The organism is Caulobacter ginsengisoli (genome assembly GCF_030814835.1).
GTDB lineage: Bacteria > Pseudomonadota > Alphaproteobacteria > Caulobacterales > Caulobacteraceae > Caulobacter > Caulobacter ginsengisoli.
The window spans coordinates 105,590-158,530 of record NZ_JAUSVS010000009.1; the positions used below are offsets into that span (position 1 = coordinate 105,590).

The 52,941-nt window shown below is 69.6% G+C and carries 63 protein-coding genes (2 of these 63 only partly in view); 22 read left to right on the forward strand and 41 right to left on the reverse strand.

Annotation, left to right across the window (positions count from 1 at the left end; all coding sequences use genetic code 11):
- Together QO010_RS19200 and QO010_RS19205 are read left to right on the forward strand one after the other, a co-directional pair.
- Positions 1-855: the 3' portion of a branched-chain amino acid aminotransferase gene (locus QO010_RS19200; protein WP_307351867.1), read on the forward strand. It extends 33 nt beyond the left edge of the window; 855 of the gene's 888 nt are visible here — the last part of the coding sequence; the start codon falls outside the window, past its left edge; the stop codon is at positions 853-855.
- 60 nt (positions 856-915) lie between these two features.
- Positions 916-1,764, forward strand: a complete 849-nt coding sequence (locus tag QO010_RS19205) for a CPBP family glutamic-type intramembrane protease (RefSeq protein ID WP_307351869.1) — start codon at positions 916-918, stop codon at positions 1,762-1,764.
- Here the strand turns inward: QO010_RS19205 and QO010_RS19210 are convergent.
- The 6 genes from QO010_RS19210 to QO010_RS19235 form a co-directional block, all read right to left on the reverse strand.
- The gene (locus tag QO010_RS19210) at positions 1,721-2,686 is read right to left on the reverse strand and encodes a tetratricopeptide repeat protein (RefSeq protein WP_307351870.1); all 966 of its coding nucleotides are present in this window, start codon (positions 2,684-2,686) and stop codon (positions 1,721-1,723) included. The two genes, QO010_RS19205 and QO010_RS19210, sit on opposite strands and share 44 nt — an antisense overlap.
- Positions 2,687-2,820: 134 nt before the next feature.
- A complete protein-coding gene (locus tag QO010_RS19215) occupies positions 2,821-3,243 on the reverse strand; it encodes a DUF4870 family protein (RefSeq protein WP_307351872.1) in 423 nt (140 codons plus the stop codon).
- Between the two features lie 412 nt (positions 3,244-3,655).
- Positions 3,656-4,210 carry a hypothetical protein gene (locus QO010_RS19220; RefSeq protein ID WP_307351874.1) on the reverse strand — a complete coding sequence of 185 codons (555 nt, stop codon included), beginning with the start codon at positions 4,208-4,210 and terminating at the stop codon, positions 3,656-3,658.
- A 3-nt stretch (positions 4,211-4,213) separates the two neighbouring features.
- The gene (locus QO010_RS19225; RefSeq protein WP_307351876.1) at positions 4,214-4,726 is read right to left on the reverse strand and encodes a 6-pyruvoyl trahydropterin synthase family protein; all 513 of its coding nucleotides are present in this window, start codon (positions 4,724-4,726) and stop codon (positions 4,214-4,216) included.
- Positions 4,726-5,478 carry an SDR family NAD(P)-dependent oxidoreductase gene (locus tag QO010_RS19230; RefSeq protein ID WP_307351878.1) on the reverse strand — a complete coding sequence of 251 codons (753 nt, stop codon included), beginning with the start codon at positions 5,476-5,478 and terminating at the stop codon, positions 4,726-4,728. The genes QO010_RS19225 and QO010_RS19230 overlap by 1 nt, the downstream gene beginning before the upstream one ends.
- Positions 5,475-5,891 carry a dihydroneopterin aldolase gene (locus tag QO010_RS19235; RefSeq protein ID WP_307351880.1) on the reverse strand — a complete coding sequence of 139 codons (417 nt, stop codon included), beginning with the start codon at positions 5,889-5,891 and terminating at the stop codon, positions 5,475-5,477. Before QO010_RS19235 ends, QO010_RS19230 begins: the two co-directional genes overlap by 4 nt.
- Before the next feature lie 244 nt (positions 5,892-6,135).
- Between QO010_RS19235 and QO010_RS19240 the strand changes: the two genes are divergently transcribed.
- The 3 genes from QO010_RS19240 to QO010_RS19250 are packed head-to-tail and all read left to right on the forward strand — an operon-like array spanning position 6,136 to position 8,221.
- On the forward strand, positions 6,136-6,606 hold the full coding sequence (locus QO010_RS19240; protein WP_307351882.1) for an NUDIX domain-containing protein: 471 nt from the start codon (positions 6,136-6,138) through the stop codon (positions 6,604-6,606).
- 23 nt (positions 6,607-6,629) lie between these two features.
- Positions 6,630-7,550, forward strand: a complete 921-nt coding sequence (locus QO010_RS19245; protein WP_307351884.1) for an SMP-30/gluconolactonase/LRE family protein — start codon at positions 6,630-6,632, stop codon at positions 7,548-7,550.
- On the forward strand, positions 7,547-8,221 hold the full coding sequence (locus QO010_RS19250; RefSeq protein ID WP_307351886.1) for a CPBP family intramembrane glutamic endopeptidase: 675 nt from the start codon (positions 7,547-7,549) through the stop codon (positions 8,219-8,221). The genes QO010_RS19245 and QO010_RS19250 overlap by 4 nt, the downstream gene beginning before the upstream one ends.
- On the opposite strand, the gene QO010_RS19255 is transcribed toward QO010_RS19250, so the two are convergent.
- Entirely contained in the window at positions 8,222-8,872 is a 651-nt protein-coding gene (locus QO010_RS19255; protein ID WP_307351888.1) for an O-methyltransferase, read from the reverse strand. It abuts the gene before it with no gap.
- Positions 8,873-8,906: 34 nt separating this feature from the next.
- Here QO010_RS19255 and QO010_RS19260 point away from each other — a divergent pair, with 34 nt between their 5' ends.
- Positions 8,907-9,623 carry a dienelactone hydrolase family protein gene (locus QO010_RS19260; protein WP_307351890.1) on the forward strand — a complete coding sequence of 239 codons (717 nt, stop codon included), beginning with the start codon at positions 8,907-8,909 and terminating at the stop codon, positions 9,621-9,623.
- On the opposite strand, the gene QO010_RS19265 is transcribed toward QO010_RS19260, so the two are convergent.
- Complete coding sequence (locus tag QO010_RS19265; RefSeq protein ID WP_307351891.1) at positions 9,620-11,155, reverse strand: hypothetical protein; 1,536 nt, start codon at positions 11,153-11,155, stop codon at positions 9,620-9,622. The genes QO010_RS19260 and QO010_RS19265 overlap by 4 nt on opposite strands.
- Before the next feature lie 70 nt (positions 11,156-11,225).
- A complete protein-coding gene (locus tag QO010_RS19270; protein WP_307351892.1) occupies positions 11,226-11,672 on the reverse strand; it encodes a hypothetical protein in 447 nt (148 codons plus the stop codon).
- Positions 11,673-12,078: 406 nt separating this feature from the next.
- On the opposite strand from QO010_RS19270, the gene QO010_RS19275 reads away from it, so the two are divergent.
- Positions 12,079-13,221, forward strand: a complete 1,143-nt coding sequence (locus QO010_RS19275) for a cell wall hydrolase (protein ID WP_307351893.1) — start codon at positions 12,079-12,081, stop codon at positions 13,219-13,221.
- On the opposite strand, the gene QO010_RS19280 is transcribed toward QO010_RS19275, so the two are convergent.
- Positions 13,196-13,999 (reverse strand): SDR family oxidoreductase, encoded by an 804-nt coding sequence (locus QO010_RS19280; protein ID WP_307351894.1) that lies wholly within the window; start codon positions 13,997-13,999, stop codon positions 13,196-13,198. The genes QO010_RS19275 and QO010_RS19280 overlap by 26 nt on opposite strands.
- Positions 14,000-14,034: 35 nt before the next feature.
- On the opposite strand from QO010_RS19280, the gene QO010_RS19285 reads away from it, so the two are divergent.
- Positions 14,035-14,607, forward strand: coding sequence for a DUF1003 domain-containing protein (locus QO010_RS19285; protein WP_307351895.1), 573 nt, complete (start codon positions 14,035-14,037; stop codon positions 14,605-14,607).
- Here the strand turns inward: QO010_RS19285 and QO010_RS19290 are convergent.
- A complete protein-coding gene (locus tag QO010_RS19290; RefSeq protein WP_307351896.1) occupies positions 14,604-15,074 on the reverse strand; it encodes a MaoC family dehydratase in 471 nt (156 codons plus the stop codon). The genes QO010_RS19285 and QO010_RS19290 overlap by 4 nt on opposite strands.
- An 8-nt stretch (positions 15,075-15,082) precedes the next feature.
- Positions 15,083-16,015, reverse strand: coding sequence for a GlxA family transcriptional regulator (locus tag QO010_RS19295; RefSeq protein ID WP_307351897.1), 933 nt, complete (start codon positions 16,013-16,015; stop codon positions 15,083-15,085).
- 80 nt (positions 16,016-16,095) lie between these two features.
- Here QO010_RS19295 and QO010_RS19300 point away from each other — a divergent pair, with 80 nt between their 5' ends.
- Entirely contained in the window at positions 16,096-16,767 is a 672-nt protein-coding gene (locus tag QO010_RS19300) for a DJ-1/PfpI family protein (RefSeq protein ID WP_307351898.1), read from the forward strand.
- Here QO010_RS19300 and QO010_RS19305 read toward each other — a convergent pair.
- The 3 genes from QO010_RS19305 to ygiD are packed head-to-tail and all read right to left on the reverse strand — an operon-like array spanning position 16,764 to position 18,292.
- Positions 16,764-16,946 carry a hypothetical protein gene (locus QO010_RS19305; protein WP_307351899.1) on the reverse strand — a complete coding sequence of 61 codons (183 nt, stop codon included), beginning with the start codon at positions 16,944-16,946 and terminating at the stop codon, positions 16,764-16,766. The two genes, QO010_RS19300 and QO010_RS19305, sit on opposite strands and share 4 nt — an antisense overlap.
- 54 nt (positions 16,947-17,000) lie before the next feature.
- Positions 17,001-17,498, reverse strand: a complete 498-nt coding sequence (locus QO010_RS19310) for a hypothetical protein (RefSeq protein WP_307351900.1) — start codon at positions 17,496-17,498, stop codon at positions 17,001-17,003.
- 20 nt (positions 17,499-17,518) lie between these two features.
- Complete coding sequence (ygiD, locus tag QO010_RS19315) at positions 17,519-18,292, reverse strand: 4,5-DOPA-extradiol-dioxygenase (protein WP_307351901.1); 774 nt, start codon at positions 18,290-18,292, stop codon at positions 17,519-17,521.
- Positions 18,293-18,397: 105 nt separating this feature from the next.
- Between ygiD and QO010_RS19320 the strand changes: the two genes are divergently transcribed.
- Positions 18,398-19,525, forward strand: a complete 1,128-nt coding sequence (locus tag QO010_RS19320; protein WP_307351903.1) for an acyltransferase family protein — start codon at positions 18,398-18,400, stop codon at positions 19,523-19,525.
- On the opposite strand, the gene nadC is transcribed toward QO010_RS19320, so the two are convergent.
- Together nadC and QO010_RS19330 are read right to left on the reverse strand one after the other, a co-directional pair.
- Positions 19,522-20,364 (reverse strand): carboxylating nicotinate-nucleotide diphosphorylase, encoded by an 843-nt coding sequence (nadC, locus tag QO010_RS19325; RefSeq protein ID WP_307351904.1) that lies wholly within the window; start codon positions 20,362-20,364, stop codon positions 19,522-19,524. The genes QO010_RS19320 and nadC overlap by 4 nt on opposite strands.
- Positions 20,361-20,954, reverse strand: coding sequence for a TetR/AcrR family transcriptional regulator (locus QO010_RS19330; protein WP_307351906.1), 594 nt, complete (start codon positions 20,952-20,954; stop codon positions 20,361-20,363). The genes nadC and QO010_RS19330 overlap by 4 nt, the downstream gene beginning before the upstream one ends.
- 61 nt (positions 20,955-21,015) lie before the next feature.
- On the opposite strand from QO010_RS19330, the gene QO010_RS19335 reads away from it, so the two are divergent.
- Positions 21,016-21,609, forward strand: a complete 594-nt coding sequence (locus tag QO010_RS19335; RefSeq protein ID WP_307351908.1) for a hypothetical protein — start codon at positions 21,016-21,018, stop codon at positions 21,607-21,609.
- Here the strand turns inward: QO010_RS19335 and QO010_RS19340 are convergent.
- From QO010_RS19340 to nadA, 4 genes are read right to left on the reverse strand one after another with little or no spacing between them, the layout of a single operon-like run.
- Positions 21,597-23,114 carry an L-aspartate oxidase gene (locus QO010_RS19340; RefSeq protein ID WP_307351910.1) on the reverse strand — a complete coding sequence of 506 codons (1,518 nt, stop codon included), beginning with the start codon at positions 23,112-23,114 and terminating at the stop codon, positions 21,597-21,599. The genes QO010_RS19335 and QO010_RS19340 overlap by 13 nt on opposite strands.
- On the reverse strand, positions 23,111-23,311 hold the full coding sequence (locus QO010_RS19345) for a hypothetical protein (RefSeq protein WP_307351912.1): 201 nt from the start codon (positions 23,309-23,311) through the stop codon (positions 23,111-23,113). The genes QO010_RS19340 and QO010_RS19345 overlap by 4 nt, the downstream gene beginning before the upstream one ends.
- Before the next feature lie 16 nt (positions 23,312-23,327).
- Entirely contained in the window at positions 23,328-23,837 is a 510-nt protein-coding gene (locus tag QO010_RS19350; RefSeq protein ID WP_307351913.1) for an O-acetyl-ADP-ribose deacetylase, read from the reverse strand.
- Complete coding sequence (gene nadA / locus QO010_RS19355) at positions 23,837-24,919, reverse strand: quinolinate synthase NadA (protein ID WP_307351915.1); 1,083 nt, start codon at positions 24,917-24,919, stop codon at positions 23,837-23,839. The genes QO010_RS19350 and nadA overlap by 1 nt, the downstream gene beginning before the upstream one ends.
- A gap of 220 nt (positions 24,920-25,139) precedes the next feature.
- Between nadA and QO010_RS19360 the strand changes: the two genes are divergently transcribed.
- Together QO010_RS19360 and QO010_RS19365 are read left to right on the forward strand one after the other, a co-directional pair.
- The gene (locus tag QO010_RS19360; protein WP_307351917.1) at positions 25,140-25,352 is read left to right on the forward strand and encodes a hypothetical protein; all 213 of its coding nucleotides are present in this window, start codon (positions 25,140-25,142) and stop codon (positions 25,350-25,352) included.
- Between the two features lie 66 nt (positions 25,353-25,418).
- Entirely contained in the window at positions 25,419-25,676 is a 258-nt protein-coding gene (locus QO010_RS19365; RefSeq protein WP_307351919.1) for a DUF3297 family protein, read from the forward strand.
- A gap of 186 nt (positions 25,677-25,862) precedes the next feature.
- Here QO010_RS19365 and QO010_RS19370 read toward each other — a convergent pair whose 3' ends face one another.
- Complete coding sequence (locus QO010_RS19370; RefSeq protein ID WP_307351921.1) at positions 25,863-26,159, reverse strand: DUF1330 domain-containing protein; 297 nt, start codon at positions 26,157-26,159, stop codon at positions 25,863-25,865.
- Positions 26,160-26,255: 96 nt separating this feature from the next.
- Between QO010_RS19370 and QO010_RS19375 the strand changes: the two genes are divergently transcribed.
- The 3 genes from QO010_RS19375 to QO010_RS19385 all read left to right on the forward strand — a co-directional run bounded on the left by QO010_RS19375 (position 26,256) and on the right by QO010_RS19385 (position 29,096).
- Positions 26,256-27,965 carry a serine hydrolase domain-containing protein gene (locus QO010_RS19375; protein WP_307351923.1) on the forward strand — a complete coding sequence of 570 codons (1,710 nt, stop codon included), beginning with the start codon at positions 26,256-26,258 and terminating at the stop codon, positions 27,963-27,965.
- 102 nt (positions 27,966-28,067) lie between these two features.
- Positions 28,068-28,523, forward strand: a complete 456-nt coding sequence (locus QO010_RS19380; RefSeq protein ID WP_307351924.1) for a nuclear transport factor 2 family protein — start codon at positions 28,068-28,070, stop codon at positions 28,521-28,523.
- 87 nt (positions 28,524-28,610) lie between these two features.
- Positions 28,611-29,096 (forward strand): CinA family protein, encoded by a 486-nt coding sequence (locus QO010_RS19385; protein WP_307352070.1) that lies wholly within the window; start codon positions 28,611-28,613, stop codon positions 29,094-29,096.
- A 204-nt stretch (positions 29,097-29,300) separates the two neighbouring features.
- On the opposite strand, the gene QO010_RS19390 is transcribed toward QO010_RS19385, so the two are convergent.
- The gene (locus QO010_RS19390) at positions 29,301-31,703 is read right to left on the reverse strand and encodes a hybrid sensor histidine kinase/response regulator (protein WP_307351926.1); all 2,403 of its coding nucleotides are present in this window, start codon (positions 31,701-31,703) and stop codon (positions 29,301-29,303) included.
- A gap of 140 nt (positions 31,704-31,843) precedes the next feature.
- Here QO010_RS19390 and QO010_RS19395 point away from each other — a divergent pair, with 140 nt between their 5' ends.
- Positions 31,844-33,148, forward strand: a complete 1,305-nt coding sequence (locus QO010_RS19395) for a cell wall hydrolase (RefSeq protein WP_307351929.1) — start codon at positions 31,844-31,846, stop codon at positions 33,146-33,148.
- Between the two features lie 2 nt (positions 33,149-33,150).
- On the opposite strand, the gene QO010_RS19400 is transcribed toward QO010_RS19395, so the two are convergent.
- A complete protein-coding gene (locus QO010_RS19400) occupies positions 33,151-33,633 on the reverse strand; it encodes a GNAT family N-acetyltransferase (RefSeq protein ID WP_307351931.1) in 483 nt (160 codons plus the stop codon).
- The gene (trxB, locus tag QO010_RS19405) at positions 33,630-34,640 is read right to left on the reverse strand and encodes a thioredoxin-disulfide reductase (RefSeq protein ID WP_307352072.1); all 1,011 of its coding nucleotides are present in this window, start codon (positions 34,638-34,640) and stop codon (positions 33,630-33,632) included. Before trxB ends, QO010_RS19400 begins: the two co-directional genes overlap by 4 nt.
- A 32-nt stretch (positions 34,641-34,672) precedes the next feature.
- Here trxB and pseG point away from each other — a divergent pair, with 32 nt between their 5' ends.
- A complete protein-coding gene (gene pseG, locus QO010_RS19410; RefSeq protein ID WP_307351932.1) occupies positions 34,673-35,659 on the forward strand; it encodes a UDP-2,4-diacetamido-2,4,6-trideoxy-beta-L-altropyranose hydrolase in 987 nt (328 codons plus the stop codon).
- A 163-nt stretch (positions 35,660-35,822) separates the two neighbouring features.
- Here pseG and pseH read toward each other — a convergent pair whose 3' ends face one another.
- The 5 genes from pseH to greA all read right to left on the reverse strand — a co-directional run bounded on the left by pseH (position 35,823) and on the right by greA (position 39,191).
- Entirely contained in the window at positions 35,823-36,380 is a 558-nt protein-coding gene (gene pseH / locus QO010_RS19415; RefSeq protein ID WP_307351934.1) for a UDP-4-amino-4,6-dideoxy-N-acetyl-beta-L-altrosamine N-acetyltransferase, read from the reverse strand.
- A 2-nt stretch (positions 36,381-36,382) separates the two neighbouring features.
- On the reverse strand, positions 36,383-37,102 hold the full coding sequence (locus tag QO010_RS19420) for a cytidylyltransferase domain-containing protein (protein WP_307351936.1): 720 nt from the start codon (positions 37,100-37,102) through the stop codon (positions 36,383-36,385).
- A complete protein-coding gene (locus QO010_RS19425) occupies positions 37,099-37,617 on the reverse strand; it encodes a hypothetical protein (protein ID WP_307351939.1) in 519 nt (172 codons plus the stop codon). The genes QO010_RS19420 and QO010_RS19425 overlap by 4 nt, the downstream gene beginning before the upstream one ends.
- A gap of 14 nt (positions 37,618-37,631) precedes the next feature.
- Positions 37,632-38,639, reverse strand: coding sequence for a mitochondrial fission ELM1 family protein (locus tag QO010_RS19430; protein WP_307351941.1), 1,008 nt, complete (start codon positions 38,637-38,639; stop codon positions 37,632-37,634).
- A 78-nt stretch (positions 38,640-38,717) separates the two neighbouring features.
- Positions 38,718-39,191 carry a transcription elongation factor GreA gene (gene greA, locus QO010_RS19435; protein ID WP_307351943.1) on the reverse strand — a complete coding sequence of 158 codons (474 nt, stop codon included), beginning with the start codon at positions 39,189-39,191 and terminating at the stop codon, positions 38,718-38,720.
- Between the two features lie 181 nt (positions 39,192-39,372).
- On the opposite strand from greA, the gene QO010_RS19440 reads away from it, so the two are divergent.
- Together QO010_RS19440 and QO010_RS19445 are read left to right on the forward strand one after the other, a co-directional pair.
- Entirely contained in the window at positions 39,373-40,209 is an 837-nt protein-coding gene (locus QO010_RS19440) for an EamA family transporter (protein WP_307351945.1), read from the forward strand.
- A gap of 15 nt (positions 40,210-40,224) precedes the next feature.
- Positions 40,225-40,743 (forward strand): GNAT family N-acetyltransferase, encoded by a 519-nt coding sequence (locus QO010_RS19445; protein ID WP_307351946.1) that lies wholly within the window; start codon positions 40,225-40,227, stop codon positions 40,741-40,743.
- A 3-nt stretch (positions 40,744-40,746) separates the two neighbouring features.
- On the opposite strand, the gene QO010_RS19450 is transcribed toward QO010_RS19445, so the two are convergent.
- From QO010_RS19450 to QO010_RS19470, 5 genes are all read right to left on the reverse strand, one after another.
- Positions 40,747-41,505: a helix-turn-helix domain-containing protein gene (locus QO010_RS19450; RefSeq protein ID WP_307351948.1), complete on the reverse strand. Its 759-nt coding sequence runs from the start codon at positions 41,503-41,505 to the stop codon at positions 40,747-40,749.
- A gap of 106 nt (positions 41,506-41,611) precedes the next feature.
- Positions 41,612-42,406 (reverse strand): glucose 1-dehydrogenase, encoded by a 795-nt coding sequence (locus tag QO010_RS19455; protein ID WP_307351950.1) that lies wholly within the window; start codon positions 42,404-42,406, stop codon positions 41,612-41,614.
- Between the two features lie 75 nt (positions 42,407-42,481).
- Complete coding sequence (locus QO010_RS19460) at positions 42,482-42,964, reverse strand: hypothetical protein (protein WP_307351951.1); 483 nt, start codon at positions 42,962-42,964, stop codon at positions 42,482-42,484.
- A gap of 38 nt (positions 42,965-43,002) precedes the next feature.
- Positions 43,003-46,293 carry a carbamoyl-phosphate synthase large subunit gene (gene carB / locus QO010_RS19465; protein WP_307351954.1) on the reverse strand — a complete coding sequence of 1,097 codons (3,291 nt, stop codon included), beginning with the start codon at positions 46,291-46,293 and terminating at the stop codon, positions 43,003-43,005.
- A gap of 4 nt (positions 46,294-46,297) precedes the next feature.
- Positions 46,298-46,633 (reverse strand): ribonuclease E inhibitor RraB, encoded by a 336-nt coding sequence (locus tag QO010_RS19470; protein ID WP_307351956.1) that lies wholly within the window; start codon positions 46,631-46,633, stop codon positions 46,298-46,300.
- 173 nt (positions 46,634-46,806) lie between these two features.
- Here QO010_RS19470 and QO010_RS19475 point away from each other — a divergent pair, with 173 nt between their 5' ends.
- Together QO010_RS19475 and QO010_RS19480 are read left to right on the forward strand one after the other, a co-directional pair.
- Entirely contained in the window at positions 46,807-47,226 is a 420-nt protein-coding gene (locus QO010_RS19475; protein ID WP_307351958.1) for a cupin domain-containing protein, read from the forward strand.
- 48 nt (positions 47,227-47,274) lie between these two features.
- Positions 47,275-47,625 (forward strand): hypothetical protein, encoded by a 351-nt coding sequence (locus tag QO010_RS19480; protein WP_307351960.1) that lies wholly within the window; start codon positions 47,275-47,277, stop codon positions 47,623-47,625.
- Here QO010_RS19480 and QO010_RS19485 read toward each other — a convergent pair whose 3' ends face one another.
- The 6 genes from QO010_RS19485 to carA all read right to left on the reverse strand — a co-directional run.
- Positions 47,626-48,564 (reverse strand): acyl-CoA thioester hydrolase/BAAT C-terminal domain-containing protein, encoded by a 939-nt coding sequence (locus QO010_RS19485; RefSeq protein ID WP_307351963.1) that lies wholly within the window; start codon positions 48,562-48,564, stop codon positions 47,626-47,628. It abuts the gene before it with no gap.
- A gap of 84 nt (positions 48,565-48,648) precedes the next feature.
- On the reverse strand, positions 48,649-49,815 hold the full coding sequence (locus tag QO010_RS19490; protein ID WP_307351964.1) for an acetyltransferase domain-containing protein: 1,167 nt from the start codon (positions 49,813-49,815) through the stop codon (positions 48,649-48,651).
- Positions 49,812-50,834 (reverse strand): TonB family protein, encoded by a 1,023-nt coding sequence (locus QO010_RS19495; RefSeq protein WP_307351966.1) that lies wholly within the window; start codon positions 50,832-50,834, stop codon positions 49,812-49,814. Before QO010_RS19495 ends, QO010_RS19490 begins: the two co-directional genes overlap by 4 nt.
- Positions 50,835-50,895: 61 nt before the next feature.
- Entirely contained in the window at positions 50,896-52,218 is a 1,323-nt protein-coding gene (locus tag QO010_RS19500; protein WP_307351968.1) for a DUF418 domain-containing protein, read from the reverse strand.
- Between the two features lie 51 nt (positions 52,219-52,269).
- Positions 52,270-52,635, reverse strand: coding sequence for a nuclear transport factor 2 family protein (locus tag QO010_RS19505; protein WP_307351970.1), 366 nt, complete (start codon positions 52,633-52,635; stop codon positions 52,270-52,272).
- Positions 52,632-52,941: the 3' end of a glutamine-hydrolyzing carbamoyl-phosphate synthase small subunit gene (carA, locus tag QO010_RS19510; RefSeq protein WP_307351972.1), read on the reverse strand. It continues 857 nt past the right edge of the window; 310 of the gene's 1,167 nt are visible here — the last part of the coding sequence; its start codon lies beyond the right edge, outside the window; the stop codon is at positions 52,632-52,634. The genes QO010_RS19505 and carA overlap by 4 nt, the downstream gene beginning before the upstream one ends.

Consider the following 52,941-nt stretch of genomic DNA (forward strand, 5'->3'; position numbering starts at 1 on the left):
TGGATCTGGCTTGACGGGCAATTCGTGCCCTGGCGCGAAGCGAAGGTGCACGTACTGACCCATGCGCTCCACTATGCCTCGGCGGTGTTCGAGGGCGAGCGGATGTATAACGGGACCATCTTCGAGCTGACGGCCCATACCGAGCGGCTGTTCAAATCGGCGGAAATCCTCGACTTCAAGATCCCCTTCACGGTGGCCGAGATCGACGAGGCCTGCAAGGCGACCTGCGCCAAGAACGGCTTCACAGACTGTTACCTTCGTCCCATCGCCTGGCGGGGGACCGAGCAGATCGGCGTCTCGGCCCAGCAGACCAAGATCCACGTGGCCATCGCCGTGTGGTCCTGGCCCGACTACTTCCCCGCGGAGCAGAAGCGTAAGGGCATCCGCTTGACCCACGCCCTCTACAAGCGCCCCTCGCCCGAGACGGCGCCGACGGCGTCCAAGGCGGTGGGCCTCTACATGATCTGCACGATCAGCAAGCACGCGGCCGAGCGCGACGGCTATGCCGACGCCCTGATGCTGGATTGGCGCGGCTATATCGCCGAGTCGACCGGCGCCAACATCTTCCTGATCCGCGACGGGGTGATCCACACCCCCACCCCCGACTGCTTCCTGGACGGCATCACCCGCCGCACGGTGATCCGCCTGGCCCGGGAAAAGGGCTTCGAGGTGGTGGAGCGGCACATCCCGGGTGAAGAGCTGGGGACCTTCTCGGAGGTCTTCCTGGTCGGCACCGCCGCCGAGGTCACCCCGGTGTCGGAAATCGGCGAGCACCGCTATCAGCCGGGCAATATCTCGCTGGCGCTGATGGATGACTATGCCAAGCTGGTGCGCGGCGAACTGGTGAACGCCTAGGCTGAAAAGGGCGGACGCGGCTCACCGCCGCGCCTGCCTGTGGCCGGGCCGGAGGGGGCGATGACCGAGGAAAGCAGGGTGCGGCCTCGCCGGGAGGTCTGGCTGTTCTTCATCCTGACCTTCGTCATCTCCTGGGGCGCGGGCGGTGTCGCCCTGCTGCTGAAGTCCCAGCTCGAGCCGATCCTGGGCCCGCTCGGACCCCATCATCCCCTGTTCTACGTGGCTGGATGGGCCCCGACGCTCGCGGCGGTGATCCTGACAATAGCGCTGCAGGGCTGGGCAGGCCTGAAGGTCCTGTTCGGGCGGCTGTTGGTCCCGTTTCAGCTCCGCTGGCTGGTCGTCGCGGCCCTGTTCATTCCGGCGATCGCCCTGGCGCTCACCGCCCTGCCGCTGCTGGGCTTTGGCCCCTGGCCGGTAACGCCGCGAATGATCTTCGTGGCGCTGCCCATGGTGCTGTTCGGCACGGCCCAGATCGTCGCCAATACCGGCCCCCTGGGCGAGGAGCTGGGCTGGCGCGGCTATGCGCTGCCGCGCTTGCTCGAGCGGACCAGCGCCTTCATCGCGGCGCTGGTCATCGGCCTGTTCTGGGTTCTCTGGCATGTGCCGGCCTTCTTCATCTCCGGCGTGATGGGCGCCTCGATCAGCGGTTTCGGCTGGTGGGCGCTCGACACCCTGGCGCTCTCGGTGCTGATGACCTGGCTGTTCCTGCGCGCCAACGGCAATGTGCTGGTCGCCGGCATGGTCCCGCATTTCGTGATCAACGGCATGGGCGCGGTGGCCGCCCTGCTGGCCCGCCCGCCAGAGGCGGCCGCGATGGCGATGGTCGCCCTGACGGTGGTTGTTCTGGATCGACGGCGGATGCTGGTCAGGCCAGCCGGGATTCCAGCTCGGCCAGACGCTCGCGGGTGACGGCGAGGTCGGCGCCATAGGCGGCCGGGTCGGCGGCGGCCAGGGCGCCGGCGATATCGAAGCTTTCCTTGTAGAGGGTCAGGGCCCGGACCCGGTGGCCGCGGTCCTCGCGGGCGTCGGCCAGCCGTTCGAGCGCCAGGGAGAGGGCGCGCCGGTCGCCGGGGGCGGACGAGGCGGCGACCACCTGGCGGCGCAGGGCGACGACCTCCTCATAGGCCTCCAGGGCGGCGTCCAGCCGGCCCTCGTCCGAAGCGATATCGCCCACCCCGGTCAGGGCGCTGGCCAGGGCGCCGGCCGAGCGGGGATCGGTGGGGGCGGCGACCAGCAGGGCGCGGCCGTGGCCGGCGGCCTCGTCATAGGCTTCCTGCGCCTCGTCCAGCCGGCCCTGGGCCCGGACCAGGTCCCCCAGGTCGATGGCGGCCAGCAGCCGCTCGTGATCGTCAGCCGCTAATGCGGGAAGCCGCCGCGCGAGGGCGGCGGCTTGCAGCCAATCTTCCCGGCGGGCCAGGTCGTGCAGCTCGGCGCGCAGGGCGACGAAGCTGCCCGACACAGCGGGCTCGGGTCTTGGCGGCGGCACGGCGGGGGCTACCGGCTCGGCGGCTTCGGGCGCCAGCACGGCCTCCGCCCCATGCGGATCAGCCGCCGGCGCGGGGTCGGCCGCTCCGAAGTCGACTACATACTGGCTGGACCTAGCTTTTTTTTTACGGCCGCCGCCGCCGGGGCCCTTGGGCATCAGGCCGGCGATGAACACCACCACGCCCAGCAGGATGGCGGCCCCGCCCACGACCATGCGCTCGGGCTCGAAGGCGCCCAGCGGCAGCGGCGGCAGATAGGCGCCCACCAGGCCGGTCGGCTGAAGAATGGCCCAGCCCAGGGCCGCCAACCCCAGGCCCAGCAACAGGCCGACTATCCGCGCGATCATGTCCGTGTCCCCTCCGACCGTCCGTGGAGAACACGGTCCGGGCGCGATGGGGCGGGGTCAAAACTGCTCGCCCCTCAGGAGAGGGTCGAGGGGCGAGGCGTTCGATTCTTGGGCGGAAAGCGGGTCGGGCGCCTTCAGAACAGCCAGGATTGCGGCCGGGGATAGGCCTCGTCCTTGAGCAGATAGTAGCCGCCCAGCACGCAGCGGACGGCGCTCCAGGCGATCACCGAGCCGCAGATGGTGACGCCGACGGCGATCATCGGGAAGCCGATCAGCACCAGCATCAGGGGCAGGCCGAAGATGATCAGCGCCAGGCCGATCAGGAACCAGCCGATGCTCAGCCAGAAGGTCCGGATGATGAAGGTGTAGTGGGTCTGCATCTTGGGGCTGGCGTCGGCCCGGTTGAAATAGGCGATCAGCAGGCCGAACAGCACCGTCACCCCATGGGTCAGGCCAATCAGGTAGAGGATATAGGCCACGGCCGGCAGCACGCGCTCTTCATGCGTGGCGGCGCTGGGCGTGGCGGGAGCGGCCACGGGGTCGCTGGTCTCGGTCATCGGATCGTCTCCAGATCGGAAGCCCATTTTCGCGCGGGCGGCGAGGCGCGGCAAGTGAAGCTCGCGTCATGAACGATTATCAACCCGGCAGGCTTCTGGGCGTTTCCCGGCGGGCTTGGATCAGAGCGCTTCAACTCCGCCTCCGTAGGGGGCGGACGGCCCGCCCGAGGCGCGCATCGAGCGCGCCCGTGGCCGGCCCGGTGGGGGTGTTCGACCCAGGGTGGTGGTCAGGGCCGTGCTTCACCGGCCGCGTCCAGAAGTCTGGCAATACGTCCGAGATCAATCTCAGCCGATCAATGCCCCTGCCCGAAGACCCCCACCTGACCGCGCTCTGGCGCGGTCGTCCGCCCCCTACGGGGGCGGAGTTTGGAGGCGCGCCCACTTTCGTGGCTCATCCTGGCCGGGAAACCCCCTAGCCCAGAAGACCGGGGGGGATATGTCGTGGATCGAAGGCGCCGCCGTCGCGGCCAAGCCATGGCGTGACGGCGAAGATCAGGATCAGGCCGAACGAGAGGCGGGCGGCCAGGGCTATGCCCAGGCCCGCCATGCCGGCGGCCAGCGAGGCCAGCAGCAGCGCCCCGATCCCCAGGCCCAGCAGGCCGGCGGTCAGGGTCAGCAACTCGCGCTGGGCGAAGGCGGTGGTGGTGAAGCGGGCGCCAGGCGCGGCGTCGGCGGCGACGGCGGCGATGGCGCGGATCAGCGGCGCGAAGCTGGCCGCGCCATTCGAGCCGCGCAGGCCATGCGAGGGGATGGTCGCCCGGGCGGCGGCAAAGGTCAGCCAGGCCACCCGCCCCCGGCCGCCGGGGGCCACCGACAGGCGCAGCCGCCTCAACGTGCTGAGCGGCAGGGGCCGCTCGATCCGGCCGCGCCGCTCGATCAGCATGTCGCCGTCCAGGGTCCAGCTGGTCTCCGGCTGCAGCGGGGCGAGGCGCGCCCAGTGGGTGAACAAGGGCTCCGGCGGCGCCATCGGCTAGAGGTCGTTCAGGCTGTCGTCGGCCCGCCGGGCCCAGGCGCCGGGGGACCAGTCGATGCTCGCGAGGTCGGCGGCTGTCAGGCTGCAGGCGTTGGTCGGGGTTTCCTGCACCCGCACGGCCTCGGCGGCGAAGAGGCCGTCCGCTTCCAGGAAAGCTGTGAGTTTGCGCAGGAAGCCGATGGCCAGGGCCTCGGTGGTCGGATCGCCGTCGAAGGTCATGATCCGGGGCAGGCGGTCGGGTTCATGCTCACGGAAATAGCCCAGCAGCGGATCGGCCAGGCTGAGCTGGAAGGCGTGGTCGACGGCATTGTCGATCCAGCCGTGCCAGCGGCCCTTGGCGTGCTCGAAGGCGGCGGTCATGTTCGAGCCGCCGAAATCCATCGGCTGGAGCGGCCGCAGGGTGACGCTGACCAGCTCGTCATGGCCATGCGGGGTCAGGCACTTGCCGCTGGGATCGCTCAGCAGGCGGTGGGCCATGGAATAACGGCGGGAAAACTCTAGTCGCACCATCACAAGGTCTCGTCGAAGGCCACGTCGCGGGGCCGGCCAACCAGGCTCTCGGCGCCGTCGACGGTCAGGATCTGGCCGGCAAAGGAAGGGGTCTCGACGATAAAGCGCAGGGCGCGCGCCAGGTCGTCGGGGCTGGACGTGACGCCCATGGGCGTGGCGGCGCCGGCCTTGGGCAGGGCTTCGGCGGGCAGGTCGTCGCTGGGCAGGGTGGCGCCGGGCGCGATGCCGCAAACCCGCACCCGGGGCGCCAGGGCCATGGTCAGGGTCTGGGTCAGGCCGGCCAGGGCCACCTTGCCGGCCGTGTAGGAGAAGTAGTCCGGATTGGGGAAATGGACCTTCTGGTCCAGCAGATTGACCACCAGGCCTTCATTGCCGTCCGCCGCGAAGGCCTGGATCAGGAAGATCGGGGCGGTCAGGTTGCTGTCGACGGCGGCGCGCCAGGAGGCCTCGGTCGCGGTCTGCACGGTGTCGTAGCTGAAGGTCGAGGCGTTGTTGACCAGCAGGTCCAGCCGCCCGAACCGCGCCCGCACCGCCGCGACCAGGGCGGCCGGAGCGCCGGGCTTCGTCAGCTCGGCCTGGAAGACGTCGCAGTCGGGGCCTAGCTCGGCGGCCAGGGCGCGGGCCTCGGCCTCGCCGCCGCGATAGTGGATGGCCACCGCATAGCCCATGGCCGCGCACTCCCGCGCCAGCCGCGCGCCGATGCGCCGGGCCGCGCCGGTGATCAGGGCTACCTTTTTGGCTGAGGAAGTCACTCGGCTCTCGGCCGATGGCGGAACCATTCGACCCCGGCGGCGGCGGCCTCGGGGAAGATGTCCGGCTTGACGATGCGCACGCGGCAGGCCTCGACCAGCGGGTCCTCGAAGCTGAACTCGACCAGCTCGGCGACCAGGGTTTCGAGGAGGTCGATGTGGTCGCGCCGCGGCCAGGTCAGCAGGTGCTTGCGCACCCGGTCATAATCGACGAAGGCGCGAGGCTGGGCCGGATCGAACCGGGCGGTGGTCCACAGCTCGACGGTGACCAGCAGGCGGTTGGGCTGATCGGGGTCGCGCTCCCAGTCGTGCAGGCCGCAGCGCACGAAGATTTCGGCGTCCTCGATGAGGATGCGCTGGTGGTCGGACCAGCCGCGCCAATCGGTTGAGAGAGCAGGGGGCGTAAATTGGGTCATGCGGGCTCACGAAACGGGCCGGTCGTCCCGGCGTCCCAAGGTGAAAGCCGCCCGCTGTCCCGGGTCGCCTTCGAAGGCAGATCAGTCGACGCTGTGGAACTCGAAAAAGTTCAGGGCGCAGATCACGCCCAGGAAGATGACAATAACGCCGATGGCGACCATGGGGGCGACTCCGAAGATTTCGCCCCGGCTTTAGCGAGATGAGGGGCGACCGGCAAGGGTGCGGCGCGGTAGATTGCCGTTCATGCTCTGGCGCCGCCGTGTCGAACCCATTCTTCGCCCGCTGATCTTCGCCTGGTTCAAGCTGAGCCGGGGCCTGACGCTGGGCGTGCGCGGTATCGTGCGGGACGCTGAGGGACGGGTTCTGCTGATCGAGCACACCTACACCCACGGCTGGTTCCTGCCGGGCGGCGGGGTGGAGCGGGGCGAGAGCGCCGAGGAATCCCTGGCCCGCGAGCTGGTCGAAGAGGCGGGCGTGCGGCTGACCGGCCGGGCCCGGCTGGTCTCGATCCATTCGAACGATACCTATCACAGGGGCGACCATGTGCTGGTCTATCTGGTCGAGGGCTGGGAGCCCTGCCCGCCGACCCAGAAGGGCGAGATCCACCAGATCGGCTGGTTCGCCCTGGACGCCCTGCCCGAGACCCTCAAGCCCGGCCACCGCCGGCGGCTGGCCGAGGTGTTTGGCGAGGCCGACGCGGATGTGCTCTGGTAGGCGAAACATTCCGGGGAAACGCCATGCCGCTGACGCCCATCGCCACCGCGAGCTTCCAGAAGATCGCCGTCGGCATCGACCGGCCCGAGGACGTGGTGGTGGGCAAGGACGGGCGGATCTTCGCCTCCGACCACCAGTGCGCGGTCGCCGAGATCCACCCGGACGGCAGCTTCACGCGGATGGGACCGCAGGGCGGGGCGCCCAACGGTATCAATATGGATCCGCAGGGCCGGGTGCTGATCGCCAACTTCGGCATCTATGACAGGCAGGAGGGGCCGCTGCAGCGGTTCGATCCGGCTACGGGAAAGCACGAAAACCTGCTGACAGAGGTGGGCGGAAAACGCCTGACCTCGGCCAACTATCCGGTCATGGACCGCGACGGCAACATCTGGTGCGCCAACTCTACCCATGCCGAGACCTGGCCCCAGGCGCTGGATGGCCGCACCGACGGCTTCATCTTCGTGCTGCGGCCGGATGGCTCGAGCAGCATCGAGGCCGAGGGGCTGAAGTTTCCCAACGGCATGGCGCTGTCGGCCGACGAGGCTTGGCTCTACTGCGCCCAGACCAGCGGGGCGGACGTCATGCGCTTTCCCATCCGGCCCGGCGGCCCGCTGGGTCCGGGCAAGCGCTACGGCCCGGTGCTGGGCCGGCTTTCGGACAAGGACGGCCACCCGGACCTCGGCTACACCGATGGCGTCGGCATGGACGCCGAGGGCAACCTCTGGGTCTGTCTGCCGGCCGACAACAAGGTGGTGGCCATCACCCCGGCCGGCGCGGTGGAGACGGTGATCCACGATCCGTCGGGCGAGACCGTGAACCATCCGACCAATGTCACCTGGGGCGGGGCGGACCTGAAGGACCTCTATATCGGCTCGATCCGGGCCGGCTATGTCGTCAAGGGGCGCAGTCCGGTGGCGGGGCTGGCGCTGATCCACCAGCGATGAGCCCCTTCCAGCTCTGGGCGCTGGTCGGGATCGCCCTCTGGCTGCTGGCGGTGGTGGTGCGGTTCCGCCGCTCGACGCCGGTGCTGGTCGGCGGGCTGGCCCTGGCCGGCCTCTATGCCCTGGGCGGCCTGTGGCTTGGCTGGACCAGCCTGGATGGGCTTGGCCTGACGGCGCCGTCCATCTGGATCGCGGGCCTCACCCTGGCCTGGCTGCTGCTGATGCTGGCGCTGAGCCCGCTCGCCGACCGCCTCGCCAGCGCCCTGATCGCCGCGCCGCCCACGCTGGGGGCCTTCAAGGCGATCCAGCAGTCGCGGGCCAAGCTGGCGATCGGCATCGCGGTCGCCTGGCTGCTGGGCGGCTTCCTGGAGGAGTTGGTGTTCCGCGGCCTGGTGCTGCGAGCGGTGGAGGCGGGCGCCGCCCCCTGGCTGGTCGGGCCGGCGGCCAACGGCTTGGCCATCGTCGTCGCGGCCCTGGGCGCGGGGGTTATCCACCTCTACCAGGGCCCAAGAGCGGCCTTGATCATCGTCCAGCTGTCGATGCTGTTTGGGCTGCTGTTCGTGCTCAGCGGCTACAATCTGTGGAGCGTCATCGTCTGCCACGGCCTCTACGACACGGTGGCCTTCATCCGCTTCGCCATGGGCAAGTCGAAATACTCCAAGCCCGCTGACTAACTATTTCACCCGCGCCAGCATCAGCCCGTCCCAGCCCTTGGAGCCGACCGTCTGGATGGCGGTCGCCTCGACGCGCGGCTCGGCGGCCAAGCGTTCCATCAGCCGCCGCACGCCCTGCACGGCGCTGTCACCGTCCGGATCGATCACCGCGCCGTGCCGCACGACATTGTCGACCACGATCAGCCCGCCCGGCCGGGTCAGCCGCAGGGCATGGTCGAAATAGCCGGCGTTGTTCTGCTTGTCGGCGTCGATGAAGCTGAAATCCAGCGGCCCCTCGACGGCGTCCAGCAGGTCGAGCGCCGGCCCGACCCGCACCTCGGCGCGCTCGGCAAGGCCGGCATGGGCGAGGTTGGCCCTGGCCACCTCGGCGTGCCTGGCGTCGATCTCCAGGCTGACCAGCCGGCCGTCGGCGGGCAGGGCCCGGGCCAGCCAGATGGTCGAATAGCCGCCCAGCGTTCCGACCTCCAGGATCCGCCGCGCCCCGACCGACAGGGCCAGCAGATAGAGCAGCCTGCCCTGGTTGGGGGCCACGGCGATGCGGGGCAGGCCGGCCGCGTCGCTGGCGGCCAGGGCGGCGGTCAGGGCTTCGTCCTGCGGGACAAGGGCCTCACACAGGTAGTCGTCGACGGCGGTCCATTGTGTCTGGGGCATGGCCCATTCTAGGCTTGGGTCCAGGGAGAGCCAGATGAAAACAACAGATATCGCCTATGAAGCCGACGGGGCCTCGATGATCGGGACCCTGGCCACGCCGGACAATCTGACCGGCAAGGTTCCCGGCATTCTGGTCTGCCATGAGGGACCCGGTCTCAACGATCACGCTCGCGATATCGCCAAACGGCTGGCCGAGGCGGGCTATGTCGCCTTCGCCATGGACTATCACGGCGGCGGCCAGGCCCTGACCGACATGGGCGAGGCCATGAAGCGGATCATGGCCTGGATGGCCGATCCGACCGGCATCCGGGCCCGGGCGACGGCGGCGCTGGGCGTGCTGAAGGCCCAGCCTGGCGTGGACACGGGCCGGCTGGCGGCCATCGGCTACTGCTTCGGCGGCACGACCTCGCTGGAGCTGGCCCGGCAGGGCGAGGATCTCAAGGCGGTGGTCGGCTTCCATTCGGGCCTGGGCACGGCCCGGCCGCAGGACGCGGGCAACATCAAGGGGAAGGTCCTGGTGCAGATCGGCGCCGATGATCCGATCATCCCGCCCCAGCAGCGGCTGGACTTCGAAAAGGAGATGACCGCCGGCGGCGTCGACTGGCGGCTGCTGCTTTATGGCGGCGCGGGCCACAGCTTCACCAATCCGCTGGTCGACCAGCTGGGCCGGGCCGGGTTCGCCTATAACAAGAGCGCCGACCAGCGCGCCTGGCGGGCGATGATCGACCTGTTCGACGAGGCTTTCGCCTAGGTATCGCGCGGCCAGAGGTCGTAGGTCTCGATCCGGCCGACCTCGGCGATGGCGGCCTGGACGTCGGGCCGGGCCAGGATGGTCTCGAGCCGCTCGCCCATCACCTTGGCGAAGGGCGGGGTAAAGCCGCGGTCGTGGAAGTCCTGCAGGTCGGCGAGCGTGTCGGTGCGTTCCTGCGGATCGGCCAGGCGGCGGATCAGCACCTGGGCGGCGCCGTCGAGGTCGCCGGAACAGACCAGCAGATCCTGCAGGGCGTCGGCGTTGACCGGCCACAGCTTGCGCATCTCGGCGATATTGGCCTGCACCTTGGCGGTATTGCCCAGCTGGGCCTGGGCGCAGCCTTCGACATAGAGCCGCACCATCTGGCCATAGCCGCTCATGCCGCCCACCTTGGCGATGGCCGCCAGGGCCTCCTTGGGCCGGCCCAGGCTGACATACTGGTCGCCGAGATTGAGCACCTGGCTGGTGTTGTCGTCGCCGTTCTCCTGGACCTGGGCCCCCCTGGCCTGGATGGCCAGGGCCTCGTCGACCCGGCCGGCGTCCATCAGGAGGCGGGCCTGGATGTCGTAGAGCCAGTTGCTCTGGTCCTCGAAGTCGGCATAGGCCTTGTCGCCCTTGGCCTTGACCCTGGCGATCGCCGCCTCGATCAGGGCCTGGGCGGCGTCGAACTGACCCAGCCGCCGCATTTCGCCAACCTGGCCCAGCAGCGGTTCCAGCTTGTCGGGCGAGGCCTTGGCGGCCTGGGTCAACTTCGCGAGCTGGGCCAGGGCCGCCCGGCGCGGGTCGAAAGCCGGGTCGCCGCGCCGGACCACAGGATCGAAGCGGCGGTCGGCGCGCATCTCGATGATCTGCTCGGGCGAGGAGACCCTTGCCACCACTGTCCGGGCGCCGGCGACGTCGCCGCGGTCCAGCAGGATGCCGGCGTATTCGGTCCACAGGAAATCGGGTTCGGAAAGCGCCGAGTCGGACTGCCAGCCCAGCCGGAACAGGATGCCGTCGAACTGGGCCAGGGCCTCGCTCGGCTTATCCATTCGCGAAACCAGTTCGTGAATGCCCAGCACCATGTCATGCGGCAGGGCCCGCGCTTCGTCGGGCGAAAGATCAGCCAGCCTGGCCAGGCTGGCCAGCGCCTCGGCGCCGTCGTCCAGGACCGCGGCGGCGTACATGCGGATGAACCAAGTATGGCCCTCGGCCTGCGGCATGGTCGAGGCGATCTTGATCTGGGCCAGGGCCTCGTCGGCATGGTTGGTGACCAGGGCGGCGGTCGCGAACATCAGCAGGATGGCGTGGCGGCGCTCTCCCGTCTGGGCGGCCAGCTCGTCGGTGTTCAGCAGTGGCCTGAGGGCCTGGTACACGCCGGGCCAGTCCTTGGCGCGAACAGCCTGGTCGGCCCGGTCGATGGCCTCCTCGAAATTGCTGGGCGCCTTGCGCGGCACGGCCGGGTTCATCGGCGGCCGCGAACTGGCCGCGACGGTCGCGGATGCGCTGCTGACCGCTACGGCGGCCAGCATCAGAAGCATGATTGGACGCACGAAACTCCCCCCACTTGATCAGCAGGAAGAGATCACGCCCCGATCATGGCGACAAGGTCGGGCCCGCAGGCTAGCGGCTGGCCGACTGATAGATGTCGGCGACGTCCAGGCAGGCGCTGCGGGCGTAGTTCCATTTGGAATTGTCGTTCATGCCCTGTTCGGCCAGCGCCTGCAGGCCCGAATTGCGGCCCGCCAGGATGGCCGGCTGCACGACCTGCAGCGCGTCGGGCCGCTTGAGGCCGCGATCCTTCATCACCCGCTTGATGGCGTCCTCGGCGAAGCCCAGAGCCCTGGCCTTGGCCATCTCGGCCCCGGCGGCGTCGCCCTTCTCGGCGAGATAGTTGCTGGTGGCGCCGAACAGGCCGGCGCATTGCGCCTGGGTCGACCAGTAGCTCTGGCCGGCCAGCCGCTCGGTCAGCCCGGTGCCACCCGGGAAGATCAGATCGCCGGCCATGGCGGGAACCGCCGCCGAGAGGGCCAGCCCGGCCGCCAGGGCCGTCATCAGGGTCCGCTTCATCTTCCCCTCCATCGCCCGGTCGCGCGGGCCTTGAGTGGAAATGTGACTCCAAGCGGAGGGCCTGACAACGGTCTCGTGCGAGAGGCGAGGGCGGGATCGCCCAGGAGGCGATCGACGGTTGCGGCGCAGCAAGCCCACAGGTTGGCCGAACGACGGATTCCCGGCGAGAGAAGAGTCAGGAGTCTCAATCGGCTAGCCGGCCGGCCGTGGTTAATTCATGCTGCATTGCAGCAATTGCTTGCGAATCGATACCGTTGGCGCCATAAACCCCGGCATAAGTGGGATTTCGGCCATTTCGTGAACCGGTCGGACCCCCGTTTCGAAGAGCTCCAGGCGTGCGTATTTGGGGGGCATTTCGAGGCGCATGTCGGGGGGCGATCCGCCCTCGCCGCACAGGACACGATCCTTGTTCGAGCCTTCGCAAACGCGCGTCAGCGCGCGTGAACCGCTATTCTCAAAACTGTCCCCTTCCCGGAAGGGTGGATGGAAGGCGCTGATCGGCGCGGCCCTCACCGGCACGGCCGTCGGCCTGATCGTCGGCGGCGCCTATCTGGCCGGGGGCATGGCCCAGGCCGCCTCGCAGCACGCCCGCATCGCCCGGCTGGCCGACGCCGCCCAGGACGGGTTCTCGGAATCCAGCCTCAAGACCGCCGCCGGCCGCATGGACGCCGGCATCCTGTTCGTTGCCCAGCGCCACGACCCCTACACCAGCGCCGGTTCGGCGCAACGTGACCGCCAGGCCGCCCTGCTGGCCGCCCGCCTCGAGCGCCGCGCCGAAAAGAAGCCGGACGCCGGCGGCGTGCTGCTGCGCGCCAGCTTCGGCGGGCCGTTCAACCCGGCCGCCGCGCCCTTCCGCCTGAGCGGGGCTCTGGAAGCCTCGCGCGATCTCGATTGCCTGACCGCCGCCGTCTATTACGAGGCTCGCGGCGAGACCCCGTCCGGCCAGGCGGCCGTGGCCCAGGTGGTGCTCAACCGAGTCCGCCATCCGGCCTTCCCCAAGACGGTCTGCGGCGTGGTGTTCCAGGGCGCCTACAGCGGTGGCGCCTGCCAGTTCAGCTTCGCCTGCGACGGCTCGATGCGGAAGCGGCGCGAGCCGGCCGCCTGGGCCCGGGCCGAGCGGGTCGCCGCCCGCGCCCTCAACGGCTACGTGATGACCGAGGTCGGCAACGCCACCAACTTCCACACCATCAATGTTTCGCCGGGCTGGGGCCCGCGCATGTTGCGGGTGGCCCAGGTGGGGCTGCATATCTTCTATCGCTTCGGCGGCCCTTCGGGATCGCCGGGCGCCTTCACCGGCCGTCCGACCCTGTCGATCGCCAGCGCCGCCGACGCGCCGGTCTATGGCGCCCAGCCGACCCTGCTGGTCAGCGCCCAGACCTCGGGCCCGCCCGAGGTGCTGATGGCCAGCGCCGTCCTCAGCGCCCCGCCGCCGTCGGGCGTCGGCGGCCCGCTGGGCCGCACCGCCGAACCGGCCTCCGCCCCCAAGCTCGACGCCGAACCGGCGCCGCCGGTCGACGCGCCGATCAAATCCGCTCCCCCATCGCCTTGAGCTGCTTGCGGACCTGCCCTGGCAGGAACCGCGCGGCGAAGCGCAGCTGCTTGCCGGCCTTGCCGACGATGTAGTGCAGGTCCTTGCCATGGGCCGCCCGCCAGATGACCTCGGCCGCTTCCTCGACGGTGTAGACCGGCTGGCCCGCCTCGCGGATGGTGTCGCTCATCTTGATGTTCGAGCCTGAGGCGCCGGCCTGCAGGATCGGAGTCTCGACGAACCAGGGCATCACGCAGCTGACCTTGACCCCGAACCGCTCGAACTCGATGTCGAGCGCTTCGGAGAGGCCCTTCACCGCCGATTTGGTGGCGCAGTAGACCGCCAGCTTGGGCGCGCCATAGAGGCCCGCGCAGGACGCCACATTGACCAGCCGCGAGCCCGGCGTCGCCTTCAGCAGCTCCAGTCCGGCCCGGGCGCCGTTGACCACGCCCTTGATGTTGATGTCGATCTGGCGCTCGACCTCGTCGTCGGCCTGCTCTTCCAGAAAGCCGTAGCTGGCGATGCCGGCATTGTTGAGCAGCACGTCCAGCCGCCCGCCCGAGGCCTTGGCGAAGGCGGCCAGCGCCTTGGTCCAGCCGGCCCGGTCGCGCACGTCCAGCGCATGGGTCGAGCCGTTGTCCTTGCCGATGGCGGCCAGGGCCTCCTTCAGCCCGGCGGCGTTGATGTCGGCCAGACCGACGAACCAGCCCTCCGCCGCGAACCGCCTGGCCGCCGCCAGGCCGATGCCGCTGGCGGCGCCGGTGATGAAAATGGCCTTGCGGCTGGAATCGCTGGACATGAGATGATGGCCTCCCTGGAAGCAAGGATAGGGCGATGAGCGACGAAGGCCAGCATTCCAAGGACGCCTTGTCCCAGCAACTGCTGGGCGTGGGCTACGACCAACTGGACGATATCAAGAAGAGCGTCATCGACGTCATGTCCGACGGCGCGCCGACGGGCCTGCATCCCCAGTTGAAGACCGACGACCGCACCTACTGGGACCGGCTGGCCGACCATGTCGCGGCGATCGGCGGCTCCTGGGGCTTCATCTTCGGGTTCGGGGCGGTGCTGGCGCTATGGATCGGCTCCAACCTGTTCCTGACCCTCTGGCACAGGGCGTTCGACCCCTATCCCTTCATCTTCCTCAACCTGCTGCTCTCGACCCTGGCGGCCATCCAGGCCCCGGTGATCATGATGAGCCAGAACCGCCAGGCCACCAAGGACCGCCAGGCGGCCGAGCACGACTACCTGGTCAATCTGCGGGCCGAGCTGGAGATCATGCGGCTGCACGAGAAGCTGGACCGGCTGCGGGATACCGAGATCCTCAACATGGTCACCTGCCAGAACGAGACCCTGGAACTGATGCGCCAGCAGGTGGCCGGGCTGTCGGCGAAGATCGAGGACTAGAGTTTCAGCAGATAGACGTGCTCGCCCTCCAGCACGGCCTCGCCGCGCTGGTTGATGACGCTGGCGGCCATGGTAACGACGCCCGTGGTGCGCTGGCGCTTCAGCTCGGTGATCTCCAGGGCGGGATACAGGGTGTCGCCCGGGTAGGCGCTCTTCAGGATGCGGGCGCGGACCTCGATCATGCCCAGCAGGGCGTCGCCGATCTCATGCGGAAAGAGGCCGGCGCCGGCGGCGGTGAAGCACAGCACCTGCAGGCCATGGGCCAGGGGGCCGGGATGGCCCAGGGCCTGGCAGTATTCGGCGTCATAGTGGATCGGGTGGTTGTCCAGGCTCACAGCCTGGAAGGCCGCGAAATTGCCGTCGCCCAGGGTGCGGGAGGGCAGGGGATAGCGGTCGCCGACCTTGAGGTCGTCGAAGCCTTTGGCGGGGACGAGGCGGTGGGTCTCGTAGACCGGCGGCAGGGGCATGAGAAACCTTAAGAAGCGCGGCGGAAGGCCTGGGGCGGCTGGCCGAAGGTGCGGACGAAGGCCCGGCGCATGCGCTCGGCGTCGCCGAAGCCGGACTCCAGGGCGACATCCTCGACCTGCAGCGGCTGGCCGTCCAGCAGGGCCCGGGCCGCCTCGATGCGCAGCCGCTCGATGGCCTTGGCCGGGGTGACGCCGGTGCGGGCGGCGAAGGCCCGGGCGAAGTTGCGCGGGCTCATGGCCACGCGCTCGGCCAGCTGCTCGACGCTGAGCGGCTCCTTGAGGTTCTGGCGGGCCCAGGCCAGCAGGTCGTCGAACCGGCCGGTCTCCAGCTCCAGCAGGGCCGAGAACTGCGACTGGCCGCCCGGCCGGCGGTGATAGACCACCAGCTGCTGGGCCGTCTTGCGGGCGATGTCTTCGCCCAGGTCCGCGGCGACCATGGCCAGGCTCAGGTCGATGCCGGCGGTGATGCCGGCGCTGGTCCACACCTCGCCGTCGCGCACGAAGATACGGTCGGGCTCCAGCTTCACGGCCGGATAGCGGCGGGCGAAATCGGCGGTGCGATTCCAGTGGGTGGTGGCCCGCCGGCCGTCCAGCAACCCGGCGGCGGCCAGGATGTAGGCGCCCGAACAGACGCTGGCCGTCCGGCGGCTGTCCGCGGACGCCTGGCGCACGAAGTCGAGAGTCGCCTCGCAGATGGCCGGGCCGCGGGTGCCCTCACCACCCACCGCCACGAGGGTGTCCAGCCGACCGGCCTCGGCGAAGGGCTTGGCGCTCATCTTCACGCCCGAGGAACTGGCGACCTCGCCGCCGTCGCGCGCCAGCACCTGGATGTCGTAGGCCCCAGGCTGGTAGCGGCCGGCGATCTCGAACACCGCGATCGGTCCCGCCGCATCGAGCAGCTGGAAGTCCGGGAAGATCAGGAAGCCGATCCTGCGGGTCATGGCGCTAATTGAGGGATCAATGTCATTTCTGCCAGACGCTATCTGGGGGATGATCCAGCGTCAACAGACGGAGCCTCCCCATGACCCAGATCGTCTTCGCCCTCTATCCGGGCGTCACCCAACTCGACTTCACCGGCCCGCACCAGTTCTTCTGCCGCCTGCCGGGGGCGAAAGTGCGGGTTGCCTGCGAAAGCGGCGAGCCCATCGTCACCGACGGCCTGACCTTCGCCGGCCTGGAGCGGCTGGCCGACATCGAGCATTGCGACGTGCTCTGCGTGCCGGGCGGGTTCGGCACGACCGAGGCCATGCAGAACGCCGCCTTCATGGCCCAGATCAAGCGGCTGGCGGCCGGGGCGAAATACGTCACCTCGGTCTGCACCGGCTCGCTGATCCTGGCGGCGGCGGGGCTGCTGACCGGCAGGCGGGCAGCCTGCCACTGGGCCTGGCGCGACCAGCTCAGCCTGTTCGGAGCCATTCCCGATCCGGCCCGGGTCGTGCGCGACGGCAACATCTTCACCGGCGGCGGCGTGACGGCGGGCATCGACTTCGCCCTGACCCTGGCCGCCGAACTGGCGAGCGAGGAGATCGCCCAGGGCATCCAGCTGGGCCTGGAATACGCCCCCGCCCCGCCCTTCCAATCCGGGCGGCCGGAGACGGCCCCGCCAGAGGTGCTGGCGCGGATCAACGCCATCTTCGCCCAGGCCATGCCCGAGCGGCGGGCGGCGGCCGAGAAGGTGGCGGCGAGGGTTTAGCGGTCCTGGACCTTATGCTGCACGTCGGAGACGTTCTGGCGCAGATTGCCGTGGCGGCCCTGCTCGCGCAGGTTCTGCCCGGCATTGCCATCCTGGGCGTGCTGATGGTCGTGCGCGATGGTTGGACGCTGGCCTCGGAAGCTGCGCTGTTCCGGGGGAATGGGCGGGGCTTTCGACATGGGGGCCTCCTTTACTGAGGAGGAAAACGGCCGCCCGCTGGACGCGGTTCCGCCTCAGCGGACCCAGCGCAGCATGTGGGGGAAGGGCGGCGGGCCGTCCGCTGTCGCCCGCTTCGCCTCCAGGGTCATGCCGTAGAGCTGCAGCAATGGTGTGCCGTAGTACAGGCCGGCGTCGAAGCATTCGGCCATGTTCGGCCCCTCGCCCTTGAACGAGGTCGGATGGAAGACGACCTCGGTCGGCAGGCCCAGGTGACGGGCGGCGGCGAATGACCAGGCGGTGGCGGACAACTCGTCCGCCCCGCTGGCTTCCATCTCGGGCGTATCGCGCAGTTCCGGCCGGCAGACGGCCAGGTGTCCGGCTTCGTGCAGAAGATCTCCCGGCGCATAGTCCGTAGCCGGATCATAGAGAATGACGCCATGGCGGATGGTCATGCCGGGCAGGCCGGTGGGGCCGGTTAGGGCCTCGGCCCGCACCTCAAAGCCAACCTCGCGGATGAAGGTGCAGATGCGCTCGGTCAGCGCCTGTCTGTCCTGGTCCGCCCCTTTCGTCATCGCCGTCAGTGGTATCGCGGTCAGGCGCCGAAGGCCACCGAGGTCATCGAGATGGCGGCGAAGACGTCGTCGTTGAAGAAGTCCGGCCGCTCGCCCGGCTCGGCCGCGCCCAGCACATAGAGCAGGGGCAGATAGTGCTCGGCGCTGTTGATCGAGGCCTCGGCCTCCGGGCCCAGCTGCGCATAGTCGATCAGCGGCTGGTGGTCGCCCGCCTCGATCAGCCGCTTGGCGGTGTCGTTGAAGCGCACCGCCCAGTCCGGCGTCTCGCCCCGGCGGAAATCGACGGCCCGCAGGTTGTGGACGATGTCGCCGCTGCCGACGATCAGCACCCCTTCGTCGCGCAGCGGGGCCAGGCGGCGGCCGGCCTCGTAGTGCCACTGATTGGAGGCGGCGCGGTCCAGGCTGAGCTGGACGATCGGGATGTTGGCGGCCGGATACATCGGGGCCAGCACGCTCCAGGCGCCGTGGTCCAGGCCCCGGCCGGGGTCCTGGCGGACCGGATCGGGCGACAGCAGCTGCGCCACACGCCGGGCCAGGGCGGGATCGCCCGGCACCGGGTACTGCACCTCGAACAGGGCCTGCGGAAAGCCGCCGAAGTCATGGATGGTCGGCGGCGCGGGCGAGGCGGTGACCGCCGCCCCTTGCGTCTCCCAGTGGGCCGAGACGCAGAGGATGGCCCGGGGCCGCGTCAGCCGCTCGCCGGCCTGCGCCCAGGCCCGGCGCCAGGAATTGTCCTCGATGGCGTTCATCGGCGAGCCGTGGCCCAGGAACAGGACCGGAAGGCGCTCGGACATGGCATAAATCCTTATCGCAACACTGACGGATACAGATAGGCGGCGGCCCCCCGATTGCAACCCAGCGCCCGAAAGGCCCGATTTCCACCGGGCGCGAGCGAAACCATGGCCCAGCCGCATCAATTTGGCACGACCCGCCCGATGGACCGTCCCAACCCCGGACGGGGCGGCGGTCTTGACGCCCTGCGCTTCCTGGCCTCGCTGCTGATCGTCCTCTACCACTATGGGACCCAGGCCCCGGTCCCGCTGGACCAGCTGCATCCGGTGTTCAGCCGCGGCTTCCTGGCTACCGACTTCTTCCTGATCCTGTCGGGCTACGTGCTGGGCCAGGCCTATGGCGCCCAGGTGCTGTCCGGGCGGGTCGGGACCGTCCGCTTCGTGGTCAAGCGGGTGACCCGGCTGTGGCCGGGCCAGGCCATCATGCTGCTGGCCCTGGCGGTGGTGGTCGGGCTCTCGGCCCTGGCCGGGTTCGCGCCGGCCCATCCCGAGCATTTCACTCTACGGGCCTTCTGGATGCAGCTGTTTCTGGTCCAGTCCCTGGGCGTTCCGGGCGGCGCAGGGTGGAACACGCCCAGCTGGTCGCTGTCGGCCCTGCTCGTCTGCTATGCGATCTTCCCGCTCGCCTGGCGCTGGGTCAGTCGCGTCAGGGACACCGTCCTGCCGACGGCGCTCGCCCTGATCTCGGTGCTCAGCGGCGACCTGATCTGCCAGATGGTCCTGGGCCACGCGATCAGCGACCTGCCGCTGCATCTGGGCATGTTGCGGGCCATGCCGCTGTTCCTGCTGGGCGTCTGCATCGCCCGCACGGTGCAGCAGGGCGCTCCCTCGCTGCGCATCGCCAAGGACACCGCCTGGGCGTCGGCCGCGATCCTGGTCGTGCTGCAGCTGATCGGCCGGCTGGACATGGCCAGCATCGTCGCCATCGCCGCCCTGGTGCTGGCCTGGGGCCGGCTGCCGGTCCGCAAGCCCTCGGCGACTATCGAGGCCGCCGCCAAGCTCAGCTTCGCCCTCTTCATCACCCACACCCTGTCGGGGCTGGTCTGGTTCGGGCTGGCAACGGTGGTGGAGCGATCCCTCCCGGCCTCGCCGGCCATCGGCTGGACGCTGTGGGCGCTGGCCTTCCCCTTCGCCATGGTCGTGGCGGGGCTGTTCCACCGCTATGTCGACAGTCCGCTGCAGGCCTTGATCGCGCCCTTGCTGGCGACCCGCCGTATACGGACGGTCTCCGCCTAGGCGACCGCGTCCAGCCCGACATCCAGGATCGGCGCCGAGTGGGTGAGGGCGCCGACGCTGATCACATCGACCCCGGTCTCGGCGATATCGACCACGGTGCTCAGGTCGACCCCACCCGAGGCCTCCAGCACCGCCCGACCCCGGGCGGCGGCGACGGCGATGCGCAGGTCGGCCAGGCTGAAATTGTCCAGCATGACCACATCGGGTCCCTCGGCCAGGGCCTCTTCCAGCTGTTCCAGCCGGTCGATCTCGACCTCGACCTTGACCAGATGACCGACGGCGGCGCGGGCGGCGCGCACCGCCGGCCCGACGCCCCCGCAGGCGGCGACATGGTTGTCCTTGATCAGCACCGCGTCATCCAGGCCGAAGCGATGGTTGCGCGCGCCGCCGAACCGCACGGCCATCTTCTCCAGGGCGCGCAGGCCGGGCGTGGTCTTGCGGGTGTCGGTGATCGCCGCCCCGGTATGGGCGACGGCGCGGACATAGGCGCGGGTCAGGGTGGCGATGCCGCTGAGCCGCTGGACGAAGTTGAGGGCCGTGCGCTCGGCGGTGAGAATCGCCCGGGCGTCGCCCTCGATGCGGGCCAGCAGGGCCCCAGTGGGCACGTCCTGGCCGTCGAAGGCCAGGGCCTCGTAGCTGCAGCCGCCGACCGCCTGGAAGGCCAGCCGCGCGCAGTCGAGGCCGGCGATCCGGCCCTCGCGGCGGGCGGCGATGACCGTGGTCATCCGGGTTCCGGCCGGGATGCAGGCCAGCGAGGTGATGTCGCCGGCCCGGCCGAGGTCCTCGGCGAGGGCCGCGCGGACCTGGGGCTCGATCATCAGGTCGGGCAGGGCGGTCATGCAGGTCTCCCGGCCAGGAGGCCGCTGGTCAGGGTGCGCATGGCGGCGCGGACCTCGCGGCTGGCGGCCTGGGGATCGGCGGCGACGGCGATCCTCAGCGTGGCCTGCACGAAGCTGCCAAACAGCATGTGGGCCAGGGCCGCCACCTGCGCCTGGGGCAGGAGCCCGGCGTCGACCAGATGGCCCAGCGCATGGGCGATCAGAGCGATGCCGACCGGCTCCTGCAGGGCCATCCAGGCCTCGACCCCCAGCACGGCCGGTCCGTCGATCAACAGCATCTGGCGGACCTCTGGGGTCTCATAGATGTCGAGCCACTTGTCGCCGCCCGTGACGATCTCATCCAGGGCATGGGTCCCGCCGGACATGGTCGCCGCGTCCACCTGCCAGCGCACGTCGGCCAGCACCGCCTCGCAGGCGGCGCGAAAGAGGTCGGTCTTGTCCTTGAACTGATAATAGACCGCCCCCTTGGTCAGGCCGGCGGCGGCGGCCACCTCATCGACCGACACGGCCGCGAAGCCGTGTTCGGAAAACAGCCTGCGGGCCTGGGCGATCAGGCGATCGCGGTTGGTGAGGGCGGGTTGGGTTGACATCATACCTTCAGTATGTTGGATCATACCCAAGGTATGACAAGCTGAAACGGGGAGCGCCGCCGTGAAGATCACCAATGCCCGCCTGGTCGGACTCGCGGCGATGGCGGCCGTGCTCATCGCGCTTACGGGCATGGCGCTGGCCGGTGGCTGGACCCGTGAGGGCGCCTTGATGGCGACCCGCCTGACCGCGCGCTGGTCGTTTCCCTGGTTCATGGCAGCCTGGATGGCCTCCTCGCTGGCGGCAGTGTGGCCGGGCGGCTGGCGGGCAGGCCTGCTGCGGCGGCGACGGGGCGTGGGTCTGGCCTTTGCCGCCAACCACGGCGTCCATCTGGTCTTTATCCTGATCTCGGCCTTCGTGTTCAATGTCGAGACGGCGCGAATTCAGATTCTGGGCGGCGGGTTCGGCTATCTGCTGATCGCCCTGATGGCGGCGACCTCGAACAACGCCTCGGTGCGGCTGCTGGGCCCCAAGCTCTGGCGAGTCCTGCACAGTGTCGGCGGTTGGGTGGTGCTGGGCATCTTCACCAACAGCTATGTGGGACGGCTGGACGGGAAGCCCTGGCTGGCCATCCCGGCGCTGGGCCTGATCGCCCTGGCCCTGGCGCTGCGCCTGGCCGCGTGGCTGGGCAGACGCCAACGGCTTCAGGCCGCCTGAACGCGCGGCGGGACGGCCGGCAGCGTGACGACGGTGTGGCGCGGCCAGTCGAGGGTCTGGGGATAGTCGGCGCGGAAATGCCCGCCCCGGCTCTCGCGCCGGGCCAGGGCCGCCTCGGCGACCAGGCCGGCGACGGTGAGGATGGGCCCCTCGCCATGGGCGGCCTTGAGATCGGCGACCAGGTTCAGCAGCCGCTTCAGGCCCTCGGCGTCACGCAGCACGCCGGCGTCGCGGCTCATGGCCTGGCGCAGGATCTGCAGCGCCGCGTCCGGCAGGTCCGGGGCAGGCGCGACCGGCAGCGGCGCGGTGCGGGGCGTCTGAACTTCGCGCATGTCGCGGCCGGCCCGGGCGCCGAACACCGCCGCCTCCAGCAGGCTGTTGGAGGCCAGGCGGTTGGCGCCGTGCACGCCGGTCGAGGCGCATTCGCCCGCCGCCCAGAGCCCCGCCAGGCTGGTGCGGCCGGTCAGGTCCGTGGCGACGCCGCCCATGTGGTAGTGGCAGGCCGGCACGACCGGGATTGGCATGACGCGCGGATCGATGCCGGCCGCCATGCAGGCGGCGAACACGGCCGGGAACTCATGCGGGAATTCCTCGCCGACGGCCTCGCGGGCGTCGAGGAAGGCGCCGCGGCCGGCGGCGCGCTCGGCATGGATAGCCCGGGCGACCATGTCGCGGGGGCCCAACTCGGCGGCCTCGGCATAGTGGGCCATGAAGGCCGTGCCGTCGGTGTTGACCAGTTTGGCGCCCTCGCCGCGCAGGGCCTCGGTGGCCAGGGGGGCGGGGTCGGCGCCGATGTCGATGGCGGTGGGGTGGAACTGCACGAACTCCGGATCGACGATCCGGGCCCCGGCCAGGGCGGCCAGGCCCAGGCCCACGCCCTGGGCGGCGGCCGGGGTGGTGGTCACCGCATAGAGGCCGCCAATGCCGCCGGTGGCCAGCAGGGTGGCGGGGGCGAGGATTTCGGTGAGGCGCCCGGCGCTCTCGGCCAGCACGCCGCGCACCGCGCCCTGGCTGTCCTGGATCAGGCCGCGCAGGCGCGCATCCTCGCGGACCTGGATGTGCGGGGCGGCGCGGACGGCGGCGATGACCGCCTGCATGATCTTGGCGCCGGCCTGGTCGCCGCCGACCCGGGCGATCCGGGGACGGCCGTGGGCGGCCTCCAGGCCCTGGGAAAAGCCGCCGTCGGGGTCGCGGTTGAAGGGCGCGCCCAGGGCGGCCAGGGCGCGGACGGCGTCCGGCCCCTCCCCGGTGAGCAGCCTGGCGGCGGCCGGATCGACCAGGCCGGCGCCGGCGGTGATGGTGTCGGCGGCGTGCAGGGCGGGGCTGTCATCTTCGCTCAGCGCGGCGGCCATGCCGCCCTGGGCCCAGGCCGAGGCGCAGGCTTGGCCCAGCGGCGCGGGGCTCAGCACCAGCACAGGGCGCGGGGCGGCGGCCAGGGCGGCGGTCAGGCCGGCCAGCCCGGCCCCGACGATCAGCACCCCGTCGTGATGGATCTGCTCTCTCATCGCAGTTCCGCCGCGGCGGCCTCCGGGTCGGCGACGAACATGGCGTCGAAGGCCTCCTGCAGGTGGCAGCCATGGCGGATAAGCCACTCGACCACTTCGCGGGCGTCCATCGGCATCAGGCAGGCCTTGGCCTTGCCCACTTCCGGCGGGGTGGCGCGGACCATGTAGCGGCCCGCCAGCTTGGTGATGTGGATCATGGGCAGGATCCTTCTTTCAGACGTGGGCGAGAGCCTCGCGATGGCGTTGGGCGGTGGGCTCGTCGAAACAGCAGAGGGTGACGGCCTTCAGGCCGGGGGCGGACTTCAGGAACCCGGCCACCGTGCGGATGGCGACCTGGGCGGCCTGGTCGACGGGATAGCGGTAGACGCCGGTCGAGATGGCCGGGAAGGCGATGGTCTCGACGCCATTCTCCACAGCGACCTCGAGCGAGCGGCGATAGCAGCTGGCCAGCAGCTCGGCCTCGCCCTCGCCGCCGCCCTGCCAGATCGGGCCGACGGTATGGATGACGTAGCGGGCCGGCAGGTTGAACCCGGGCGTGATCTTAGCCTCGCCCGTGGCGCAGCCGCCCAGCGGGCGACAGGCGGCCAGCAGCTCTGGTCCCGCCGCGCGATGGATGGCCCCGTCGACGCCGCCGCCGCCCAGCAGGCTGGTGTTGGCGGCGTTGACGATGGCGTCGACGTCGAGGCGGGTGATGTCGCCGACGACGATCTCCACGCGGTCCATCAGATCAGCTCCACATCGACATGATGGCGCGCCTTGACCAGGTCATAGCGGGCCGGCTCGGCGGGCGGCGGCAGGTCGATCATCCGCTGCACGGCCAGACGGGCGCGGGCGGCCAGGGCCGGCTCGACGATGACCTCGTGACGGCCGGTCAGCAGGGCGTCGCGGATGTTTTCCAGGGTGATCCGCTTCATGTGCGGGCAGAGGTTGCAGGGCCCGACGAACTGGGTGCCCGGATGGTCGATGGCGACGTTGGAGGCCATCGAGCACTCGGTGATCAGCACCACCCGGCGGGGCTTGCGGGTGGCCACATAGTCGCTCATCGCGGCCGTGGAGCCGGCGAAGTCGGCGGCGCGCAGCACCTCCTCGGGACACTCGGGGTGTGCCAGGATCTCGGCGTCCGGCCAGGCGTCGCGCATCTCGGCGATGTCGCCGGCGGTGAAGCGCTCATGCACCTCGCAGCGGCCCTGCCAGGCGATGATCTTCACATCGGTCTGGGCGGCGACATTGCGGGCCAGGAACTCGTCGGGGATCAGGATGACCCGGTCGACGCCCCACTGGCGGGCGGCCCATTCGACCACCTGCACGGCGTTGGCGCTGGTGCAGCAGATGTCGGTCTCGGCCTTCACCTCGGCGGTGGTGTTGACATAGGTGACCACCGGCAGGCCCGGATAGCGCTGCTTGATCAGCCGCACGTCCGCGCCCGTGATGGAGGAGGCCAGTGAGCAGCCGGCCCGCAGGTCGGGGATCAGCACGGTCTTGTCGGGACAGAGCACCTTGGAGGTCTCGGCCATGAAGTGGACGCCGGCCTGGACGATGATCCTGGCGTCGGTGCGGGCCGCCTCTCTGGCCAGGCCCAGGCTGTCGCCGACGAAGTCGCCCACGCCGTGGAAGATTTCCGGGGTCATGTAGTTGTGGGCCAGGATGACGGCCTGTTTCTCGGCCTTGAGCGCATTGATCTCGGCGATCAGCGGGGCGTGCAGCCGCCATTCCAGCGGCGTGACCTTGTCGCTCAGCCTGGCCCATATCGCGGCCGTGGCGGCTTCGACCTCGGGGGTGAAGGCGGCGGTGGAACCATCGGCCATCTCGTCCTCCTCAGGCTCCTTATGCTCACCTTGAGCATTTCTGGGGCCTCAAAAAGGCCGGGCGGCGGACCGCTCCGGCGGCTCTTATGCTAAATATGAGCATAAGGGCTGAGTGCTATGTAGACCCCAGATTGGGGCAGGGCAAGGGGCGTGTGACGTTTTCTTTGCGGCGCCGGGCCTATACCCGTCGAATGGGAATACCTCTCCGGAGCGCGGAACAATGGAAACGGTCTATGACCTGTGGTTTGAGCGCGAATATCCCGATCGCGAGGATACCGAACTTCACATCGGCATCTACGCTACCGAGGCTGATGCGAAGCGGGCCATCGCAAGCCTGGTCGGCCAGCCAGGGTTCCGTGACTATCCAGAGGGTTTCCAGATCCATCCGACCAAGCTGGGCCGCACCGGTTGGCTGGAGGGGTTCGTTTCATAGTGAACCTGCAGGCCGCTTTTTGCTGCGGCGGTTGTGCTGGGCGGCCTCTCTGGCTATCACCCGGCCATGACCGACCAACTTCCCGCCGACCTGCCTGACCGCCTCTGCGCCAGCCCCGGCAGCCCCTATTACGACGCCGACCTGCTGGAACGCGGCGTCGGCGTGCGCTTCAACGGCGCCGACAAGACCAATGTCGAGGAATATTGCGTCAGCGAGGGCTGGGTGCGGCTCAGCGTCGGCAAGGCCGTCGACCGCAAGGGCAACCCGATGACCGTCAAGCTGCAGGGGACGGTCGAGCCCTATTGGCGCGAGGCCGAGGCTTAAGACCTAGATCTTTCCTCCCCGCGCAGCGGGGGAGGTGGCCGCCGAAGGCGGACGGAGGGGGCGAGGGCCGTGCGCCTGATCCTTCTGAGTCCGCTCCGTACCAGCCTTCCACCGCCGTGAGCGCGGTCGCCCCCTCCACCACGCCTTCGGCGCGGTCCCCCTCCCCCGCTTCGCGGGGAGGAAAAGTCAGACGCCTTCGACGATGATCACCCGGTAGTCGGCGCCCTTCAGCCGGTGGACCAGGGCCTCCTGATAGGCCGGGCTGTCGTACCAGGCGCGGGCCGCATCGACGGAATCGAACTTCAGCACCACCGTGCCCTCGGCGGGCGGGCCTTCGAGCACCTGCTGGGCGCCGTAGAAGGCCAGGGGGACGATGTTGTGCGGACCGCGCGCCTTGGGGGCCAGTTGGCGGTACTGCTCGAATTCGTCGGGGTCGGTCATCCGCTCGCGGATCATCACGACATAGGCTGGCTTGGCGGACATGGCTGACTCCTTGGCCGGCCAGTGGGCCGCGATTCTCGACGGGGCGACAGACCGATGGCTTTCGCCTAGCGTCTGGCCTGCTGAGGGAGTCGCGGGATGGGTTTGATCAACAGGCGGGCCTGGCTGGGTCTGGCGGCGGGCGCGGCGGCGGCGCCGGCCATGGCGGCCACGGCCGCCGGGACGCGGCCCTGGGCGGTGACCATCCCCAGCCCTGGCCAGGGCGACTATGCCGGGGCCATCGAGCGCATCCGGGCCTGCGCCGAGCAGGAGATGACGGTCTGGGGCCTGCCGGGCATGACCCTGGCGATCACCGACGAACGCGGCTTCGAGGCGATCATCTCGCTGGGCTGGGCAGACCGCGGAGCCCGGAAGGCGGTGCAGCCGGGCCACTATTTCCAGATCGGCTCGATCTCCAAGTCCTTCGCGGGCCTGGCCCTGTTCCGCCTGGCCGACCAGGGCAAACTTGATCTGTCGGCGCCGGCCGCCAGGGTGCTGCCCGGCGCGGCCTGGCCGGACGATCCGGGGGTCACCGTGGCGCGGCTGCTCAGCCACACCAGCGGCCTGCCCGGCAACGCCCCGATCTTCCCGCCCGCCCCGGACCAGACGCTGTGGACGGGCTTTGCGCCGGGTTCCGGCTTTTCCTACAGCAACACCGCCTATGCGTTGCTGGGCAAGGTCCTGACCCAGCTGACCGGTCTGTCGACGCCGCAGGCGCTACAGGACCTGGTCATGCGGCCGCTGGGCCTGACCGGGATGCTCAGCGTGATCCGCAGCGCCGACCGCCACCTTTTCCCGCTCAGCTACTGGCCGGCTCTCAGCGACCGGGCGCCCCTGGTCGGCGGGCCGCTGGATCGCGCGCCCTGGGTGGAGTCCGACTTCGCCGCCGGCTCGATCTCGGCCACCGCCGCCATGATGGCCCGCTACGCCCGCTTCCTGATGGCGGCCGGGCGCGGCCAGGGCGGGCCGCTGATGTCGGACGCCGCCATGGCGCGGTTCGTCAAACCCCAGACCCCGGCCGAGGAATTCGGCAAGGGCGCCCGCTACGCCCACGGCCTGGCGGTGACGGTGCTGGACGATCACGACTGCCTCTTCCACACCGGCGGCATGGTCTCGTTCAACTCGGCCCTGACCGTCGACCCGGTCAGCGGGGTAGGGGCCTTCGCCAGCGTCAACGCCGGGCTGATTCCCTATCGCCCCCGGGCGACCACCAACTATGCCTGCCAGGTCCTGCGAGCGGTGGTCGAGGGCCGGCCGCTGCCCGACCTGCCGACGATCAGCCGCGAGGCGCCGGTCGAGAACGCGGCCGACTATCTGGGCGTCTACGGCCAGGGTTCGCGGTTCGAGGTGAAGCCCGCGGGCCAGGGTCTGGCGCTGGACGGGCCGCAAGGCCATGCCCGGATGGAGCTCGCCGGACCGGACGTCTTTTCCACCGACGACGGCAGTTTCGCCCCACTGGGCCTGCGGTTCGTCCGCGAGGGCGAGAAGGTCATCGGCTGCTGGTGCGGCGGAACCTTCTATGGCCGCGGCGGCGCCGCCGGGCCGCCGGCCGATCCCCGGCTGCGGGCGCTGGCCGGAACCTATTTCAGCAACAGCCCCTGGGAAGGCATCGTCCGGGTCTTCGCCCAGGGCGAGGAACTGGTCATGGGCGGGGCGATCCTGAAGCCGGCCCCCGACGGAACCTGGCGGTTCGAGGACCCGGAACTGGCCTGCGAGCGAGTGCGGTTCGAGGCGCCGCTGAGCGGGCGGCCCAGCCGGCTGTCGCTGTCGGGCAGCTGGTTCGAGCGTCTCGAGGACGGTGTGCAATAATGACCGGTGAGCGGTCGCCCGGGCGCGCCGCCGATTTCTTGGGCTGAACTGGTCCGACCGCCGCGCTGGCTCGTATTGCCCGGGCATCCGGCGGAGGTATCCATGCGGCATTCCATTCTATTGCTCGTCGTCGTCGCAGCGCTCGGCGCTTCGGCGCCGGCCCCCATCCAGCCCCCGCCGGAGAAGGCGTTGCTGCAGGCCGAAGACGGCTGGATGGCCGCCATGCAGCGCCGCGACCGATCGGCCCTCGAGCGGTATCTGGCCCCGGAATTCAGCCTGGGCGGAATCGGCGAACCAGAGCGTGATCCGCTGCCGCGCGCGGTCTGGCTCGGCAATGCGATCGAGCATCTGAAGGTCGATACGGTTCGTTTCGACCAGAGCCGCGTCACGGTCTGGGGCGACACCGCCCAGGTGCATGCGATCTTCACCTGGAGCGGAGCCTACGAGGGCGAAGCCTTCACCGACAAGGTCACCCTGATCGACACCTGGGTTCGCCGCGATGGCCGCTGGCAGGTGGTCTCGCGCCTGGTCGAAGCCTATCGCCCGCCGGAGCCCTAGCCGCGAGACTGGGCATAGGTGAAACCCTCGTCCAGGCGCGCTAGGGTCGGACGGCCGGTTCGAACGGCTGGAGGACGGGTTGGCATGATGACCGAAGACCTGGCGGCCCTGGCGGCCGAGGTGGGCGAAAAGCTCAAGGCGCGGGGCGAGACCGTGGCCGTGGCCGAGTCCTCGTCCGGCGGGCTGATCTCGGCGGCCCTGCTCTCGGTTCCCGGGGCGTCGGCCTATTACATGGGCGGGACGGTGGTCTACACCGCCCGGGCCCGGATGCGGCTGATGGACCTGCCGCGCGAGGCGGTGGCCGGCATGCGCTCGGCCAGCGAGCCCTACGCCCTGTTGCTGGCCCGGACGGCGCGGGAGAATCTGGGGGTGACCTGGGGTCTGTCGGAGACCGGCGCCTCGGGCCCGACCGGCAACCCCTACGGCGACGCCGCCGGACATACCTGCCTGGCCGTGGCCGGCCCCATCGAGGTCTCGATTACCCTGGAGACCGGCGTGAGCGACAGGCTGGCCAACATGCAGGCCTTCGCGGCGGCCTCGCTCAGACTGTTCTCGAAGATACTGGACGAGTAGCCCCCATCGACCTTCGGCGCTGCGCGCCTCAGGTCACTTCCCCCGCAAGCGGGGGAAGATAGCCACAGGGCGGCCACGCGGCTTAAGCCGCGCGACCGCCCCGCAGACGCGGCCCACGAACGCGGAACGTCATGCTTCCCGCCGGCGGGACGGAAAGGGCTGCCTCAGCCTCTCCGGACCCGCCGTCGCGATCAAATTCCAAATTCAGGCCTTGGTATGCGCGCCATCTATGGATGTGCCGACCCGGCCGGCGGCCTCGACGGCGGCGGCCAGGGCCTGGGCCAGGCCTTCCAGGCTGTAGGGTTTGCGCAGCAGCGGCCAGGGGGCGGCCTCGGCGGCGGTCAGGGCCTCGCCGGTGTAGCCGGAGCTCAGCACGATGGGCAGGTTCGGCCGCTTCTTCACCGCCTCGATGGCCAGGTCCACGCCGGTGCGGCCGCCGGGCATGATGACGTCGGTGAGCAACAGGTCGGGCAACGGCTTGCGGCGAAGTTGGATCAGCGCCTGAGCGACGGTGTCGGCCCGGACGACCCGATGACCCAGTTCCTGAAGCAGGTTCTCGACCAGGTCGGCGACGTCGGCATCGTCCTCGACCAGCAACACCCGCATCGGGCGCACGGTCGTGGCCGACCGGGAGGCCTCTGGCGCGGCCGGCTCGCCCCGGCCGAGCGGCAGGGTCATGCGGATGGTCGCCCCTTGGCCAGGAACGGACTCGATCTCGACCTCGCCACCGCTTTGGCGGGCGAAGCCGTAGACCTGGCTAAGGCCTAGCCCCGTGCCCTTGCCCACCGCCTTGGTGGTGAAGAACGGTTCGAAGGCGCGGGCGGCGGTCTCGGCGTTCATGCCCGGACCGGTGTCGGTGACCGAGACCCGCAGATAGCCGCCGGCGGGCAGGCCGGACTGCGGTTCGTCCAGGGTCAGCAGGCGGGTCTCGACCGTGATGACGCCCGAGCCGTCCATGGCGTCCCGGGCGTTGACCAGCAGGTTGAGCAGGGCCGCCTCGAACTGGCCGGCGTCCAGGCGGACCGGAAAGCCCGAGGCGCCCAGGTCCAGCTTCAGCTCCACCGCCTCGCCGACCGCCCGGCGATAGAGGGGCTCGCTCTCGGCGATCAGGGCGTCGATCAGCAGGGTCTCGGGCTTCAGCGGCTGGCGGCGCGAGAAGGCCAGCAGCTGCTGGGTCAGCCGCTCGCCGCGCTTGGCGGCGGACAGGGCCGCGTCGCTGAGCTTGGCGATGCGGACCGGGTCGGTGGGATAGCGCTGGATGATGTCCAGGGCCCCGACGATGACGGTCAGGAGATTGTTGAAATCGTGGGCCACCCCGCCGGTCAGCTGGCCGACCGCCTCCAGCTTCTGCGACTGCAGGAGGGCCGCCTGGGCGATGTCGCGCTCCGCCAATGCGGCGTCGACCCGCTCGGAGAGCAGCTCGTTCAGCCGCTGCAGGTCGGCCTCGACCTGCTTGGCCGAGGTGACGTCGAAGCCGATCCCGGCGAAGCCGATGAACTCGCCGGTCGGTCCGTGCCGGGGCTGGGAGAAGGACCGCAGCCAGCGCCATTCGCCGTCGGCCCGGCGATAGCGGGCCTCCAGCACGAAGGGCGCTCGCGAGGCCTCCCCGGCCACCTGCTCGCGCAGGACGCGGTCGATGTCCTCGGGATGCAGCCGGGTGCGCCAGTCGAGATTGACCGCGGCCTCATAGCTCTCGCCGACGAAATCGACATAGGCGGCGTTGGCGAAGTCGCGCCGGCCGTCGAGGCGCGAAACCCAGAGCAGGGCCGGGGCGCTGTCGGCCAGGGCGCGGAAACGGGCCTCGCTCTCGCGCAGGGCCTCCTCGGCCAGACGGCGGTCGGTGATGTTGAGGGCGTAGCCGACGATGCGGATCGCCCGGCCAGCAGCATCGCGCAGCACTTCGCTGCGGGCGTGGATCCAGCGGATCTCGCCGGTCTCGGTCAGGACCCGATAGTCGATATCGTAATAGCGGCCGTCGGCGGCGGCCTGGCGATTGACCTCCTGCAGCCGTTCGCGGTCGTCGGGGTGCACTCGCTCGAGCAGGGCGGCGTAGCTGGGCGGATCGCCGGAGTCGGTGAAGCCCAGATTGTGGAACACCGAGCCGGACCAGTAGGCGGTCCCGTTGGCCAGGTCCCAGTCCCACAGACCCAGCCCCCCGGCCTCCTCGGCCAGCTTGAGGCGGGCCTCGGCGTGACGCTGCTCGACGGTGGCGGTGCGCAGGCGGATGAGGGCGGCGCGCAGGGCGGTGGTGACCACCAGGGTGGCGGCGCTGGCTACCGCATACAGCAAGCCGCCGCCCAGATGGGCTGGCGCCAGGGCGCCGTACCAGGGCGCGAAGATGCCGATCATCAGACCGATCAACCAGGCCGCCCAGCCCCAGCGCGGCCCGGCGTAGAGGGTGGCCAGCACATAGGCAGGCAGGAAGATGGAGAACGAGCCAAACTGCGGCGGCCAGCCTGTGGCCAGAATCCGCAGACCGGCGGCAGCGGCCAGGGCGGCGGCGGTGACGGCCAGGGCCTGCCAGAAGGGCGGCGGGCGAACGGGGATCAGACGCCAGACGAAGGCGTCCAGGCCGCTGTCGGGCGAGAGGTCGTCGGGCGCTGTCATGCGCGATGGTTTTCCTTGTTCGGCCCGAACCCCGACAGATCAAAGCCAATACCGCGATCATGTCAGAGGCGGGGTTACGGGCGCAACAACGCCGAGCCGGGCGGCAAAACGCGGTTCTGGCTTGACCGGACAAGCCGCCTTTGACCACAAACGCCCGGCTTGGCCTCTCGATCGGCCGCAACTGGGACGCCTCCCTCTTGAAGACGACCGAACGCCAGTCCAGACGCCCGGGTATTTGGCTGGCAGCCCTGGCGCTGAGCGGCATGCTGGGCGGCTGTCTGACCGACTACCGGTTGGCGGCCGGGGCGGGACAGGCCCACGGCGTGGCCTCGGTGGCGCGGGGCTTTTCCGAAGCCTCGTTCAAGCGTCTGACGGCGGGCATGGACCCGGCCATGCGCAAGCTGGCCGCCCGCCACGATGGCCGCCGCAAGACCGACTACTGGGGCCGGCCGATCGGCTGGGGCAGCTACGATCTCTCGCGCCTGCCGACCCTGGGCGTGGGGGTGCTGACCGCCGAGGAAGCCATGCGGCTGAACGCCCTGCGGACCGGCGACGCCGAACCGCCGCCACCGGCCCGGCCCTTCGTCTTCAAGGGCAGCGCCGAGGACCGCGCCCTGGCCGAGGACTGCCTGACCAAGGCCATCTATTACGAAGCCGCCGTCGAGCCGGGCGAGGGCCAGCAGGCGGTGGCCCAGGTCATCCTCAACCGGCTGCGCCATCCGGGCTATCCCAAATCGATCTGCGGGGTGGTGTTCGAGGGCTCGCTGCGGCCGACCGGCTGCCAGTTCAGCTTCACCTGCGACGGCTCCCTGGCCCGTGTGCCCGACCCCCGGCTGTGGGCCAACGCCCAGGCGGTGGCCAAACGGGCGCTGAGCGGCTTTGTCATGAAGGCGGTGGGGACGGCGACCCATTATCACGCCGACTATGTCGCCCCCTACTGGGCCCCGACCCTCTACAAGATCGTCCAGATCGGCCGGCACATCTTCTATCGCTGGACCGGTCCGGCCGGCATGCCCGCCGCCTTCACCGGCCGCTATGCCGGCGGCGAGGCCAATCTGTCGACCGAGGTGTTGACCGGCTACGACCCGCGCATCGCCGGCGCCCAGCTGCTCAACACCGAAGGCGCGGTCCACGGCCTGGCCGAGCCCCGCACGGTGACGCTGACGGTCGATGGGGAGGAGCGCACCTACACGGTCAACGCCTCGCCGGCCAACGGCGAAATCCAGATCCCTGTGCAGGGCGCGCTCAACCCTTCGCGGCCCAAGCCGACCCCCGAACAGATCAAGCAGATCAACGCCGAGATCGAGGCCCGCACCAGGACCTTCGACGACCCCGACGCCCCGATCGGCACCGCCCCCCGCGACGCCCCGCCCCGGCCGTTGTCATTGCCGCCAGTCCCGCCGTCCGACAACGCGGGGGATCTGCCGCTGAGCAAGCCGAAGTAGCTCTACAGCCCGAACGCCTTGGCGTAGGTGATGGCCACCGGCTTTTCGAGCGCGCCCTCCGTCAGGGCCAGGCCCATGAACGAGCGGCCCTTGAACGGCGCGGCGACCTTCAGGGCCGCCTCGGCGGAGAAGCCGAAGCGCGGGTAGTAGCTGGGGTGGCCCAGCAGGATCACCGCCTCGATGTCCAGGTCGCGGCAGGCCTGCAGGCCGGCCAGGATCAGCCCCCCACCCAGGCCATCCTTCTGGCGATCAGGGCGGATGGCGACTGGGGCCAGGGCCGCGAAGGCCGCGCCGGTGTCGGTGGCGAGCGGGCTGAACAGGATATGGCCGACGACCGCGCCGCCTTCCTCGGCGACCAGTTCGACCAGGGCGTCGCCGTCGGCCCGCAGCGCCTCGACCAGGTCGGCCTCGTCGGGCCGTCCGAAGGCGGCGGTTTCGACCGCGTGGATGGCCGGCCAGTCGCTGGGGACGGCCGGGCGGATCACCAGACGGCGATCTTCTGGGCTTCGGCGTGGCTGATCGGGTGGTGGGCGGCGGCGTGGTCCTGCTCGGCCAGGAAGCGCACCGCCTCCAGGGCGGCCATGCAGCCCATGCCGGCGGCGGTGACCGCCTGGCGGTAGACGTCGTCGGTGACGTCGCCGGCGGCGTAGACGCCCTCGATGGCGGTGGCGGTTGTACCCGCCTTGATCTTCAGATAGCCCGAGCCGTCCATCTCCAGCTGGCCCTTGAACAGCTCGGACGCAGGGGCGTGGCCGATGGCGATGAAGACGCCGTCGGCGTCCAGGGTCTGGGTCTCTCCGGTCTTCACCGATTTGAGCCGCACGCCGGTGACGCCCATGGGATCGGTCGCGCCCAGCACCTCGTCGATGGCGTGGTCCCAGATCACCTCGATCTTGGGATGGGCGAACAGCCGCTCCTGCAGGATGCGCTCGGCCCGGAACTCGTCTCGCCGGTGCACGACCGTGACCTTGCTGGCAAAGTTGGTCAGGAACAGCGCCTCCTCGACGGCGGTGTTGCCGCCGCCGACCACCACCACCTGCTTGCCGCGGTAGAAGAAGCCGTCGCAGGTGGCGCAGGCCGAGACCCCGAAGCCCTGGAAGCGCTGCTCGCTCTCGATGCCCAGCCACTTGGCCTGGGCGCCGGTGGCGATGACCAGGGTCTCGGCCAGCCACTCCTGGCCGCTGTCGCATTTAAGGCGGAAGGGGCGTTGCGAGAGGTCGGCCTCCAGCACGATGTCGTTGATGACCTCGGTCCCGACATGGGTCGCCTGGGCCTGCATCTGCTCCATCAGCCAGGGACCCTGGATGACGTCCGCGAAGCCGGGATAGTTCTCGACATCGGTGGTGATGGTCAGCTGGCCGCCGGGCTGGATGCCGGCGATCAGCACGGGATTGAGCAGGGCGCGGGCGGCATAGATGGCGGCCGTGTAGCCGGCGGGGCCGGCGCCGATGATCAGACAGCGGGTGGTGCGAGGTTCGGACATGATGGACAGTATTTAGCGATGATTCCGCCAATCGCGAGCCGATGAACGACAAACCCCAGAAACTTCCCCGCATCCTCTTCGTCTGCGAGGCCTCGCCGGAGTTGGGCGGCGGCCATGTCATGCGCTGCCTGACGCTGGCCCGGGCGCTGCAAGGCCAGGGCGCCGATTGCGTCTTCCTGAACGGGACGGGGGTGGCGCGCATCCTGGCCGCCTTCGCGCCGGACATGGCGCTGAGCGAGGACGAGGCCGCCGACCTGGTGGTGCTGGACAGCTACCGCATGGGCCGCGAGGTCGAGGACGGCTGGCGGGAGAAGGCCGGCGCCCTGGCGGTGATCGACGACCTGGCCCGGCCCCATCATGCCGACCTGGTGCTCGACCCCTCGTTCGGCCGCCATGCCAGCGACTATGAGGCGCCGACCGTGCTGGCCGGCCCGGACTACGCCCTGGTGCGGCGCGAGTTCGCCGAGGTTCGCCAAGCCGCCCTGGCGCGGCGGGGCGGGCCGGTGGCGCGGGCCCTGGTGGCGCTGGGGCTGACCGATGTCGGCGGGATCACGGGCCGGACCGTGCAGGCCCTGCTGCCGGGCCTGGGGGGCGTGGCGCTGGACGTGGTGGTCGGGTCGGGCGCCTACAGCCTGCCGGCGCTGCAGGCCCTGGCGGACCAGGGGGCGATCGGCCTGCATGTCGACAGCCAGGACATGGCCGGCCTGATGAGCCGGGCCGACATCGCCATCGGGGCGGGCGGCGCCAGCCTCTGGGAGCGCGCCTGCCTGGGCCTGCCCGCCGTCACCCTGATCGTGGCCGACAACCAGCGGGACCTGGCCATGCGGCTGGACGGGGCGGGGGTCACCCTGGCGCTGGACGCCCGCTGGCCGGGGCTGGAGGCGCGGCTGGTTGAGATTTGGGGGAGGCTGGTCGGGGACGAAGCCCTGCGGCAGGGTTTGTCGCGGAGGTCGGCCGCCTTGTGCGATGGGTTGGGAGCTGGACGGGCGGCAGTGGCGCTATTGGCCCTGGTTAGCCAGGCTGGCTGAAAGCCCTTCCCCCGCTGGCGGGGGAAGTGGCCCGACGGCGATAGCCGGAGGGTCGTTGGGGGCCCTTTCCCACGGTCGCGCCACCCGCCAGCGCCGCAAGGACCCCCAACGACCTTCGTCGCTGCGCGCCTCAGGCCACTTCCCCCGCCAGCGGGGGAAGGGCTTAAAGCTTGAAGCCCTTCTCGACCAGCCGCTCAGCCATCGCGGCCCGATAGTCCGCCCAGTCGGCGGCCAGCAGGCCCAGGCCCAGCACGTCCTGCGGCTCATCCCCGCGCCAGATGTGCTGGCGGAAACAGGCCTCCTGCCTGAAGCCATGCCGCTCATGCAGCTTCCAGACCGCCTCGTTGCTGGCCAGCACCTCGCACCACAGCTTGGAAAGGCCCAGCGGTCCGAACACCTGCTCGATCACCCAGAACTCGACGAACGAGCCCAGGCCAAGTCCCCGCGTCGAGGGTTCGGCCAGATAGTAGGCCCAGGCGCAGCGGTGGTTGGCCCGGTCGATGTCATAGAGGTTGGCCAGGCCCACCGGCTGGCCGTCCAGCTCGATCACCCAGTAACGGCGGCGGCCATCGCCCGGGATGCCGGCGAACCAGCGCTCGTGTTCCTCCCGGCCGATCAGGTGGTCGGTGTACATGTAGGGCCGGACCGCCTCGGAATTGCGCCAGGCGAACAGGCGGTCCTTGTCGGCGGGGATCAGGTCGCGAAGGGCGACGTCCGGCATGCTCAGACCCTCCTGTCGCCGCCGTAGTCGATGAGGTCCGGCCGGCTATGCACGAAGTCCCGTACATCCTGCGAAGTAAAGGCGCGGTTGCCGGCATAGAGGGCGTCGTAGACGGCGGCGACGAAGGCGTAGTCGTCGGGCCGGTCGACGGTCCAGCGCACCTCGCCCTCCTCGGCGGTCTGGGAGTGGAAGGCCTGGCGCCAGCGGTCCGGACGCCGATGCAGCGCCCAGGTGACATGCTCGCGTTCCTCCGGCGTGCGGGCCTCCACGGCGGCCTGGCGCAGCACCTCGGCCCGCATGACCTCGACGTCCAGGCCCTTGGGATAGGTGCGGTGGGCCGGAGTGTTGCTGCCATAGTCGGCGTCGGCGGCCAGAAAGGCGTCGATGGTGGCGTCGATCACCGTCCAGTCGGCTAGCGGACAGTCGGCGGTCAGCCGCACCACATGATCGGCCGGTCCGAAGGCGTCCAGGGCGCCGATGAAGCGGCTCTGCACGTCGTCGAGCGAACCGCGGAACACCGCAATCCCCTCGCGCCGGACGGCGGCCTCTAGCGGGTCGTCGGTGGGCTGGTCGCTGGTGGCGACCACCAGGCGGTCGATCCGCCCGGCCCGGCTGACCCGCTCGATCTGGCGCACGATCAGCGGCGCCCCGGCCAGCGGCATCAGCACCTTGCCCGGCAGGCGGGTCGAGCTCATCCGGGCCTGGAGGATGGCGAGGATCATGAAGGCGGGGGGTCGGACTCGGCGAGCGGCCGATAGCGGACGAAGCAGGTGGCCGGCATGTCGCCGAAGGCCGACATGCCGGTATAGGCGACGAAATTGCCGTGCTCGGGATCGGACCATTTGAGCGCGGTCATGGCGAGGGTGCGGCCACCGCTCATCGGAAAGTTCTGGCTCTCGTCGCGGGGCGCGCCATAGCGCTTTTTGAGCCGTTTCAGCAGCTTCCGGCAGTCGCGCTCGGCCGGAGTGAGCCGCACGACATGCAGGATCTTGCCGTCCGGGTCGAAATAGAATTCGGCGTCGAAATTCATGCCGTCCTGCCTGGTCCGGCCCCGGGCCTTCAGATCGAAGCCGTGGACCCGGTCGCCCTGTCCGCCGCTGACGGCCTGGACCTTACCGCCCGACGTCTCGATCACCTGGGCGGCGCTCATGGTCCAGTTGGTCCAGCCCCAGTCGGCATGGGCCAGGGACGGAAGAACGAAGGCGAGGGCGGCGAGGGCCGGTAGAGATCTGCGCATGGCGACAGACAACGCTATTCGGCCGCCTTGCTCAACTCCCGACGCTTCAGGATTTCGGCCGCGGCGCGGTCGGTCTCGTTGACCGGCTCATAGGTCCAGTGGTGGAAGGCGCCGTCGAAGGGGCGGGTGGCGCCCAGCTGCTGCAGCTCTTCATGGAACAGGCGGAACTTCAGGCTCTGGCCGTCCAGGGGCAGGATATAGACCGGCTTGCCGGTCGAGGCCGCCTCGGTGGCCATGTTGGCCGAGTCCTCGGTGACCAGGATGTAGTCGGCCCCGGCCAGGAAGGCGAAATAGGGATTGGCGCCCTCGCCGTCCCAGATGATGCCGGGCAGCTGGCGCAGGCGGGCGGTCAGCAGGTCGCGGGCCGGCTCGGGCGTGCGGCGCGAGAAGGTCATCAGCAGCGAGCCGCCGTCCTCTTCCAGCGGTCCGTGGATGGCGTTGGCGATGGCCGCCGCCCGTTCCGGGGGCAGGTCGAAGGCCTTGGACTTGCCGCCGATCAGCACGGCGACGCGCGGATGGGGCAGAGGATCGATCCGCTCGGCGAACCTGGCGTATTCGGCCGCCAGCCGCTCGGCGGTGACCCGGTGGGGCGAGCCCATGATCGGCAGGACATTGTCGCCCTTCAGCCGGTCGTGGTTGGGCGGGATGACCAGGTCGAACAGGGCCGAGGGAACGCGCGGATCCTGGATTTGCGCGACGAAGGTCTTGCCGCCCGACCAGCGGCGGGCGCGGATCGACAGGGGCAGGGTGGCGCGGCCGGCCGCGATCAGGACGTCGGGCCAGGGCGGGGCGAAGTCGCTCTCGGCGGTCACCCAGCGGCGCGGCAGCAGGTTCAGCCACCAGGGCAGCCGCCCCGTGCGGCCCTTCCAGCCCACCCGCTTGACGATCAGGATGGCCTTCTTCGGCCCGCCGGCGGCCCGCACGACCGCCTCGCCCAGACCGACGGCCTGGGCCTCGATGCCCGCCCGGCCGTCGGAGACGGCCCAGATCAGCAGCGGTTCAGCGGCGGACGCCTTGGCCACGAGGACTCCCTGATGGAGCAGGCTTGGCCGGCGAAGTCGGCCTGAAGATGACGCCCAGAAACAAAAAAGAGGGGTAGCTTAGAGCCACTCGACCTTGAGAATCTCGTAGGCCTTGACCCCGCCTGGGGTGTTGACCTCGACCACGTCGCCGACTTCCTTGCCGATCATGGCGCGGGAAAGCGGCGAGGACAGCGAGATGCGGCCCGCCTTCACGTCGGCCTCGTGGTCGCCGACGATCTGGTAGCGCGACGATTCCTCGGTGTCCTCGTCGACCACGCTGACCGTGGCTCCGAATTTCACCTGGGCGCCCGACAGGCGCGAGACGTCGATCACCTGGGCGCGGGCGATCTTGTCCTCGATCTCGGCGATACGGCCTTCGATCCAGCCCTGGCGGTCCTTGGCGGCGTGATACTCGGCGTTTTCGCTGAGGTCGCCATGAGCGCGCGCCTCCGCGATGGCGGCGATCACGCTCGGCCGCTCAACGGTCTTCAAACGCTTCAATTCTTCGTCGAGGGCATGATAGCCCTCGGCGGTCATCGGCACTTTTTCCATGAACGGATTTGCTCGACTTTACGCCCGGGGAGGCAAGGTTCCAGTCGTGGGCGCACACGACCGGGGGCGTCGAAACTAGTCGGCATGTTGTGAAATATCAAGCCTAATGCTGCGCTGCAGCGAGTCCTGTTCGCTGAATCGGCCGTTGCCTCGCGCCGGGGAAGCCTGCCAATCAGGGACAATGTCCCCGGCCCTGACCGCCAGCCTGATGATTCTGACCTCCGGGATGGCCCATGCGGTGGTCAACGCCATCCTCAAGGCCGGCAAGGATAAGATGTCCAGCCGGGCCCTGATCGACGGCTTCTCGGCCCTGATCATGCTGCCGCTGGCCTTCTTCACCCCGCTGCCCAATGGGGCCTGGTGGTGGCTGCTGGGCAGTTTCGCGACCCACCTGGTCTACCTGGTCTGCCTGATCAAGGCCTTCGAGCGGGCCGACATGACTGTCGCCTATCCCATCGCCCGGGGCGTCGCCCCGGCCATCGCCGCGGCCGTGGCGGTCGGGCTGTTCCATGAGGCCATCACCTTCTGGGTGGCCATTGGCGTCGGGCTGGTCTCGATCGGGGTGATGACGGTCGGGATGGGGCGCAAGGCCGACCCCAAGGCCGTCGGCTGGGCGGTGGCGACAGGCATGACCATCGCCCTCTACACCGTGCTGGACGCCCAGGGGGTGCGGGCCGCCCCCACGGCGCTCAGCTATATCGTCTGGGTCTATCTGTTCCTGGGCGGCGGCATCGGCGTGATGTTCGCCCTCTGGCGGGGCCGGACCTTCTACCTGGCGGCCCGCAGCGAATGGAAGCCGGGCCTGATCGCCGGGGCGCTGTCCATCGTCACCTACGGCCTGGCCCTCTACGCCTTCCGGATCGGGGCGACGCCGCGGCTGGCGGCCCTGCGCGAGACCTCCATCCTGTTCGCCACGGTGATCGCCGTGGTCTTCCTCAAGGAGCGGATGACGGCCGGACGGGTGGTCGGAGTGCTGGTCATCGCCGCCGGCGCCGCTACCCTGCTGGCGGCCGGCTAGGAGGGGAGCGGGGGCATGGATATCACGATCAGACCCTGCAGGCCCGGCGACGCGGCGGCCCTGGCGGCGGTGGGGCAGGCGACCTTCCTGGAGACCTATGCTGGCATCGTCGACGGCGCCGACATTCTGGCCCACGCCGAGGGCCCGCATTCGACGGCGACCTACGAGGACTATCTGGCCGACCCGGCCTGCCAGCTGTTCCTGGCCGTCTGCCCGCCTGGCGAAGCGCCGGTCGGCTACACGGTGTTCTGCCCACCGGACCTGCCGGTGGCGATCCATGACGGCGATATCGAGCTGAAGCGCATCTATGTCCTGCACCGCTTCCACGGCGAGAAGGTCGGGCCGCGCCTGCTGCAGGCGGGGCTGGACTGGGCGCGAACGGCCGGCTTCAGGCGGGTGCTGCTGGGGGCCTATGGCGAGAACCACCGGGCCCTGGCCTTCTATCGCCGCAGCGGCTTCGAACAGGTCGGGACCCGGAAGATCCGGGTGGGCGTCAACGACTATGACGACGTGGTGCTGGCCACCGCCCTCTAGCCCCTACTCCGGGAAGAACCGCACGTAGGATTCTTCGTTGATCCGGTCGATGTGCGCCCGATAGGCGGCGTAGCAGGGCTCGCGGCTGTTGATCTTGCCGAACTTGGCGTTGGGGACCCGGGCCAGGGGCACATAGGCGATGCTGGCGGAGGCGGGGATCAGCTGGCTGCCGACCCCGGCCTGCAGGGTGGTCAACAGGCCATAGAGCTCGCCGGTGATGGTGGGGCGGGCCAGGATGGCCAGGCGGAACTGCCCCAGCTCGCTGGTGATCATGTAGATGTGGCCCGACTGGTTGGGCAGCGACACCGCGCCTTTTTGGGTGAAGGCCGAATCGAGCCGCGCCGACTCGCGGAAGGCCAGCGAGGACGAGGCCTCGTCCCAGCGGATTTCGGTGCGGTAGGCGTAGACCGCGCCGCGCTCGCCGAAACTGGGGCGCAGGGTCAGGTAGTCGCCTTCCAGCCGCGCCACGGCGGGGCGGGAATAGGAGCCCAGGGCCTCGGGCGCCAGGCCGAACGCCCCGGGGACGCCGGCGCTCTTGGCGATGCGCAGCGGGGCGGACAAGGCCTCCTCCAGGCGGATGGTGGTGGCCAGCGTGAAGGGCCGGCGGCCGGACAGGGCCTTTTCCAGGGTCGAGATGCTGATGCGGGCGTCGTCCGCCAGCCGCTGGCGCGATATGCGGCGGCGGGCCAGCTCCTCGCGCACCCGCGCGGCGATGGCGCGGCTCTGCTCGGTCGACAGCTCGGAATCCCGGGCCTCGGTCATCAACGCTACTCCCCCAGCGGCATCGCCCCCGCGATGCGCACAAATCCTCACATACCTCTGGTGGAGGCCGGCGGGCAAGGGCCTTGAATGCGGGGGCGAGCGGCGGCTAGCGCGTGACCATGCCGCCGTCGATGATCAGCTCGATCCCGGTGACATAGCGGCTCTCATCGGAGGCCAGGTACAGCACCCCGGCGGCGATGTCGGCCGGCTCGCCCTTGAAGCCCAGCGGGGTGGCCACGGCTGCCACGTCGTTGAGGTCCAGTGTGCGGCCGCCGGCGTTGCTGGGCCCGTCCAGGGTCGAGCCGATGCCATCCCAGATCGGGGTGTCGATGATGCCCGGATGCACGGAATTGACCCGGATGCCGTCCTTGGCCGCGGCGCATTCCATGGCCACCGCCTTGCTGAACAGGCGCACCGCCCCCTTGGTCGCACAATAGGCGGCCAGGCCCGCCGAGCCCTTCATGCCGGCCACCGAGGAGATGTTGATGATCGAGCCGCCGCCGCTCTCGCGCATCAGGCCCAGGCCGTGCTTGGTCCCCAGGAAGACGCCGTCCTCGTTGACCGCCTGCTGCTTCTTCCAGTCGGCGAAGCTGAAGCTGTGGATCGGCCCGCCGATGGCGATGCCGGCGTTGTTGACCAGGATGTCCAGCCGCCCATAGACCTTGCGGGTGTCGGCGATGACCTGCTCCCAGCCCTCTTCGCGGGTGACGTCCTGGGTCATGAAGACGGCCTCGCCGCCCCGGGCATTGATGCCGTCCACCACGGCTTTGCCGCGCTCGACCTGCACGTCGGTGACCACTACCCTGGCCCCCTCGGCCGCCAGCAGCTCGGCGCAGCCCTGGCCAATGCCGCTCGCCCCGCCCGTCACCAGGGCCACCTTGCCCGCTACGCGTCCGGCCATCATTCCCTCCCGAGGATTTTTGTTATCGACGGTAAGTTGACCGCTGGAAGCGGCGGCGTCCAGGCTGACCCGGCGTCACCAACCTGGGTTGATCAGCGGCTGTCTGGCAGTGACTCGCAGGTCTGGCCCGTCCGAGGTGTGGCAAAAGCCGCCTATCCTCCACAGCTCGTCCGTCGTGGCGGCCATCGCCCAGAAATCCGCGCAGAGGCTGAGCTCGCCATAGAGCCGGACCCATTCGACCTTGTCCCGCTGATGGACCTCGTCCGATCGGGACTCCGCGCCGATGCAGCGGGCGGTGGCGCGAACGGGACCGGTCATAGCGCTGCGGTCGGTGCAGAACCGGATGCCGTCCCAGGCGCCGACGATGGCGAGGCAGCGGCCGATATAGCCTTCGGGCCTGGCGGCGACCTTGGCCAGCGGCACGGTTTCGGAATTGCCGCTGTTGCAGGCCTTGATGCTGGCGGACCAACGGCCAGCAACGCCTTCGGGCGGCTCGGCCGCCGCCGGTAAGGGGAAGGTCAGCACGATCAGGCAGGTCAGGATCGCTTCCACTCGCATGGGGCGATCCTAGGCGCGCAGTCGCCGATTGGCTATCCTCAGGCGTAGCTCTGCAGCGGCCGCACGCCCAACGAACCGGTGTCCCCGCCTGCGATGGCCTGGGCCGCCGCCAGGGCGCCGGCGGCGGTGGTGTAGTAGGGGATCTTGCTCATCAGGGCGCTGCGGCGAATCTCGAAGCTGTCCGACAGCGACTGCTTGCCCTCGGTGGTGTTGAAGACCAGCTGAACCTCGCCGTTCTTCATGGCGTCGACGATGTGGGGGCGGCCCTCCAGCACCTTCTTGACGAACTCGACCTCCAGCCCCTCGCCCTTGAGGAAGGCGCAGGTGCCGCTGGTGGCCAGGATGGTGAAGCCCGACTTCATCAGCAGGCGGACGGGTTCCAGGATCCAGGTCTTGTCGCTGTCCTTGACCGAAACGAAGGCGCAGCCCTTGCGGGGCAGGTCGACGCCGCCGCCCAGCTGGCTCTTGGCGAAGGCGCGGGCGAAGGCGGGCTTGAGGTCGGTCTCGCCCTCGCGGCGCCAGTCCAGGCCCATGACCTCGCCGGTCGAGCGCATCTCCGGGCCCAGCACGGTGTCGACGCCGGGGAAGCGGGCGAAGGGGAAGACCGCTTCCTTGACCGCGATATGGTCCAGGTCGGTGTTGACCAGGCCGAAGCTCTTCAGGCTCTCGCCGGCCATGATCTTGGCGGCGATGGCGGCGATGGGCGCCCCCATGGTCTTGGCGACGAAGGGCACGGTGCGGCTGGCGCGGGGATTGACCTCCAGCACATAGATGCGCGGGGCGTCCGACAGCGGCTCCTCGATGGCGAACTGCACGTTCATCAGACCACGGACGTTCAGGGCCAAGGCCATGTCGCGGGTCTGGCGCTTGAGCTCGTCGATGGTTTCCTTGCGCAGCGAGAAGGGGGGCATGGAGCAGGCGGAATCGCCGCTGTGCACGCCGGCCTCTTCGATGTGTTCCAGCACCCCGGCCACGAAGACATCGGTCCCGTCGCAGAGGGCGTCGACGTCCACCTCGGTGGCCCTGGAGAGATACTGGTCGATCAGCACCGGCGCGTCGCCGCTGACCATCACCGCGTTGCTGATGTAGCGCTCCAGCTGGGCGTCGTCATAGACGATCTCCATGCCCCGGCCGCCCAGCACGTAGGACGGGCGGATGACCACCGGATAGCCGACCTCCTCGGCCCCGGCGAAGGCCTGCTCGGCGTTGCGGGCGAGCGCATTGCGGGGCTGGGCGATGTCCAGGCGATGCAGCAGTTGCTGGAAGCGCTCGCGGTCTTCGGCGAGGTCAATGGCGTCGGGTGTGGTGCCCAGGATCGGCACCCCGGCCTGCTCCAGCGGATGGGCCAGCTTCAGCGGCGTCTGGCCGCCGAACTGGACGATCACCCCAAGCAGGGTCCCGCTGCGCTGCTCGACGGCGATCAGCTCCAGCACGTCCTCGGCGGTCAGGGGTTCGAAATAGAGGCGGTCGGAGGTGTCGTAGTCGGTGGAGACGGTCTCGGGGTTGCAGTTGACCATGATCGACTCGATGCCGATCTGGTCCAGCGCGAAGGCGGCGTGGCAGCAGCAATAGTCGAACTCGATGCCCTGGCCGATGCGGTTGGGGCCGCCGCCCAGGATGATGGCCTTGCGGCGGTTCGACGGCTCGGCCTCGCAGTCGGGGGCCTGGCCCAGCGAGCCGGTCTCATAGGTCGAATACATGTAGGGCGTGGTGGCGGCGAACTCGCCGGCGCAGGTGTCGATGCGCTTGAACACCGGGCGCACGTCCAGGGCGTGGCGGCGGGCGCGGACCTCGTCCTCGGTCAGGTCGGTCAGCCTGGCGAGACGGGCGTCGGAGAAGCCTTTGGCCTTGAGGGCCCGCAGGCCCTGGGCGGCGGGCAGGCCGGCAGCCCGCACGATGCCCTCCTCGCGGACCAGGTCGGCGATCTGGCGCAGGAACCAGGGCTCGTAGCTGCAGGCCTGATTGATCTCCTCGACGGTCAGGCCATGGCGGAAGGCCTGGGCGATGACCCTGAGGCGGTCGGGGGTGGGATTGCCCAGCGCCCGGATCACGGCGGCATGGGCATTGTCAGGATCGTCGGCGCCGGCGATGTCGATTTCGTCGAGGCCGGTGAGACCAGTCTCCAGCCCGCGCAGGGCCTTTTGCAGGCTCTCGGCGAAAGTGCGGCCGATGGCCATGACCTCGCCGACCGACTTCATGCTGGTGGTCAGATAGGGCTCGGCGCCTGGGTATTTCTCGAAGGCGAAGCGGGGGATCTTGGTGACGACGTAGTCGATGCTGGGCTCGAAGCTGGCCGGCATGGCTCCGCCGGTGATGTCGTTGTCCAGCTCGTCGAGCGTGTAGCCGACCGCCAGCTTGGCGGCGATCTTGGCGATCGGGAAACCCGTCGCCTTCGAGGCCAGGGCCGACGACCGCGACACCCGCGGGTTCATCTCGATCACCACCATCCGCCCGTCGGCCGGATTGACGGCGAACTGCACGTTCGAGCCGCCGGTCTCCACCCCGATCTCGCGCAGCACGGCGATGCTGGCCGCCCGCATGCGCTGGTATTCCTTGTCGGTCAGGGTCAGGGCCGGGGCCACGGTGATGGAATCGCCGGTGTGCACGCCCATCGGGTCGATGTTCTCGATGGAGCAGACGATGATGCAGTTGTCCGCCTTGTCGCGGACCACCTCCATCTCATACTCCTTCCAGCCCAGGACGCTTTCCTCGATCAGCACCTCGGTGGTGGGCGAGAGGTCCAGGCCACGCTCGACGATCTCGCGGAACTCCTCGACGTTGTAGGCGATGCCGCCGCCGGTGCCGGCCAGGGTGAAGCTGGGGCGGATGATGGCCGGCAGGCCGACGAAGTCGAGCCCGGCCAGGGCCTCGTCCATGCTGTGGGCGGCGTGGGACTTGGGCGATTCCAGCCCGATCTTGTCCATGGCGTCGCGGAATTTCTGGCGGTCCTCGGCCTTGTCGATGACTTCGGCCCGCGCCCCGATCATCTCGACATTGAACTGCTTGAGCACCCCCATCGCTTCGAGGCTGAGGGCGGTGTTCAGCGCCGTCTGGCCGCCCATCGTGGGCAGCAAGGCGTCGGGCCGCTCCTTCTCGATGATCTTGGCAACCATCTCGGGGGTGATGGGCTCGATATAGGTCGCGTCCGCCACGTCCGGGTCGGTCATGATGGTGGCGGGGTTGGAGTTGACCAGGACGATCCGGTAGCCCTCGGCCCGCAGCGCCTTGCAGGCCTGCACGCCGGAATAGTCGAACTCGCAGGCCTGGCCGATGACGATGGGGCCGGCGCCGATGATCAGGATGGACTTGATGTCTGTGCGTTTGGGCATGGGCTCAGCTCGTCACCAGCTGGCATTCCCAGCCGTCATAATCACAGCCGAACTGCTCGGCCCAATCCTGCATCTGCCGGTTCACCGGCTCGAAGGCCGCCTCGTCCACGGCGATCATGGTCTCCAGGATGACGCCGTCGCCCCCCACCGTCGGGCTGGCGGTCATGCCGGCGGCGATGGCCGTGCGGGCCAGCTCCCGGTGATTGCCGTTGTAGAAGTAGAAGACCGCATGGCGCGGGGTGGTCATCGTATCGCCCCTGCCGCGCAGAATCTTGCGGACCTCCTCGTCACGGGCGGCATGACCGGTGAGCGGCTTGGGCGCCCCAAGGATGCGGCTCAACAGGGAGGGGGGTTTTTCCATCTCAACTCGCGCGCAAGAACGACCGCGCCCTTTTCGACGCGCCCGCCCGACCAGATTGCAGGTTAAGCCGCTCGTTTAGAGAGGGGCGCGGGGCAGGGCAAGCTTCCATTGCCCCTCGGCCTTCGTCAGAGTGGCCGCAAAGGGGAGCCGCCATGAAATCGACCGCCTTCGCCGCCCTTCTCGCCCTGATTCTGGCCGCTCCGGCCGTCGCCCGGGCCCCGGAAACCACCCGGATCGGCCAGTATGACGCCACCAATTCCGGCCAGCGGATTCTGCTGCCGTCGGGGCCGGTGCAGGTGACGGTGAACCGGGTGACTATCGCGGCCGGGACCAGCCTGCCGGTCCACAAGCACCCGTTCCAGCGGTTCGGCTATGTCGAGGCCGGGACCATCCGGGTCAGCAACCTCGATACCGGCAAGGTCGTCGAATACCACCCCGGTGAGATGATTATCGAGGCGCGCGACCAGTGGCATACCGGCCTGGCGCTCGGCGATACGCCCGTGGTGCTGCTGGTGTTCGACCAGACGCCGCCGGGCCAGGTCAACATGGTGGCCAAGCCTTTGCCACGTTGATCGATCAGCGTTACGACTGCCCACTCAGACAAGAAAAGGGAGGCAGTCATGCGTAGGATTCTGCTCGGGATCGCGGCTCTGGCGCTTTCGGCCACCGCGGCATTCGCCGGCGACGAGGTGCTGGCCTCGCGGTTCGGCAACACCACCATCACCACCGACCCCAGCGGCATGTCGACCAAGATCTACTATGCCGCCGACCACACCTTCACCGGGGTGGCGGGCGACACCCATCCGGCGGGGACCTGGGAGGTCAAGGGCAGCCAAGTCTGCCTGACCTTCACCGCCGATGCGCCCCCCGGCTATCCCAACCCGATCTGCAGCCCGGTCTCGGACCACAAGGTCGGGGACAGCTGGACGGCCGGCCCCTTCCAGGTGCAGCTGGTCGAAGGCATCCAGTAACTACTTCAGCGTCTTCGCCAGCAGGGCCAGGGTCGCGTCCCAGGACTGCTGGCGGGCCGCCAGGTTGCCGGCCTCGGTGCCGCCCAGCTTGAACATGAAGCTGAGACCGGGCGTGTTGGCCGGGGCCGGCGGGCCGAAGGCGGCGTGGCCGGCGTCGGCATAGGTCAGCAGGGTCACCGGATAGCGGAAGTTCCTGGCCTTGAGCCGGGCGGCGACGGCCCGCGCCATGTCGGCCGAGGGCCACATCTGGTCGGCCTCGCCGGCCACCAGCAGCACCGGGCCCCTGATGCGCTCCACCGGGATGGCGGCGTCGGGATAGCGGCCCTCGAAGGCGCGGCTGCGCTGGTAGAAGTCGAGCACCGAGATGAAGGGCTTGCTGGTGTCATAGGGCACGAAGGCCGTCGGCTTGCCGCCGACGCTCCAGGTGGAGGTGTCGACCTGGGCCTTGAAGGAAAAGCCCTGCCACATGACGTTGGACGGCACGCCGGCGATCACGGCCCGCACGTCTTTGCGGCGCGAGCCGATGATCAGGGCCGCCTCGCCGCCCTTGGAGGCGCCCATGACGGCGACCTTGCGGCGGTCGACGCTGGGATCGGCCTCGAGCCGGTCCAGGGCCTTGTCGAAATATTCCAGCGGCAGCAGCTCCATTTTGTCGGGCAGTCCCGGCAGATCGAAATAGGCGATGGCCAGGGCGGTATAGCCCTGCTGGGCCAGGCGCCGGGCGATGGGGGCCGAGCCCTTGATGCCGCCTTCGGAACCGCCGACCACCAGCACCGCCGGATGCCGGCCGGGGGTGGTGGGCCTGTAGAGCTCGCCGACCAGGCCGTTCTCGTTGATGACGGTCTTGGTGAAGTCTGGCGGCTGGGGAGTCTGGCCGTGGGCGGCGAAGGGGGTCAGCAGAAGCAGCAGGCAAACGAGGGGGTTGAGGGCGAGGCGCACGGCAGGTCTCCATGTGTGTGGAGAACTTTGTAATACAAAGTCATTGGTCATGCAATGGGGTTGCGGCTTTCGTCGGCGTTCGGGTCAGAGGTAGCTCAGCCACCAGTCCTTGCGGGTCGCCTTCACATGGCCCCACCAGCGGCAGAGCGGATACATCAGCAGCAACACCACGGCCCAGGTCAGGTAGGCGGACCACAGGCCAAAGCCCCAGTGCGCCTCGACCATCGGCGTGGGGTCGGCGATGACTCCGACGAAAGTCTGGAAGGGATAACCCATGGCCATGCCGGCAGCGGTGACCAGGAGGTGGGCCAGCCAGATGTGCAGGATGAAGAAGAACAGCGGCACGCGGCCATAGGTCAACAGGATGCCGGCGACGGCGCCCTTCAGCCGCTCCAGGGCCGGCAACAGAAGGAACATGGGTCCCAGGGTGATCAGCACGAAGTCCAGTGAGGGCGGATATTTGCTGACGTTGAAGAACGACAGGACGGTTCGCCAGGACTCGGCCTGGGCGCTCCACGGCCGGATATCGCCGTAGAGATTGATCCCGCGCAGCACCAGAAAGGCCAGGATCATCGCCCCGCCCAGGGCCAGCAGCAGCCGGGCCCGGCGCGCCGGCTCGAGGGTGAAGATGTCGCCCAGCCCGTAGCCCAGCGAGATGATCCCGATCCAGGGCAGGATCGGATAGATGACGAAGATGTTGCCGGCGATCGGGCCGGGGACATGTAGCACGTGCCAGAGCCAGGCCAGCGGCCCCAGGCTGCCCGGCGAAATTCCGTCGGTCAGATCATGCAGGGCGATGATGGCGACGCCGATCGCCAGCACGGCCCGGCGGGGCAGGTGGATCAGGGCGGCCAGGGCGATCATCCCGGCCCCCAGCGACCAGAGGACGATCAGCGCCCAGCCGGGGATGTTCCAGTTCCAGCCGATATTCTCGACCACCAGCTCCAGGACGATCAACCAGAGGCCGCGCGTGACCAGGAACCGGCTGAGCTCGCCCTTGGTCTTGTTCCGCGCCTGCATCCACACCGACACCCCGGCCAGGAACGAGAAGGTCGGGGCGCAGAAATGCGTCACCCAGCGGGTCAGGTAGAGACCGAGGGTGGTGGTCGCCGGGTTGGTCGGGTCGGAGACGAACGAGGCAGCGTGCGTGTAGTCGCGGACATGGTCCAGGGCCATGATCACGATCACCAGCCCGCGCAGCAGGTCGATGGAGGTCAGGCGGCCGACGGGCGTTGGGACGGTGTCGGTCATGGCTTGGCGTTTCCCGTGACGAACTGGATCGGAATCTGGATGGTCAGCCCGGCGACCGAAGGGCCTTGCGGGTTGGCCGGCCCGACCAGGATGCCGCGCGCCAGCTGCTGCGCCGCCTGGCCGAAGCCGGCGCCCGCCGGGTCTTCCTGCTGGACCTGGCAGTGGCGCAGCTGGCCCTGGTGGCCGACCCGGCATTGCAGGACGGCCTTGCCGTCCGTCCCCGTGCTCTTGGCCCCGGCGGGATAGAAGCGGGCAAAGTCATTGGCGGACGGCCGCCGCAGCCAGGTTCTCGCCGTGTCGGCCGGCGGCGACAGCTCGTCGCTGGAAACCCCCATGGCCACGACGGCGCCGGCGGCGTCGGTCAGCCTGACGCCCTCCAGCCCGGCCTCGGCGATCATCTGGCCCATGAAGTCGTCGGTGATGGTCGCGCGGTCCAGCCGCAGCGTGATCCGCAGGAAGAGGCCGTCCCGCTGCAGCCGGCTTTCCTGGTCGGCCGTCAGGGCGAACCGCCCGGCCAGGGCGATGTCGGCCGGGTTGTCATACCGGATGGCCAGGGTCAGGGCCTGGCTGGCGCAGCGCTGGGCGACCTCTTTCTGGTCGGGATAGTCCTGGTCCGACTGCCGCGCCTTGCGGCAGGCCTTGATGGCCTCCTCGCTCTTGGGGACCGCACGGGTGAAGGCCGGGATCAGGTTCAGCTCGTAGCCGTTGATGGCGGAGAACTCGACCGTCCGGTCCTTTAGGTCGAACTGCGAGAGGCTGATGGCGGGGAAGGGGCTCTGGCCCCGGAACAGGCTGGCCTGACCCTTGGCGGCGTCATAGGTCCAACGCAGGGGAATGGTGATTTCGACCCGCCGACAGCCCCCGCCGGCCCGCACCGCCTCGGCGACCGCCGGCAGGTCGGTCGGCCTGACGCTGATCGCCCCGCCGCAGGCGTCCGCCTGGGCCAGAGCTGCGCAGGGCGAGGCCAGCACGGCCAGGGCGAACCCAGGTCCCAGCATCTTCGCGATGAGCTTGAACATGACGCGGCCCTCCCGACCGACGCCGAGGTTAGCGGGAAAATCCGCCGGCCGCATCCGGTCTTCAGGCGCGCCGGAACGGCTTCCAGTCGATGGCCTCGAGGGGTCGCCGCAGGACTGGGCGATGGCCATAGGCGACCGCCCGCAGCAGCCATTCCAGCGGCCCCATGGCGAACCGCCGCAGCCATAGGACGCTGAAGGCGGCCTGGGCCAGCCAGATGGCCGCGGCGATGGCCCACAGGCCCGCCCAATCGTACTGCCCCCACAGGCCCAGGCCGTAGAACAGCACCGCGCAGATCAGCGACTGGGCCATATAGTTGGTCAGGGCCATGCGGCCCATGTCCGCCAGGGTCCGGCCCACGCCGCCCAGGACCGCGGCCTTCCACAGGGCCAGGACCAGGCCCAGATGGCCCAGCGTCACGGCGATCCGGCCCGGATCGTAGGCGGCCACCGTGAACCAGTTCACCGGATAGAAATGGGCCTGATAGCGGACGGCTGCGCTCCAGCCGTTGAGCGAAATCCCGATCGCGTAGCCGACGGCGGCCAGGCCCAGATAGAAGGCCAGCGACCGCCGCCCGCTCAGCACACCCAGCTTGAACAGGCCCATGCCGATCAGCATGCCGCCCATCGACTCCAGCACCGCGCCCAGCAGGCCCTCATGGGCGTCATCCCACCAGGTCGAGGCCGACCAGCCGAGCAGGGTGAAATAGTCGCCGCTGGTCTTGGCCGCGGTCTCGGCCGTGATCAGTTCGGGGTCGGGCCGCGAACCGGCCACCGCCTCGCGGCCATCGATGATCGCCTGCTTGTCCGCGGCGGTGAGGGCGAGGCCGGCGGCCCGGCCGGCCTGGGCCGCCTCGCCGGCGTGGACGGTCTGGGCGACCTGGTAGCGCCGCAGGGTGAAGTCGGCGTTGTCGATGGTCAGCGACAACAGGCCAATCGCGATCAGGGCGGCGGCCGGCAGCTTGCGCAGCGGGAACAGGAACAGCGAGCACAGGCCATAGACGAACAGGATCTCGCCCGGCCACAGCAGGACGGTGAAATTGACCACCCCCAGAACCATCAGCATCAGGGCCCTGCGGTAGAAGACGTCGGCCGTCTCGACCGGCCCGTCCGGCGCCATGGCCCGGGCGGTGATCAGCAGCACGCCGGCTCCGAACAGCAGAGTGAACAGGCCCCGCATGGTCCCCGAGACCAGCAGCGTGCCGACCAGCCAGACCACCCAGCTGGGATCGGCCAGGCTCTGCGGGGTCAGCGGCCGGACCCAGCCGTAAAGGTCGCCCATGGAGGTGATGTTCATCAGCAGGATGCCGCAGAGGGCAAACCCCCGCAGCACGTCGAGCGAGCCGAGGCGATCCCGCTCCTGGGTCGGAGCGATGGCCTGGTCCATGTGATCCCTCCCGGACTGGTCCGCGCCATACGCGGCCGGGAGGGCGTTGGATCAGTCGGCGGGCCGTTGCAGGGCCTCGCCCCGGATGGCCCGGCCGGCGGCGTCGAAGTCGATCTTCTCGACCACCTGCTTGCCGCGGTTGCTGGCGTAGTAGATGGCCAGGCTGGAGACGCCGGCGACAACGTCGGTCAGTACGAACCGCAGGGGCGGCTGGATGGCCAGGCCCTTGGCCCAGTAGTCGCGCACCGCCGCCTTGCCGACCAGATGGCTGGACGCCACCCCCATGCGTTCGACGATGTAGGGCGAGGTCATCGTGAAGTCGTCGCTGTAGTGCGACAGGATGCGGTCCAGATCACCGCTGTTCCAGGCGGCGATCCACTCCTCGGCCCAGGCCCTGGCCCAGCCGATCTCGATCATTTTCTGTTCCTGTCCATCAGCCCGGCGAAGCGCTCGAACAGATAGAGGCTGTCCATCGGCCCTGGCGAGGCCTCCGGGTGATGCTGGACGCTGAACACCGGCCTGTCGGCCAGGGCCAGGCCGGCATTGGTGCCGTCGAACAGGGAGACGTGGGTCTCGGTGACCGGGGCCGGCAGGCTGTCACGGTCGACCGTGAAGCCGTGGTTCATCGAGACGATCTCGACCTTGCCGGTGGTCAGGTCCTTGACCGGATGGTTGGCGCCGTGATGGCCCTGCTCCATCTTCACCGTCCTGGCGCCGAGCGCC

Coding starts and splice junctions, on each gene's coding strand:
- QO010_RS19205 (WP_307351869.1), top strand. CDS start 916: ATGACCGAGGAAAGCAGGGTGCGGCCTCGCCGGGAGGTCTGGCTGTTC.
- QO010_RS19210 (WP_307351870.1), bottom strand. CDS start 2,686: ATGATCGCGCGGATAGTCGGCCTGTTGCTGGGCCTGGGGTTGGCGGCC.
- QO010_RS19215 (WP_307351872.1), bottom strand. CDS start 3,243: ATGACCGAGACCAGCGACCCCGTGGCCGCTCCCGCCACGCCCAGCGCC.
- QO010_RS19220 (WP_307351874.1), bottom strand. CDS start 4,210: ATGGCGCCGCCGGAGCCCTTGTTCACCCACTGGGCGCGCCTCGCCCCG.
- QO010_RS19225 (WP_307351876.1), bottom strand. CDS start 4,726: ATGGTGCGACTAGAGTTTTCCCGCCGTTATTCCATGGCCCACCGCCTG.
- QO010_RS19235 (WP_307351880.1), bottom strand. CDS start 5,891: ATGACCCAATTTACGCCCCCTGCTCTCTCAACCGATTGGCGCGGCTGG.
- QO010_RS19240 (WP_307351882.1), top strand. CDS start 6,136: ATGCTCTGGCGCCGCCGTGTCGAACCCATTCTTCGCCCGCTGATCTTC.
- QO010_RS19245 (WP_307351884.1), top strand. CDS start 6,630: ATGCCGCTGACGCCCATCGCCACCGCGAGCTTCCAGAAGATCGCCGTC.
- QO010_RS19250 (WP_307351886.1), top strand. CDS start 7,547: ATGAGCCCCTTCCAGCTCTGGGCGCTGGTCGGGATCGCCCTCTGGCTG.
- QO010_RS19255 (WP_307351888.1), bottom strand. CDS start 8,872: ATGCCCCAGACACAATGGACCGCCGTCGACGACTACCTGTGTGAGGCC.
- QO010_RS19260 (WP_307351890.1), top strand. CDS start 8,907: ATGAAAACAACAGATATCGCCTATGAAGCCGACGGGGCCTCGATGATC.
- QO010_RS19270 (WP_307351892.1), bottom strand. CDS start 11,672: ATGAAGCGGACCCTGATGACGGCCCTGGCGGCCGGGCTGGCCCTCTCG.
- QO010_RS19280 (WP_307351894.1), bottom strand. CDS start 13,999: ATGTCCAGCGATTCCAGCCGCAAGGCCATTTTCATCACCGGCGCCGCC.
- QO010_RS19285 (WP_307351895.1), top strand. CDS start 14,035: ATGAGCGACGAAGGCCAGCATTCCAAGGACGCCTTGTCCCAGCAACTG.
- QO010_RS19290 (WP_307351896.1), bottom strand. CDS start 15,074: ATGCCCCTGCCGCCGGTCTACGAGACCCACCGCCTCGTCCCCGCCAAA.
- QO010_RS19295 (WP_307351897.1), bottom strand. CDS start 16,015: ATGACCCGCAGGATCGGCTTCCTGATCTTCCCGGACTTCCAGCTGCTC.
- QO010_RS19300 (WP_307351898.1), top strand. CDS start 16,096: ATGACCCAGATCGTCTTCGCCCTCTATCCGGGCGTCACCCAACTCGAC.
- QO010_RS19305 (WP_307351899.1), bottom strand. CDS start 16,946: ATGTCGAAAGCCCCGCCCATTCCCCCGGAACAGCGCAGCTTCCGAGGC.
- QO010_RS19310 (WP_307351900.1), bottom strand. CDS start 17,498: ATGACGAAAGGGGCGGACCAGGACAGACAGGCGCTGACCGAGCGCATC.
- ygiD (WP_307351901.1), bottom strand. CDS start 18,292: ATGTCCGAGCGCCTTCCGGTCCTGTTCCTGGGCCACGGCTCGCCGATG.
- QO010_RS19320 (WP_307351903.1), top strand. CDS start 18,398: ATGGCCCAGCCGCATCAATTTGGCACGACCCGCCCGATGGACCGTCCC.
- nadC (WP_307351904.1), bottom strand. CDS start 20,364: ATGACCGCCCTGCCCGACCTGATGATCGAGCCCCAGGTCCGCGCGGCC.
- QO010_RS19330 (WP_307351906.1), bottom strand. CDS start 20,954: ATGTCAACCCAACCCGCCCTCACCAACCGCGATCGCCTGATCGCCCAG.
- QO010_RS19340 (WP_307351910.1), bottom strand. CDS start 23,114: ATGAGAGAGCAGATCCATCACGACGGGGTGCTGATCGTCGGGGCCGGG.
- QO010_RS19345 (WP_307351912.1), bottom strand. CDS start 23,311: ATGATCCACATCACCAAGCTGGCGGGCCGCTACATGGTCCGCGCCACC.
- QO010_RS19350 (WP_307351913.1), bottom strand. CDS start 23,837: ATGGACCGCGTGGAGATCGTCGTCGGCGACATCACCCGCCTCGACGTC.
- nadA (WP_307351915.1), bottom strand. CDS start 24,919: ATGGCCGATGGTTCCACCGCCGCCTTCACCCCCGAGGTCGAAGCCGCC.
- QO010_RS19360 (WP_307351917.1), top strand. CDS start 25,140: ATGGAAACGGTCTATGACCTGTGGTTTGAGCGCGAATATCCCGATCGC.
- QO010_RS19365 (WP_307351919.1), top strand. CDS start 25,419: ATGACCGACCAACTTCCCGCCGACCTGCCTGACCGCCTCTGCGCCAGC.
- QO010_RS19370 (WP_307351921.1), bottom strand. CDS start 26,159: ATGTCCGCCAAGCCAGCCTATGTCGTGATGATCCGCGAGCGGATGACC.
- QO010_RS19375 (WP_307351923.1), top strand. CDS start 26,256: ATGGGTTTGATCAACAGGCGGGCCTGGCTGGGTCTGGCGGCGGGCGCG.
- QO010_RS19380 (WP_307351924.1), top strand. CDS start 28,068: ATGCGGCATTCCATTCTATTGCTCGTCGTCGTCGCAGCGCTCGGCGCT.
- QO010_RS19385 (WP_307352070.1), top strand. CDS start 28,611: ATGACCGAAGACCTGGCGGCCCTGGCGGCCGAGGTGGGCGAAAAGCTC.
- QO010_RS19390 (WP_307351926.1), bottom strand. CDS start 31,703: ATGACAGCGCCCGACGACCTCTCGCCCGACAGCGGCCTGGACGCCTTC.
- pseG (WP_307351932.1), top strand. CDS start 34,673: ATGAACGACAAACCCCAGAAACTTCCCCGCATCCTCTTCGTCTGCGAG.
- pseH (WP_307351934.1), bottom strand. CDS start 36,380: ATGCCGGACGTCGCCCTTCGCGACCTGATCCCCGCCGACAAGGACCGC.
- QO010_RS19420 (WP_307351936.1), bottom strand. CDS start 37,102: ATGATCCTCGCCATCCTCCAGGCCCGGATGAGCTCGACCCGCCTGCCG.
- QO010_RS19425 (WP_307351939.1), bottom strand. CDS start 37,617: ATGCGCAGATCTCTACCGGCCCTCGCCGCCCTCGCCTTCGTTCTTCCG.
- greA (WP_307351943.1), bottom strand. CDS start 39,191: ATGGAAAAAGTGCCGATGACCGCCGAGGGCTATCATGCCCTCGACGAA.
- QO010_RS19440 (WP_307351945.1), top strand. CDS start 39,373: ATGTCCCCGGCCCTGACCGCCAGCCTGATGATTCTGACCTCCGGGATG.
- QO010_RS19445 (WP_307351946.1), top strand. CDS start 40,225: ATGGATATCACGATCAGACCCTGCAGGCCCGGCGACGCGGCGGCCCTG.
- QO010_RS19450 (WP_307351948.1), bottom strand. CDS start 41,505: ATGACCGAGGCCCGGGATTCCGAGCTGTCGACCGAGCAGAGCCGCGCC.
- QO010_RS19455 (WP_307351950.1), bottom strand. CDS start 42,406: ATGGCCGGACGCGTAGCGGGCAAGGTGGCCCTGGTGACGGGCGGGGCG.
- QO010_RS19460 (WP_307351951.1), bottom strand. CDS start 42,964: ATGCGAGTGGAAGCGATCCTGACCTGCCTGATCGTGCTGACCTTCCCC.
- carB (WP_307351954.1), bottom strand. CDS start 46,293: ATGCCCAAACGCACAGACATCAAGTCCATCCTGATCATCGGCGCCGGC.
- QO010_RS19475 (WP_307351958.1), top strand. CDS start 46,807: ATGAAATCGACCGCCTTCGCCGCCCTTCTCGCCCTGATTCTGGCCGCT.
- QO010_RS19480 (WP_307351960.1), top strand. CDS start 47,275: ATGCGTAGGATTCTGCTCGGGATCGCGGCTCTGGCGCTTTCGGCCACC.
- QO010_RS19490 (WP_307351964.1), bottom strand. CDS start 49,815: ATGACCGACACCGTCCCAACGCCCGTCGGCCGCCTGACCTCCATCGAC.
- QO010_RS19495 (WP_307351966.1), bottom strand. CDS start 50,834: ATGTTCAAGCTCATCGCGAAGATGCTGGGACCTGGGTTCGCCCTGGCC.
- QO010_RS19500 (WP_307351968.1), bottom strand. CDS start 52,218: ATGGACCAGGCCATCGCTCCGACCCAGGAGCGGGATCGCCTCGGCTCG.
- QO010_RS19505 (WP_307351970.1), bottom strand. CDS start 52,635: ATGATCGAGATCGGCTGGGCCAGGGCCTGGGCCGAGGAGTGGATCGCC.